Below are 57,671 nucleotides of genomic sequence, written 5' to 3' on the forward strand. Positions count from 1 at the left end.
CCCCTGGCACCACTACGACCCCTGGGCCACCCCCCTGACCGGCCCCCCGCCGACCGCCGTCCCGGCCCGCAAAGCCCGCCGCCGCGGCCCCCTCGTGGCCGGTGCCCTCGTCCTGGCGCTGATCGCCGGGGGAGTCGGCGGCGTGGCCGGGGCCTACGTCGAGCGGTACGGCGGGATCGACGACATCAAGCTGCCGCAGGCCGCGGGCGACGCGGGCGGCCGCAGCCCGGAGAGCGTCGCCGGGATCGCCCGCGCCGCCCTGCCCGGCGTGGTCACCCTGCACGTCCGCGGCAACGCCGAGCAGGGCACCGGCACCGGCTTCGTCCTCGACCGCCAGGGCCACATCCTCACCAACAACCACGTCGTCGAACCGGCCGGGACCGGCGGCGAGATATCGGTGACGTTCAGCGGCGGCCAGACCGCCCGGGCCCGGGTCGTCGGCCGGGACAGCGGCTACGACCTCGCCGTGGTGCAGGTCCAGGGCGTCACCGGCCTGCACCCGCTCACCCTCGGCGACTCCGACGCGGTGCAGGTCGGCGACCCGGTGGTGGCGATCGGCGCCCCGTTCGACCTCGCCAACACCGTCACGTCCGGGATCATCAGTGCCAAGCAGCGGCCGATCACCGCCGGCGGCAAGAAGGGCGACGGCAGCGATGTGTCGTACGTCGACGCGCTGCAGACCGACGCGCCCATCAACCCCGGCAATTCCGGCGGGCCGCTGGTGGACGCCCGGGCCCGGGTGATCGGCATCAACAGCGCGATCCGGGCGGCCGACAGCGGCACCGGCGGCCCGGACGGCGGCGGCCAGGGCGGCAGCATCGGCCTCGGCTTCGCGATACCGGTCAATCAGGCCAAGCGGGTCGCCGAGGAGCTGATCAACACCGGCCGGGCCACCCACCCGGTGATCGGCGTCACGCTGGAGATGGAGTACGACGGCGACGGCGCCCGGATCGGCGACGGCAAGGGCGGCGGGCAGCCGCCGGTCACCCCGGGCGGGCCGGGCGCGCGGGCGGGCCTCCGGCCGGGCGACGTCATCACCCAGGTGGACGGCGCGCCCGTGCACAGCGGCGAGGAGCTGATCATCAAGATCCGCAGCCACCGGCCCGGTGACGTCCTCACACTGACGGTCCAGCGGGACGGCGGCGAGCGGTCCGTCCGGCTGACACTCGGTTCCTCCGGCCGGGACTGATCGTTTGCACGGTGTTGGGACGGGCGACTCCCGTCCGGTGCCGGGGGCCAGGTACGGTGAGAGACGGCCTGGCCCCGAAACCCCCCGAAGGCCGCGGATACCCCAAGGAGCTGCAAGGTGTTCTTCGACATAGGACCCCTAGAGCTGGTGACGATCGTGGTCCTCGCGGTGCTCATCTTCGGGCCGGAGAAGCTGCCCAAGGTCATCCAGGACGTATCGGCCGTCATCCGCAAGATCCGGGCGTTCTCCGACAGCGCCAAGGAGGACATCCGCAACGAGCTCGGTCCGGATTTCCAGGACTTCGAGTTCGAGGACCTCAAACCGCGGAACTTCGTCCGCAAGCACGTCCTGGAGAAGGACGAGTACGGCCTGCGCGAGCTCGCCGAGATCCGCGACGGCTTCGATCTGAAGAAGGAGATGGCCGAGGTCACCGAGGCGGTCCGGGAGAGCACCGCGCCCCGGTCCGCCGCTGCCGCCCCCGCCGCGGCCGCGAACGGCACGCCGCTGAGCCTGACCAAGGAGTCCCCGGCCCCGTCCGCGGAGCCCCCGGCCGCCGGCCGTCCGGACATGTTCACCAAGGACACCGGCACCGCGCGCCGCGAGCCCCCGCCCTTCGACGCCGACGCGACGTGAGTATCTCGTATGCCCGGCTGTGTTGACGCCACTGGCTATGCTCCCGGTGTCCGGGGTGAGGTCGCCTGAGGGGGGCGGGCCGCCCACGACGCAGGGCAACGAGGAGGCTCCGCGCAGATGGAGACGACGAGTCGGACAGCCACCCACGAGGTGTCCGCCGATCCGGGCCGGAAGGCCGACGGCTATCTGCTGGCCGCGTTCCCGTGGTACGGCCTCGACGAGGCGTTCACCGGTCCGCGCTGGCTGATGCGGGTCGGCACGGCCGCCGACGGCACCGTCGAGCACGGCGCGACCGGCCACGGCACGGAGCCGACCATAAAGGCGGAGTCCCCGGAGGACGAGCGGTTCGCGGTGGTGGTGACGGTCGCCAGCCGCCCCGTACGGCGCAGCGGTGACGGCACCGGTGTCCTGGAGGCCACCTCGGTCTCGACGGCGGCCTGGCTGGCCGGCTCCGGCCTCCTGGCCCACACCTGGCCCAACCGCATGGACCGCTCGCTGCGCCAGGACTGGCTCGACCAGCAGACCATGATCGCCTGGGAGCTGGCCGACGACCTCACCGCCGAGAGCTGGAGCGAGCTGATGCTGCCGGTGGACGGTGTGCCGACGCCGTTCTGCTACCGCGAGTCCGAGTACGGCTGGGTGCTCGCCGGGGCCTCCGGCGGCGACGGGCCGGACGGGGTGCTGCTCGGCGCCTACGGGCGCGGGATGAGCGCCTACGGGCTGGGCTTCTCGGCGATCGAGGACCTGGGGGCGTACGAGGGCTGAGCGGCCCGTACGCGGGCCGGGCGGGCGTACGCGGGGGCAGGGGGAGCGGGCGCGCGGACACGATCACCCGGGCGCGCGGCGGCGGCGGGAACGGCAAAGGGCGGACCCCATGGGGCCCGCCCTTCAGCAGCGGAACGTATCGCCCGCGCCGTCAGAACTTGTTGCGCGGTGTGATCCCCAGCGACATGCCCGACAGGCCGCGCTGACGGCCGCCCAGCTTCCCGGCGATGGCGCGGATCGCGGCACCGGCGGGGGAGTCCGGGTCGGTCAGCACGACCGGCTTGCCCTCGTCGCCGCCCTCGCGCAGCCGGACGTCGATCGGGATCGCGCCGAGCACCGGGACCTGTGTGCCGGTGGTCTTCGTCAGCCCCTCGGCGACCCGCTCGCCGCCGCCGGTGCCGAAGACGTCCACCATCTCGTCGCAGTGCGGGCAGGGCAGCCCGGACATGTTCTCCACCACGCCGACGATCTTCTGGTGGGTCTGCACGGCGATCGAACCGGCCCGCTCGGCGACCTCGGCGGCGGCCTGCTGCGGGGTGGTGACGACCAGGATCTCGGCGTTCGGGACGAGCTGCGCCACGGAGATGGCGATATCGCCGGTGCCGGGCGGCAGGTCCAGCAGCAGGACGTCGAGGTCGCCCCAGTAGACGTCGGCGAGGAACTGCTGGAGGGCGCGGTGCAGCATCGGGCCGCGCCAGACGACCGGGGCGTTGCCGGGCGTGAACATGCCGATCGAGATGACCTTCACACCGTGCGCGGACGGCGGCATGATCATGTTCTCGACCTGGGTGGGCCGGCCGTCCGCGCCGAGCATCCGGGGCACCGAGTGGCCGTAGATGTCCGCGTCCACCACGCCGACCTTCAGGCCGTCGGCGGCCATCGCGGCGGCGAGGTTGACCGTCACCGAGGACTTGCCGACACCGCCCTTGCCGGAGGCGACCGCGTAGACCCGGGTCAGCGAGCCGGGCTTGGCGAACGGGATCTCCCGCTCGGCGGTCCCGCCGCGCAGCGACGCCGCCAGCTCCCGCCGCTGCTCGTCGCTCATCACCTCCAGCTCCACACCGGCGCGGGTGACGCCGGGCACCCGCTCGACGGCCTCGCGGACGCTGCTGATGATCGTCTCGCGCATCGGGCAGCCGGAGACGGTGAGGTAGACCACGACCGCCACCGAGCCGTCCGCGGCGATCTCCACCGATTTGACCATCCCCAGTTCGGTGATGGGGCGGTGGATCTCGGGGTCGTTCACCGTCGCGAGCGCTTCGCGGATCGCGTCCTCGCTCGGGGCGGAGCCGGCGGGCTGGGGCGTGTCAGTTGCCATGACCCGATGGTACGGCGGGCGAGGGCGCCTCCGGTAAGGGCATCAGCGGTCGTGTTCGTCACGCCCCGCGGGCTCGGGGCCGGCGGTCCGCTGCTGCTCCAGCTCGCGCAGCAGGTCCTCCAGTTCGGAGCGGATCCAGTCGCGGGTGGCGACCTCGCCCAGGCCCATCCGCAGCGCCGCGATCTCCCGCGTCAGGTACTCGGTGTCGGCGATGGACCGGTCGTTGCGCCGCCGGTCCTGCTCCAGATTGACCCGGTCCCGGTCGTCCTGGCGGTTCTGCGCGAGCAGGATCAGCGGGGCGGCGTACGACGCCTGGAGCGAGAGGGCCAGGGTCAGGAAGATGAACGGGTAGTTGTCGAACCGCAGGCTGCCCGGCGCGAGGACGTTCCAGCCGATCCACAGGATGATCGTGACCGTCATCCAGACGAGGAAGCGGCCGGTCCCCAGGAAGCGGGCGATCTTCTCCGACAGCCGCCCGAACGCCTCCGGGTCGTACTCCGGGAAGAACGTCCGGCGCGGCACCCGCGGCAGGTCCAGCCGGGCCCGCGGCCGCGGCTCCAGGGGCCGGTCGCCGGCGCCGCCCCGGCGGACCGCCGAGGCGCCGTGCGGCCGCCGCTCCTTCGGGCTCTCCCGGTCCTCAGCGCCCATCGGGGGCCTCCCCCGGGTGCCCGGCGGCGGTGGGCGCCGCGCCGTGCAGTCCGGCCTCCCGCCAGTCGTCCGGCAGCAGGTGGTCCAGTACGTCGTCCACGGTGACCGCGCCCAGCAGCGCCCCGCCCTCGTCCACCACCGGCGCCGCGACCATGTTGTACGCGGCGAGGTAGCCGGTCACCTCGGGCAGCGGGGTGTCCGGCCGCAGGGTCGGCAGATCGGTGTCCACCAGGAAGCTGACGAGGGTGAACGGCGGGTCCCGCAGCAGCCGTTGGAAGTGCACCAGGCCCAGGTACTTGCCGGTGGGCGTCTCGTCCGGGGGCCGGCAGACGTACACCTGGGCGGCGAGCGCGGGGGAGAGGTCGGGGTCGCGCACCCGGGCCAGCGCGTCCGCGACGGTGGCGTCCGGGCGCAGCACGATCGGCTCGGTGGTCATCAGCCCGCCCGCGGTGCGCTCCTCGTACGACATCAGCCGGCGGACGTCCGCCGCGTCCGAGGGGCGCATCAGGGCCAGCAGGCGCTCCTTCTCCTCCTCGGGGAGTTCGGAGAGCAGGTCGGCGGCGTCGTCGGGGTCCATCGCCTCCAGGACGTCGGCGGCCCGCTCCTCCTTCAGCTTGCCGATGATCTCCACCTGGTCGTCCTCCGGCAGCTCCTCCATCACATCGGCCAGCCGGTCGTCGTCCAGCGCCGCGGCGACCTCGGCGCGCCGCTTGGGCGAGAGGTGGTGCAGGACGCCCGCGAGGTCGGCGGGGCGCAGCTGCTCGAAGGTGGCCAGCAGATTCTCCGCGCCCTGGCCGTGCTCCTCCAGCGAGAAGCCGGTCACCGCCGACCACTCCACGGTGAGCGTGCCGCCCTTGCGGCGCAGCGGTCCGCCCTTGCCGCGCCGGACGAAGACCTTGTCGATCTCCCAGTCGCGGCGGGCCGGGAGCTGGGTGATGCCGATGTCGAGCACGGTGACCTCCTCGCCGGTCTCGACCAGCCGGACCCGCCGGTCCAGCAGCTCGCCGAAGACCAGCGTCTCGGACGCCCGCTGCTCGAAGCGGCGCATGTTGACCACGCCGGTGGTGACGATCTGGCCGGACTCCACGCCGGTCACCCGGGTCATCGGTACGAAGATCCGGCGCCGGCTGATCACCTCGACCACCAGCCCCAGCAGCCGCGGCGGGCGGTCGCCGACGCGCAGCAGGGCGACCAGGTCCCGCAACCGCCCGACCTGATCGCCGTTGGGGTCGAAGACGGCGACGCCGGAGAAGTGGGAGACGAAGATCCGGGGGGTGACCACCGCCATGGAAAGCGCCGCCCTTCTCCCTTTCCGTCCGGATTGCTCCATCGTTGATCGGAAAACAACGCGTTGGTTCGGGTTCAGGCTAACCCGCCGGGAAGGGCCGCGCCCCGGCGGGACCGGCCGTATGGTGGCCGCCCCGGACCGGGCTGCCGCGCCGGTACGCCACGGGTACGCTGCCGTGAGCTGTCGAGATCAGCGCCGGTCGGGTTCGGCGCGTGCCGGGTTCCCCGCTGGTCGAGTTCAGTGCTGCGCCGAGATCAACGCTTCAGGAGGCAGAGCCGACGTGAGTGCCATCCCCCCGGTCGCCACCCGCCGGCCGCCGGCCGGAATCCGACGCGCCGGGCGGGCGCTGCCGGCGGTGGCGGTGTGCGCGGTCCTGACCGCGGCGGTGGCGGGCTGCGCCGGGGACGACCCGGACGCCGGCACCAACGGGGTGGGCAAGCTGCCCGCCCGGCAGATCGAGGCCCGGGCCCGGGCCGCCGCCGTCGCGGCCGGCACCGTCCGGCTCTCCGGAAAGGTCGTCAGCGAGGGCGCCACCTACACCCTGGACATGCGGCTGGCCAAGGAGGGCGCCCGCGGCGAACTGAGCACCGGGACGACCTCCTTCCAGCTGCTGCGGGTCGGCGGCGCGCTCTATCTGAAGGCGGACGCGTCCTTCTGGGCCGGCGAGAAGAACAGCGGCTCCGACGGGGCCGCCGCGAAACTGGGCGGGAAATACGTCAAGGTGCCCGCCGCCGACCCGGTCTACCGGCGCTTCAGCGGCTTCACCGACAAGGACACCCTGCTCCCGGCGCTGCTCGCGCTGCACGGCGAGCTGACGACGGGGAAACGGGCCACGGTGGACGGCGTCCGCACCGTCCAGGTGACCGCCGGCGCCGGGTCCGGCGGCACCCTCGACGTCTCCCTGGAGGGGCAGCCGTATCCGCTGCGGCTCCAGCGCGCGGGCGGCGCGGGCCAGGTCAAGCTCGCCGACTGGGGCAAGGACCTGGACCTCAAGGCCCCGGCCCAGGACCAGGTCGTGGACTACGGGAAGCAGATCGCGCGGACGGGCTGAGCCGCGTACGCGTACGGGACGAGCCGCGCGCCGGGACGCGGGCCCCGGCCGGTACGTATACGGGCTGAGCCGCGCCCCGACCGGGCCGGCCGCCGCCCCCTCAGCCCTTCCGCCCCCGCCGCAGCAGCTTCGGCAGCGCCGCCGGCACCGGCCGCCGGGTGGTCGCGGGCGAGCCGACCGGCGGCGCGGCGTGCGAACCGTCCGGCATCAGCCCGGGCCGCTGCGCCGCCGCGCCGGCCGGTGTCAGCCGCAGCACCCGGCACTCCCGCGCCCAGCGTTCGCCGATGGTGTCCGCGTCCGGGGCGTTGAGCCGCTTGCCCTTCAGCTCCTCGACGGCGGCCTGCCACTCCTCGCCGCCGGGCGCCAGCTCGCGCACCGCGGCCGGCCAGGCGACCAGCCGGCCGCCCTTGTCCTTGCTGCGGACGGTGACCGTGACGGTGGCGCCGTCGGTGAGCCCCAGCCCGTCCAGCGGCTGCTCGCCGCCCCCGGGGCCCGGGCTGCCGACGAGGCAGGCCGCCCCGTCGTGCCAGACATGCCACAGCGCCCGCGCCGGGCCGGCGGCCCCCCGCACCCAGATCAGGCCGGACTTCTTCGCGGCCTCCTCGATGAGCGCCTGATCCAGCAGCGCCTGCGACACGGTCTCCTCCGTCATGGGCCTCAGCCTAATCGGCCCGGCGGCCGGGCCCCGGGGCCGCCCGGGCGGTGAGACGCCGCCCGGCCCCGGCCCCCGGTGTCACAGCCAGCCGTTGCGCTTGAAGCCGCGGTGGATGCCGAAGCAGATCGCGACGGTGACCAGCAGCACGGTCGGGTAGCCGTACTTCCACTTCAGCTCCGGCATGTACGAGAAGTTCATGCCGTAGATGCCGGCGATCATCGTCGGTACGGCGAAGATCGCGGCCCAGGCGGTGATCTTGCGCATGTCCTCGTTCTGCGCCACCGCGGCCTGCGCGAGGTTGGCCTGGAGGATGGAGTTCAGCAGGTCGTCGAAGGACAGCACCTGCTCGTTGACGCGCGCCAGGTGGTCGGCGACGTCCCGGAAGTACTTCTGGATGTCGGCGTCGACCAGCCGCATCGGACGCTCGCTCAGCAGCTGCATCGGGCGCAGCAGCGGCGACACCGCGCGCTTGAACTCCAGTACCTCGCGCTTGAGTTGGTAGATCCGCCCGGCGTCGCCGCCCTTGGCGGCCCCCGCCGCGCCGGCCGCCGCCTTACCGCCCGCACCCTTGCCGGCGCCGGAGCTGAAAACGTCGATCTCCACCTCGTCGATGTCCTCCTGGACCGCGCCGGCCACCGCCATGTAGCCGTCGACGACCTGGTCGGCGATGGCGTGCAGCACCGCGGACGGGCCCTTGGCCAGCCGCTCGGGGTCCTCCTGGAGGCGGTGCCGCAGGGCGCGCAGCGAACCCTGGCCGCCGTGCCGGACGGTGACGATGAAGTTCGGGCCGGTGAAGCACATCACCTCGCCGGTCTCCACCACCTCGCTGGTCGCGGTCAGCTCGTCGTGCTCGACATAGTGGACGGTCTTGAAGACCGTGAAGAGGGTGTCGTCGTAGCGCTCCAGCTTGGGCCGCTGGTGCGCGTGGACGGCGTCCTCCACGGCGAGCGGGTGCAGCCCGAACTCCTGGGCGATACCGGCGAATTCGGACTCGGTCGGCTCGTGCAGACCGATCCACACGAAACCCCCCTCGTCCCGGACGCCGGCGATCGCCTCGCCGGGGGAGGCGGTGCCGGTCACCCGGTGGCCGTCGCGGTAGATCCCGCAGTCGACGACGGCGCTGTTGGCGCAGGCGGGGGCGGTGGAGGCGGTGCGGTAAGGGCTGTCGTCGCGGCGCCGGGCGGGGCGGACAGCGGCGCGCAGGTCGCGGATCATCGACATGGCTGGCTCCTTCGTGCCGGCCGTCAGCGGCAGGCGCGGCGCAACGCGGCCCGGAACGAGGACGTACCAGACGGCAACAGGCCGTACGTCCGCAAAGCGGGCGGCGCTCGGTGCGGTGCTACTGACGGCAGTTCGCTGACATCACGGAAGTAAGAGTCGAAGGCGCTCTTCCGTCATCCGCGTCCGGAGCAGGAGAACTTCGCGGGTTTCGCCGCCGCGCGGCGGGGTACGGAAGCTCTCGGATCAGATGTGTCGCCGCGCGGGCGGGATGACGGGAGAACTATCGGTACTGCACGGTCGACTCGGATCCACCGCAGCCCCACCTCCTCCGGCCGGTCCCCGCTGGGGGACGATCGTCATTCCCTGACCAGACGGCAAGGCTACCAGCCGCCTGGAGGGCCCGGGCTGCCCTTTGCCCGTTCCATAACAAGCCCGTTGCCCGGGCGTTGTGCGAGCGGGCCGATCGGCGGTGCCGGACCGGGCCGAACGGCGGCTCCGGCGGCGGCCCTATGCTCGCCGTATGTCTGACGTTCTTGAGCTGGTCGAGGCCCGGTTGCGCACGGCGCTGGGCGAAGCGGACGCCCGGGCCGCCGTCACCTTCCTCGGCACCGACCGCATCGAGGTGCTGCGCTTCCTCGACGGCGATGTGGTGCGCTACGCCACGCTCGGGATGTCCGCCCGGCCGATGACCGACCCGACCGCCGTCCTCGCCGATCCGCTGCGCGGTCCGCGCGCCGAACTCCTGCTCTCCGTACGGGCCGGCCGCGCCGACACCGACAAGGTGCTCCGCACGCTCGCCGTGCTCGCCGCGTCCCCGCAGGTCGAGGGCGTCGTCGTGGCGTCCGGCGCGTCGCTGGACGTGGGCGGGCCGCTGTGGCCCGGGGCGCCGTTCACCTCGGTGCTGGTCGGCGCGCCCGGCGGCCTGGTCGAGGACCTGGAGCTGGACGAGCCGATGGACCCGGTGGCGTTCCTCCCTCTGCTGCCGATGACGCCCAACGAGGCCGCGTGGAAGCGGGTGCACGGCGCCGAGGCGCTCCAGGCCCGCTGGCTGGAGCGCGGCACGGATCTGCGCGACCCGCTGCGGGCCGGGGTGGCGCTGGACTGACGCCAGCGCGCGTACGGCCCGGCGCCGGACGGGCCACCAGCTCACGAGGGGGCGGCTCACTCCGCGAAGGCCGCCACCCCGTCCTCCGCCGCGTGCCGGGGCTCCAGCTCCTCCGCGCGCAGGGTCAGCGCCCGGCGGCGGAGACCCACGACGCCCGCGCCGGCCGCCGCGGCCAGCGCCGCGACCACGAACGGCAGGTGGATATCGGTCCACTCCGCGATCTTCGGGGCGAGGAACGGCGCGGCCGCCGCCGCGAACCACCGCACGAAGTTGTAGCCGGCGCTGGCCACCGGCCGCGGGGCGTCCGAGACGCCGAGGGCCAGCTCGGTGAAGACGGTGTTGTTCAGGCCGATGAAGGCGCCCGAGAGGATCGTGCACACCACCGCCGTGGTGTGGTCGCCGTAGCCGAGCACGACCAGGTCCGCGGCGAGCAGCAGCAGCGAGCCGCCCAGCACCCGCAGCGACCCGAACCGCTCCTGGAGCCGGGGCGCCAGGATCACCGAGAAGACCGCCAGCAGCACACCCCAGGCGAAGAACACCCCGCCCGACTTGTACGGGGACATGTTCAGCACGAACGGGGTGAACGCCAGCACCGTGAAGAACGCGTAGTTGTAGAAGAACGCGGCGATCGCGGCCGAGGCCAGCCCGCCGTGGCCGAGCGCCTTCACCGGGTCCAGCAGCGAGGTCTTCCGCGCCGGCCGGGGCTGCTCCTTCAGCAGCACGGTGATGGCGATGAAGCCGATGGCCATCAGGACGGCGGTCCCGAAGAACGGGTAGCGCCACTTCATATCGCCCAGGACGGCGCCCAGCAGCGGCCCGCAGGCCATGCCGAGACCGAGCGCGGACTCGTAGAGCAGGATCGCCGCCGCGCTGCCGCCGGCCGCCGCGCCCACGATCACCGCGAGCGACGTGGAGACGAAGAGCGCGTTGCCCAGGCCCCAGCCGGCCCGGAAGCCGACCAGCTCGCCGACCGAGGACGAGGTGCCGGACAGCGCCGCGAAGACCACCACCAGCGCGAGCCCGGCCAGCAGCGTCTTGCGGCCGCCTATCCGGCTGGAGACGAAGCCGGTGACCAGCATCGCCACGGCGGTGATCAGGAAGTACGAGGTGAACAGGAGGGAGACCTGGCTGCTGGAGGCGTGCAGGCCCTTGGCGATCGAGGGGAGGATCGGGTCGACCAGGCCGATGCCCATGAAGGCGACGACCGAGGCGCCGGCGGTGGCCCAGACCGCCATCGGCTGCCGGAGGAGCGAGGTGCCGCCCTCGTCGAACGGATCGTCGTGGGTGCCACCACCGTGGCCGCTGCTGCGCATGCCGGTGTTTCCCCTTCCTGTGCGTGAGGCGCGTACGGGCGGGACCGCCCGCCGAATCGTTGCCGTTTACACATAATAAGTTAGCGACCCTAATGGGTGCAAGTAGCAACTACCTGCCCGGAGGGGGTCGTCCGACCCGCCAAGTGGGCGCGCCCGTACGGGAAAAGGGGCACACCGGTTGGGTGATCGTCCTTGACGGGACGGCGGGGCTGGAGGACCGTTGGTCCTTATGAGGGGCGAACCCAGTTGCCCGAAGTGCGGAGGCCGGGTGCGGGCGCCCGGTCTCTTTTCCGACTCCTGGCAGTGCGCCGTGCACGGCACCGTGCACCCGCTCCAGCCGGTCGTCCCGCCGAGCGTCGAGGCGCTCGGCGTCGTCGTGCACCGCGCCCAGGTGCCGGTCTGGATGCCCTGGCCGCTGCCGGTCGGCTGGCTCTTCACCGGCGTCGCCTGCGCCGGCGACGACCGCAGCGGCGGGCGCGCCACCGCCGTCGCCTGCTCCGGCCCCGGCCCGCTCGGCGGCCCCGGCGAGCTGCTGCTGATCGCCGAGGAGCTGGGCGTCGGCCTCGGCGCCCGCTACGCCGGGATCGACGGCCCGGACCCCGGCCCGCACCTGCGCCTGGGCGCCGCCCCGCACGGCAAGGTCCTCGCGGCCGGCCGCCCGACCCCGCTCTGGCAGGTCAACGGCGCCCCCTCGGACCGCGCGGTGTTCGCCGGCGAGGCCCGCGGACTGTGGCTCTGGGCGATCGCCTGGCCCGAGCAGTCCGGGCTGCTGATGTACGACGAGCTGGTGCTCACGGATCTGCGTGAGGCCGGCGCCGAAGTGGATCTGCTGCCCTGCGGGGCGCTCTCGCCGAGGATTCTGAGCTGACGCCGGCGCGTCGCCATCGAATCCCGGGCCGGTGCCCGGTCGGTGGGCGGTGCGGGCACCGCCGGGCGCCCGGTATCCTTCAGTAGTCCGTGGTAGTGCCGAGCAGTCCTTACGGCCGCCGCGGGGCCACGGCCCGTCCCGGGCCCGCCGCCGCAACCGTCCCGCAGCAGTCTGGAGTCTGTGCCGTGCGTATCGACCTGCACACCCACTCCACCGCTTCCGACGGTACGGACACCCCCGCCGAGCTGGTGCGCAACGCCGCGGCCGCCGGTCTGGACGTCGTCGCGCTGACCGACCACGACACCGTCGCCGGCTACGCCGAGGCGCGCGCCGCGCTGCCCGCCGGGCTGACCCTGGTCACCGGCGCCGAGCTGTCCTGCCGCCTCGACGGCACCAGCCTGCACATGCTCGCCTACCTCTTCGACCCCGACGAGCCGGAGCTGGCCCGCGAGCGCGAGCTGGTCCGCGACGACCGGATCCCGCGCGCCCGCGCCATGGTCGGCAAGCTGCGCGACCTCGGCATCCCGGTCACCTGGGAGCAGGTCGCCCGGATCGCCGGCGACGGCTCCGTGGGCCGCCCGCACATCGCCACCGCCCTGGTCGAACTGGGCGTGGTCGGCTCGGTCTCCGAGGCGTTCACCCGGTGGCTGGCCAACGACGGCCCGGCCTACGTGGAGAAGCACGAGCTGGACCCGTTCGACGCGATCCGGCTGATCAAGGGCGCCGGCGGGGTCGCGGTCTTCGCGCACCCGCTCGCCCTCAAGCGCGGTCTGTGCGTCCCGGAGAGCGCGATCGCCGAGCTGGCCGCGGCCGGTCTGGACGGCGTCGAGGTCGACCACATGGACCACGACCCCGCGACCCGCGCCCGGCTGCGCGGGCTCGCCGCCGAGCTGGGCCTGCTGACCACCGGCTCCAGCGACTACCACGGCAGCCGCAAGTCCTGCGGCCTCGGCGACTGCACCACCGACCCCGAGATCTACGGCGAGATCACCCGCCGGGCCACCGGCGCGTTCCCCGTGCCGGGCGCGGGCGGCTGACCGTCCGGGTCCCGGCCCGGCCGCCGGGCCGGCTGCCGTAGCGCGTTGCCCTGATCAGGGACGCGCCCTGCCCCTGCCTGCCTTCCCCGGCTTCTCCCTGCCCGGGAAGGCGTCGTCAGGGTGACCCCTCACCCCTCCCTTCCGTTCGTCCGTACCACCGCAAGGCCAGCACCGTGTTCGACGTCGCCGTTTTCAGCACCCTCTTTGTCACGCTTTTTGTGATCATGGACCCCCCGGGTATCACCCCGATCTTCCTCGCCCTGACCGCCGGCCGCCCGGCCAAGGTCCAGCGCCGGATGGCCTGGCAGGCGGCCGCCGTCGCGTTCGGCGTGATCGCCGTCTTCGGCCTGTTCGGGAAGCAGATCCTGGGCCGGCTGCACATCTCCACGCCCGCCCTGATGATCGCTGGCGGGCTGCTGCTCCTGCTCGTCGCGCTGGACCTGCTGACCGGCAAGTCCGAGGAGCCGACCCAGACCAAGGACGTCAATGTGGCGCTGGTCCCGCTGGGTATGCCGCTGCTGGCCGGTCCGGGCGCGATCGTCTCGGTGATCCTCGCGGTGCAGCACGCGCACGGCACCGCCGCCCGGATCTCGGTCTGGGCCGCCATCGCGGCGATCCATGTGGTGCTCTATCTGGCGATGCGGTTCTCGCTGGTGATCATCCGCGTGATCAAGGACGGCGGGGTGGTGCTGGTGACGCGGCTGGCCGGCATGATGCTCTCCGCGCTCGCGGTGCAGCAGATCATCAACGGCGTCACCCAGGTGATCCAGGGCTCCTGACCCGGATCGCCCCGGCCGTCGGGACAACGGCGCCCCCGTACGGCATTCCGTACGGGGGCGTTCGCGTATGAGGGGTGGGGCGGGCGGTCAGCCTGCGACGGCGGTGTCGGCCGGGCGGATGTAGATCCGCTGTCCGATGGCGGCGGCCTGCTGCACGATCTGGTTGACGGAGGCGGCGTCCACGACGGTGCTGTCCACGGCGGCGCCGTCGGCATCGTCCAGGCGCATGATCTCGAAGCGCATACGGGCTTCTCCCTTCGTCTGATCCTCCTGCGGAGAACTGAATGACAGGACTTGCCTGGCTTCGTTGCCAGGCGTTCCGTATGGGTACAACGAGCATACAGCTGAAATGATTCCCTACGCTAAGGAAAATTTTTCATGGGCTAAGGAATGGGTGTGCGGGGGCCGCCATGGCCGTGCGGGGACCGTCACCGGCTGCGCGGGAAGACCCCCGCGAGAGCCCGGCGACCACCGTGGTTGTGTCCGCGAAGCGCCCGCCGGGACAATGGGTCCGGTATGAACGACCCCCGGCCCACCGGCCCCACCGACCTCGCGGCGCTCGCCGCCGGTATCGAGCGCACCAACGAGCTGCTCACCCGGGTCCTCGCCGAGGTCGCCACCACCCCCTCCACGCACGCCGTCTTCGCCGACGCCGGCTATGTCTACGCGGCGGCCGGGCGGCTGGTCGCCGGTACGGAGGACCGCAAGGCGTTCGAGCTGGACGCCGAGGGGATCATCGACGCGTTCATCGAGAAGGCCCGCACGATCTTCCCGGACAGCCGGCTGCTGCGGGTGTACTGGTACGACGGCGCCCGCCGCCGCATCCACACCCAGGAGCAGCAGCGGATCGCCGAGCTGCCCGACGTCAAGGTCCGGCTCGGCAACCTCAACGCCCACAACCAGCAGAAGGGCGTCGACTCGCTGATCCGCACCGATCTGGAGTCGCTGGCCCGGCACCGGGCGATCACCGACGCGGTGCTGATCGGCGGCGACGAGGACCTGGTCTCCGCGGTCGAGGCGGCCCAGGGCTACGGCGCGCGGGTCCACCTCTGGGGCATCGAGGCGCCCGGCGGCCGCAACCAGGCCGAGCCGCTGATGTGGGAGGTCGACAGCGCGCGCGCCTTCGACCTGGAGTTCTGCAAGCCGTACGTCACCCGGCGGACGGGCGGGGAGATCCCCGAGCCGGGCGCGGGCGAGGGGCCGGCGCCCAGCCGCGAGGAGGTCCGGTTCGTCGGCGCGCGGGTCGCCGCCCAGTGGCTGTCGGAGCGCGGCCCGGCCTGGGTGGCCGACCTGCTGCCCGGCCACCCGTATCTGCCCGGCACCGTCGACCAGGAACTCCTCACCGCCGCGGAAGCCCTCCTCCACCACTCGCTGCGCGGACGGGCCGATCTGCGGCGGGTGCTCCGGGACGGGTTCTGGGACCACGTGGAGGGGCGGTTCTAGGGGCACCGCGGGCCGCGCTGCGTCAGCCGAACTCGCTCCAGAAGCCGGACAGCGCCTGCGCGGTCTTGTCCGGCCGTTCCGCGTTCGGTGAGTGTTCGGCGTCCTCGATGACCGTGCGGCGGGCGGCGAGCCGGCGGGCCATATCGTCCATCAGCGGCACCGGCCAGGCGTAGTCCACGGCGCCGGAGACGACGTGGACCGGCAGCCCCGTACGGGCCAGCTCCGCGACGCGGTCGGGCTCGGCCAGCATCTGCCGGCCGGTGGCGATCAGCTGCTCGGGAACGGTATTCAGCCAGCGTTGCCGCAGGAACGCGCCGACTTCCGGCGGCGTGTCCGCGTCCGCCGCCTCCGGCGGGTCGAGCGCCCGCATCGCCTCCCACACCCGCGCCATGTCCATCCGGCCCAGCGCGTCGATCAGCATCCGCACCCGCGCCTGCTGCGCCGGGTCGATGGCCGCCGGGCCCGAGCTGAGCACCGTGAGCGTACGGAACGGCGCCGGGTCGCACAGCACCGCGGCCCGGGTGATCAGCCCGCCGAGCGAATGCCCGAGCAGATGCAGCGGACCGCCGCCGGGCTCGCCCAGGGCCCGCGCCTGGGCCAGTACGTCGAGCGCCAACTCCCGTTGCTCATAAGCCGGTTGGTCGCGCGGGCCGGGGGTTTCGTGCTGCCCGCGGCCGTCCACCGCGACCGCCCGGAAACCGGCCGCGGCCAGCGGGGCCAGCAGTCCGATGAAGTCCTCCTTGCTGCCGGTGAACCCGGGGACGAGGAGGGCGGTGCCGAGCGGCGCGGCGGCGGGGCGGGCGTCGTGCACGGCGAACGCGCCGCGCTCGGTGCCGAGCCGGTACGCGCGGGCGCACGGCGGCAGTGTGAGGGTGGGCGGCCTGCTCATGGGGACGAGGCTATCGCCCGGAACGCCGCCGCCCGGAACGCCGGCGACCCGGCGCCCGCGCGGTGCGGGGCCGGGTCGTCGTGGGTGCCGTACGGGCGGGCCGATCAGCTCTCGGCGGGCGCCTCGGCGGGCTGCGCGCTCTTGGCGGCGGCCCGCTTGCGGGTCCGCTTCGGCTTCTCCTCGGCCGCCTCCGGGGCGTCCGCGGCGGCCTTGGCGGCGGCGGTCTTCTTGGCGGCGGTCTTCTTGGCCGGGGCCTTCTTGGCCGCCGCGGTCGTGGACGTGGCCGTCTTGGCCGCGGCCGTCTTGCGGGTGCGCTTCGGCTTGGCCGGGGCTTCCTCGGCGGTGCCGGTGGCGTCCTCGGTGATCGTCGCCGTGGCGGTGGCCGCGGTGGCGGTCTCGGCGGCGGCGGTCTTGGCCGTGGCCGTCTTGGCGGCGGCGGTCTTCGCCGTGGCGGTCTTGCGGGTCCGCTTGGGCTTGGCCGGGGCCTCCTCGGCGGTGGCGTCGGTGACCGGGGCGGTCACGGCGGCCACGGGCTCGGTGGCGGCGGCCTTCCGGGTCCGCGTCCGCTTCGGCTTGACCGGAGCTTCCGCTTCCGCCGGCGCCGCACCCTCGGCGGCCTCCACCGCGGCCTCCGCCTTCTTGGCGGCGGAAGCGGTGGTGGTGCGCTTACGGGTCCGCTTGGGCTTCTCCGGAGCGGCCTCGGCCACGGTCTCCGCGACGGTGTCCGCGACGACCGGGGCGGCCTCAGCAACGACCGGCGCGGGCTCCACCGCGGGAGCCGGAGCCACAGCAGCCGCAGCCGGAGCCGCGTCCACCGCCGCGTCCGCCGTCACGGCCGCGGCCTCGCCCGCGGCCGCCGTGGCCGCGACCGCACCCCGCGTCCGGCGCCGCCGCCGGGGCGTACGCGCCGCGGCGGCCTCGTCACCCTCGGCCGCGCTCACCGCGGCGTGCGCGGCCTCCGACGCCTCCGGCGCGCTCGCACCGGCCGGCTGCTCGACCGGCGCCCCGCTCCGGGTCCGCCGCCGCCGGCGCGGCGTACGGGCCGGACGGGACTCCTCGGCGGTGTCCCTGGCGGTGTCCTTGGCGGTCTCCTTGGCGGCGTCGCGGCCGCCACCGGAGCGCCGGCCGCCGCGCCCGCGGCCCCCGGTCTCGCCCAGGTCCTCGACCTCCTCGGCGGCCAGCCCGGCCCGGGTGCGCTCGGCGCGCGGCAGCACGCCCTTGGTGCCCTCGGGGATGTCCAGCTGCTCGTAGAGGTGCGGCGAGGTGGAGTACGTCTCCTCCGGCTCGTCGAACGCGAGGTCCAGCGCCTTGTTGATCAGCTTCCAGCGCGGGATGTCGTCCCAGTCGACGAGGGTGACCGCGGTGCCCTTGGCGCCGGCCCGGCCGGTGCGGCCGATCCGGTGCAGGTAGGTCTTCTCGTCCTCGGGCGACTGGTAGTTGATGACGTGCGTCACACCCTCGACGTCGATGCCGCGGGCGGCGACGTCGGTGCACACCAGCACATCGACCTTGCCGTTGCGGAACGCGCGCAGCGCCTGCTCGCGGGCGCCCTGCCCGAGGTCGCCGTGGACCGCGCCGGACGCGAAACCGCGCCGGCCGAGCTGGTCGGCGATGTCCGCGGCGGTCCGCTTGGTCCGGCAGAACACCATCGCCAGGCCGCGGCCCCGCGCCTGGAGGATACGGGCGACCATCTCCGGCTTGTCGAGGGAGTGCGCGCGGTAGACGCGCTGGGTGATGTTGGCGACCGTCGCGCCCTGGTCGTCCGGGGCGGTGGCCCGGATGTGCGTGGGCTGCGACATGTAGCGGCGGGCCAGCGAGATGACCTGGCCGGGCATGGTCGCGGAGAACAGCATGGTCTGCCGCTTGGCCGGCAGCAGCTGGATGATCTTCTCGACGTCGGGCAGGAAGCCCAGGTCGAGCATCTCGTCGGCCTCGTCCAGGACGAGGGTGCGGACGTGCGAGAGGTCCAGCTTCTTCTGGCCCGCGAGGTCCAGCAGCCGGCCGGGCGTGCCGACGACCACGTCGACGCCCTTCTTCAGCGCCTCGACCTGGGGCTCGTACGCGCGGCCGCCGTAGATCGCCAGCACCCGGACGTTGCGGACCTTGCCGGCGGTGAGCAGGTCGTTGGTGACCTGCTGGCACAGCTCGCGGGTGGGGACGACGACGAGGGCCTGCGGCGCCTCGGTCAGCTGCTCGGGCGTGGACCGGCCGGCCTCGACGTCCGCCGGGACGGTGGTGCGCTCCAGCAGCGGCAGGCCGAAGCCCAGCGTCTTGCCCGTACCGGTCTTGGCCTGGCCGATGACGTCGTTGCCGGACAGCGCGACGGGGAGCGTCAGCTCCTGGATGGGAAAGGGGGAAACGATGCCGACGGCTTCCAGCGCCTCGGCGGTCTCGGGGAAGATACCGAGATCACGGAACGTAGTGGACAGAGTCTTGCCTCTTCTGTGAGACGCGGCGAGAGGCGGCAACGGGGGTCGTACCGCACCGTCGTACGGGTTCGTACGGCGCCGGCCCGAGGGGCCGGACGGCGCGGGACCACTGCCGTCGCTCAGGCACTCCTGCCGCGAGCGGGTCCCTCCTGCCGGTGCGTACGTGGGCACGCGCCGCGCGGAGGGCGGTCGGTTGGAGCCGATCGGGCCACCGACCGGGCATCCGCTTTCGTGGAACGACCCACCGATACTCGGCGGGTCCTTTAGCACTGTACCCCGGATATCGCCGCTGAATCCGAAGGCGTGTATGACTGAGGAATTCGTCACGGGCGCCGGACCCGCCCCGGCGATCACTCCGACGGGTGAGCGGGCGGTGGCTGACCAGGGCCTTCCGGGCCCCGCGCGGCGGGCTATTGTGCCGGTCATGGAGACGCCTGACAACGCCGCGGCTGACGCGCGAGAACACACCGGAATCGCCGCCCAGGACTGGGCCACGGCATCCGCCGACCCGCACTACCGGGCCGCTGTGATCGATCTGCTCGGCGCCCTCGCGTACGGCGAGCTGTCCGCCTTCGAGCGCCTGGCGGAGGACGCCAAGCTCGCCCCCACGATGGACGACAAGGCCGAGCTGGCGAAGATGGCCTCGGCGGAATTCCACCATTTCGAGCGGCTGCGGGACCGGCTCTCGGAGATCCAGGCCGAGCCGAACGAGGCGATGGAGCCGTTCGCCGCCGCGCTGGACGAGTTCCACCGCCAGACCGCGCCGTCCGACTGGCTGGAGGGCCTGGTCAAGGCGTACGTCGGCGACTCGATCGCCAGCGACTTCTACCGCGAGGTCGCGGTCCGGCTGGACTCCGACACCCGCGATCTGGTGCTCGCCGTGCTGGACGACACCGGCCACGCCACCTTCGCGGTGGAGAAGGTCCGGGCCGCCATCGAGGCCGAGCCGCGGGTCGGCGGGCGGCTGGCGCTGTGGGCCCGCCGGCTGATGGGCGAGGCGCTCTCCCAGGCCCAGCGGGTGGTCGCGGACCGCGACGCGCTCTCCACGATGCTGGTCGGCGGGGTGGCCGACGGCTTCGACCTGGCCGAGGTCGGCCGGATGTTCTCCCGGATCACCGAGGCGCACACCAAGCGGATGGCGGCGCTGGGCCTGGCGGCCTGACCTGACCTGACCGGCGCCTTCGCGGGCGGGCCGCGCACCGGCGCGCCGCGTACCGCCGCGCCGCGCGGAACCGGGCGGTCAGCGGGCCGCCCGGCGGCGCCCCGTCAGCAGGCCGTCCGGTGGCGCTTGAGCGGCGCGGCCGGCCGGCGGACCGGGCGGCGCGGCGGCCGGACCAGCACCGACAGCAGCGCGGACCCCACCGCCAGCGCGGCGAGGAGCACCTGGACCGGGTGGCCCGGCCCCAGGACCGCGCGCGTCAGCAGCGCGCCGAGCAGCGCCGCGACCGGGCCCGTCGCCAGCGTCAGGGCGGGGGAGGGGAATCGCTCCGGAAGCCAGCGCCGGGCGGACAGGGCGATGGCGAATCCGACGATCACGGCGCCGAGCGCTTCCCAGATCATGCTGTTCCCTCCCGCGTGACGAGGCCGATCGGACGAACAAATCGGTCGTAGGCGGTCGTACCCAGGGGTCACCGGCAGCAACCCTCCGGCCAGACCCCGCTTGTCCGCTCAGCGTGCGCCCTCGTCCGCCCACCGGGCAAGGCATTTCCACCGGAGTGTCCGGCCCGTGGACGGCGGACGAACGGAGCGCGAACGATCGGCGGACGGAGCGCGACGCGACCCGGCCCGGACGGCGAACGGCGACTGCGAATGGCGGCGCCGGAGACGGCAAAAGGCGGCGGCCCGGAGATTCCGTTCTCCGGGCCGCCGCCCTTCCGCTTCGGTGCGCGGCGCCGCTCGCGCCGCCGCGGTGCCGCTCAGAGCGGGCCGAAACCGACCTTGCGGGCGGTCGGCTCGCCGATCTCCACGTACGCCACCCGGTCCGAAGCGACCAGGACCTTGCGACCGTGGTCGTCCACCAGGCTCAGCAGCTCCGTCTTGCCGGTGAGCGCCTCGCTCACCACGCGCTCGACCTCTTCGGCAGACTGCTCGCTCTCCAGAACGATCTCGCGGGGCGCGTGCTGCACGCCGATCTTGACCTCCACGGCTTATGTCCCTCCGACGGTCGGTGATGTGCGCGGCCGGCCGCGCGGTACGCAGCACACATTAGCCCGGTACGGGGACGGAGAAGACGTCCGCGGCCACGCCCGCAGCGAACACGGTCAGTGGTTGTCGGTGCCGTGCAGGGGGAAGCCGGCGATGCCCTTCCAGGCCAGCGACGTCAGCAGCTGCACCGCGGTGTCCCGCGGCACCTTGCTCCCGGAGGACAGCCAGTAGCGCGCCACCACCTGGGAGACCCCGCCCAGGCCCACGGCCAGCAGCATCGACTCGTCCCGCGAGAGCCCGGTGTCCTCGGCGATCACGGCGCTTATCGCCTCGGCGCACTCCAGCGACACCTTGTCGACCCGCTCGCGGACGGCCGGCTCGTTGGTCAGGTCCGACTCGAAGACCAGCCGGAAGGCGCCGCCCGGGTCCTCCACGTACGCGAAGTAGGCGTCCATCGTGGCGGCGACCCGCTGCTTGTTGTCGCTGGTCGACTCCAGCGCCGCGCGCACCGACTGGAGCAGCGACTCGCAGTGCTGGTCGAGCAGGGCCAGATACAGCTCCAGCTTCCCGGGGAAGTGCTGGTAGAGGACCGGCTTGCTGACGCCCGCCCGCTCGGCGATGTCGTCCATCGCGGCCGCGTGGTAGCCCTGTGCGACGAAGACTTCCTGGGCCGCGCCCAGGAGCTGGTTGCGCCGGGCTCGGCGTGGCAGGCGTGTGCCCCGCGGGCGCGCCGCCTCGGTCTGCTCGATGGCGCTCACGCTGCCTCCCAGAAATCGTTCCGTTCGCGGTCCGTACAAGGTGGTGCACCGCGCCCGTCATCGTACTTTTGGGTAACGGGCCTGTGTGCGGTCGGCGGCGAGAAATTCTGCGCGGCCCCCTTCCGGGAAGCCGACATAACGCCCCAGGTCATCGGTATTCGTCTTCGTTGAGCTCGACGACGCGGGCCTGCTCGGCCCGGTCCGCCTCGTTGGCGGAGTAGTCGCCGCCGGTCACGGCCTCGTCGCGGCGCGGTGCGAGGTCGGCGTACTGCTCGGCGGCGTCGGCCTCCGGCGCCTCGACGTCGAGCTGGGCGACGGCCGGGCCCCCGGCCGCGTCCTCGAAGGTGTCCGGGTCTGTCGGGTCGACGCGCATGGTGGCTCCCTTTCCGGTCGGTACGGGGCCATGGCCCGCCGGGGGCGGCGCCCCTCTACGAGCCTAGGAGAGCGGTTGCGGCGGCGCGATGCGGTGTGTGACCGCGAACACACAAGCGGCGGTGTGATCGTCTCGTAACATCGACAGCATGTCTTCGAGCGAGTCGCCGGACGCCGCGACAGCCGCCGCCCTCCCGGTGCCGCCGGCCGGCCCCGGGGCCCCGGACGCCGCCGCCGAGGCGGTCCGGCGGGTGACGCTGCCGGGGATCACGCTGACCGTCCGCGCCCCCAAGCGGCGCCCGGACGGCACACCCGTGGGCGCCGCCGGACGGGACCGCGAGCCGGCCCTGTGCCTGCACGGACTGGGCGGCTCCTCGCGCAACTGGACCGCCCTGATGCCGCTGCTCGCCGACCGGCTGGACCCGGAGGCGATCGACCTCCCCGGCTTCGGCGAGTCGCCGCCGCCCGCTGACGGCAACTACTCCGTCTCCGCGCAGGCCCGTACGGTCATCCGGTACCTCGACGCGGCCGCCCGCGGCCCCGTCCACCTCCTCGGCAACTCCATGGGCGGCGCCATCGCCACCCGCGTCGCCGCGGCCCGCCCCGATCTCGTCCGCACCCTCACCCTCGTCTCGCCCGCGCTGCCCGAACTCCCGCCGCAGCGCACGGCCGTGCCCACCGCGCTGCTCGCGGTCCCCGGCGTGGCCCGGCTGTTCAGCCGCCTCACCCGCGACTGGACGCCCGAGCAGCGCACCCGCGAGGTGCTGACCCTCTGCTACGGCGACGCGGCCCGGATCACCCCCGAGGGCTTCGCCTCCGCCGCCGAGGAGTACGCCCGCCGGCTCGAACTCCCGTATTTCTGGGAGGTGATGGAGCGTTCGGCGCGCGCCGTCGTCGGCTCGTACACGCTCGGCGGCCAGCACGGCATGTGGCGGCAGGCCGAACGGGTCCTGGCCCCCACGCTTCTCGTCTACGGTGGACGCGACCGCCTGGTGTCCTTCCGAATGGCACGGCGGGCGGCCGCGGCGTTCCGCGGCTCACGGCTGCTGACACTTCCGGAGGCGGGGCACGTGGCGATGATGGAGTACCCGGAGACGGTGGCGCGCGCCGTCCGCGAGCTGGCCGACGCCGCCGCGGCGGCCGAGCGCGGGACGGCCCGCGCCGGGCACCGCACGACGGGCAGGAGCTGACGGGCACGTGGGACGACACAGCCGCCGGCCCGCCGGGGAGCAGGCCCCGTCCTACGGGGAGCAGGCCCCGTCCTACGGGGAGCAGACCCCTTCCTACGGGGAGCAGACCCCTTCCTACGGGCAGAGCGCCGGGATCGCCGGTGGTACGCCGTACGCGCCGGGGACCGGGCGGCGGCGCCGGGTGGCCCCGGAGAGCGATGCCGCCGCGCCCGCCGGCGTGGTGATCCCCCGGCCGCGGGGCCCGGAGCCCGGGTACGGGCCGAGATCGATGGCCCCCGAGCCCGGGTACGGGCCGAGCCCCCATCCGGCGGCCCCGGAACCGGTCACGCTGACCCCGCAACCGGACGCCCCCGCCGCCCGCTCCCCCCGTAAGAGCGGCAAGGCCCGCACGCTCACCGGGGCGGCGGCCGCCGCCGTGACCACCGCGCTCGCCGTCGTGATCGCCGGCCAGGTGGCCGACCAGCACCACGACGGCACCACCCCGCAGGCCCGCGGCGGCGACGACCGTGCGGACGGCGGCGCGGACGCCGCGTCCCGTTCGGAGATCCGCGCACGCCAGGACGCCCAACCGGCCGACTACGCCACGCAGATGGCCCAGGTCTTCCCGCTCGACCCGCAGCTGACCGCCGCCGGCCGCTTCCACCCGGTCGGCGGCGACGCCCCCGCGCCCGGCCACGGCAAGGTCAAGCGCTATCGGGTCGACATCGAGGAGGGACTGCCCCTGGACGGCGAGCTGTTCGCCGAGGCGGTGCACAAGACCCTCAACGACGACCGCAGTTGGGCGCACGGCGGCCGGCGCACCTTCCAGCGGGTCGCCTCCGGTGACGCGGACTTCGTGATCACCCTGGCCAGCCCCGGCACCACCGCCAAGTGGTGCGCCAAGTCCGGCCTGGACACCACCGAGGACAACGTCTCCTGCGACTCGGCGGCCACCGAACGCGTCATGATCAACGCCTACCGGTGGGCCCAGGGCGCCCAGACCTACGGCCCCGACAAGATGTTCGCCTACCGCCAGATGCTGATCAACCACGAGGTCGGCCACCGCCTCGGCCACAACCACGAGATCTGCTCCCGCCAGGGCGCACTGGCCCCGGTGATGATGCAGCAGACCAAGTTCCTCACCACGGACGGCGTCACCTGCCGGCCCAACTCGTGGCCGTATCCGGCGTAGAGAACTCCATGGGCACGTAGATCCGTGCCCGTTCCGCCACCCGGTCAGCGTTCGGATGCGTAGTGCCGGCCGGTCTGGCGCACCGGCTGCTCCACCGCGCCGGCTTCCTTCCCCTGCCCCGGGCGCCCGCCCGCGACGGACGAGGGCGGCTTGGGCAGTGCCTGGACCAGCAGGGTGACGAGGACCGGGAACGCCACGATGACCGCGATGCCGAGAGAGAACGCCGTGGGGTAGTTGTCCGGTGCGGGCGGGTCGCCGAGGGCGCCGAAGAAGACGACGCCGACGAGCGATACGCCGAGCGCCGCGCCGCCCTCCATCGCCGTGGACAGCACACCGGAGGCCGAGGAGGCGTGCTTCGGGTCGATGCCGGCCAGGGCCGCGGCGGGCAGCGGCGCGGCCACCAGGCCCATGCCGAAGCCCGCGACCAGAAGTCCGGGCGCGACCCAGCCGGCCGTACCGTCCGTGCCGATGTGCGCGACGATCAGTCCGACGATCCCGTAGCCGACGGCGACCAGACCGGCGCCCAGGGCGATGACCTGGTTGCCGACGCGTGCGGCGAACTTCCCCGCGAGGAACGACGAGCCGAAGAACCCGGCGCTCATCGTGGTGAAGAGCAGCCCCGAGGGGAGCGGATCCCAGCCCCTGCCTTCCTGCATGTAGAGCGCGAACAGCAGGAAGAAGGACCCCATCGACATGAAGTACACGAAGTACGCGGTGACGCCGACGGTGAATCCCCGCTCGCGGAACAGCCCCGGGTCGATCAGCGGCGCCGCGTTGCGCGCGGCCCGTCGCCGCTGGTGCGTAAGGAACAGGACGAACAACGGCACGGCCGCGATCAGCGACAGCCACGTCCACACCGGCCAGCCCTGTTCCCGGCCCTCCAGCAGCGGCAGCACCACCGCGGCGAGGCTCAGGGTCGCCATGGCGGCCCCCGGCAGGTCCAGCTCGGCGCCGGTCCCGGTGCGGATGGGTGGGACGATCCGCGGCGTCAGGGCCAGGATCACCAGGCCGATCGGGATGTTGATCAGGAAGACGGTTCGCCAGCCGAGCCCGGCGACATCAAGGGCGATCAGCAGGCCGCCGATGAGCTGCCCGCACAGCCCGGACAGCCCCAGCATCAAGCCGTACGCGCCGAAGGCACGGCCCCGCGCCTCACCGGTGTAGACGTGGCTCACGACGGCGAGCACCTGCGGGGTCAGCATCGCCGAGGAGAGGCCCTGGACGATACGGGTGACGATCAGGAACCAGATGCTGGGCGCGAAGCCACAGGCCGCCGATGCGGCGGTGAAGAGCGCCAGGCCGATCACGAACATCCGGCGGGGGCCGAAGAGGTCCCCCATCCGACCGCCGGTGATGAGCCCTACGCACAGGGCCGCGCCGTAACCCACCATGACGAGCTGTGTCTCGGGCGCGCCGGCGCCCAGGTCGCTCTGGATCGAAGGGATGGCGACGTTGGCGATGAAGAAGTCCAGAAAGGCGATGAAGCCGCCGATCAGGACGACGGCCAACGGCGCCCAGGACGTGGGCTCGACCGCGCGGCCGGCGGTCTGCGGACTGGTCATGTCAGGGTCTTCCGTCCTCGGGTCGAATGAACGGGCCGAGGCTAGGTCCGGGTCACTGACACCTCCTGTCAGTGACCCGGATACTTTTCCTCCATGCGGGCTAGTCGGTTGGTGAGCATCCTGTTACTCCTCCAGACACGCGGCCGGATGACCGCGCGGGAAGTGGCGCAGACCCTCGAGGTGTCGGTCCGCACCGTCTACCGGGACATGGAGTCGCTCGTCGCCTCCGGCATCCCGGTGTACGGCGAGGCCGGCCCGGACGGCGGATACCGCCTGCTCGACGGTTACCGGACCCGGCTGACCGGGCTCACCGCCGACGAGGCCAGGGCCCTGTTCCTGACCGGCCTGCCCCGGGCCGCGGCCGACCTCGGGCTCGGGGCCGTGGCGGCCGAGACGCAACTGAAGCTGACCGCCGCCCTGCCACCCGAGATGCGCGAACGCGCCGAACGGTCCCGGCAGCGGATCCACATCGATGTCCCCGCCTGGTACCAGGACTCCGAGGAGACGCCCTGGCTGTCCGCGGTGGCGAGCGCGGTGTGGAACCAGCAGCAGGTGCGGATCCGGTACGAACGCTGGGCCGCCCCGCACGAAGTGATCAGGACCGTGGACCCCTACGGAGTGGTCCTCAAGGCCGGCCGCTGGTATCTGGTGGCCGGGTCCGCGCACGGCGTGCGGACCTACCGGGTGTCCCGCATCACTGAACTGGAGCCCCTGGCAGGGACGTTCACATGGCCGGCCGGATTCGATCTGGCGGCGCACTGGCGCGAGTACCTGGCGTCCTTCGACGCGCGCCGATACCGCGACCGGGCGGTGCTCCGCCTGTCACCCGAGGCTCTCGCGGGCATCGGGCAGGTACTCGACGCCCCGGCTGCCCGGGCCGCCGAAGAGTCCGCGGCGCCCGACGCGGACGGCTGGACGCGGGTGGTCGTCCCCATCGAGTCCTGTGAACAGGCCCTCCCGAAGCTGCTGCTGCTCGGCGTGGGCGCCGAGGTGGTGGGGCCGCCTGAGCTGCGGGAGAGGATGCGGGCCGCACTCGCCGAGATGCTCGCCCGGTACGAGGGTGACGGCCCGACGCGGGAGTGAGAAGGGGCGGCCCCCTGCTGGGGTGCGGAGTCAGCGTCCCGGGCTGCTGGGAAGAACCGCCCGCATGACTCTCAGCCGCCCTCCTCGCCCCCGCCTTCGCCAATGTCGTCCTCGTCCTCGACGTGGCCCGCTTCGCGCAGCCGTTCACCACGGCTCTCCGCGACCCGGCGGACGGTGATGAGCGAGGCGGTCAAGTCCTCGGCGAGCAGGTGGATTTCGCCGGGCGTCCAGGCCCGGCTGCGCAGCATCTTCCGCGCCTCCGCGATCAACGCGTCGGCGGTGCCGAGCTGTTCGGCCTCCATCCGGTCCGCGAGCCGGGAGACGTAACCGGTCCCGTCGCTCGGAAGCACGTAGCACGGCTTTCCGTCCGGACTCGACCAGGGCAGGAGCCGGGGAACGGTCCCGTCCGGTGGGCTCGTCATCATGCCGCCACCCCCCTCGAAGGAGTGATTGACGTACGGTGCTGGATGTGCGCCAGGCGCAGCGTCATCGTCGGCGTGTCCTCGTAACTGCTCAGTGCCGTACGGGAGTTGGGGCCGCAGCGATGGCGTCCGGTGGCCGGAAGCAGCAGTCGCAGCAGCGGCGTGAGCAGTAATGCGAGACGGCAGGCCATCACGACTCTCCTGGTGGGGGTGGGGAGTTGGCGTTCGGAAGCGGGGGCGATAGATCACTCGTTCGAGGACTCGTCGTGGCCCGCATCGCCGATTACGTTCGGTAGGCACAGCGTTGCCCAGCGAACCGGCCGGGCACAACGCCCAGCGCGTGACACTTGCGATCTGTCACAAAGGGGACGACATGAAGCGTCGTAACGGTACGGAGGGTTCGGCGGCCACCACGGCCGCCGTCTTCGGCGCGGTGCTGCGGCACTACCGCGAGCTGGCGGGCTTCACACAGGCGTACCTGGCGATAAAGATCCCGTGCGACCGCTCCCAGATCGCCCGCATCGAGGCAGGTACGCGGGTCCCACGGAGATCCTTCGTCCAGAAGTGCGACGCGTTGCTGGGCACCGGCGGAATGCTGGAGAAGCTGTGGGAGGAGATCGATTGGCACGCGGAGGTCGAGCATCCGGATTGGTTCGAGCGCAGAGCCGGGATGGATGCGACCGCGCTAGCTATTCGTGAGTACCAAGAGCAAGTGATTCCGGGCCTGTTGCAGACGCAGGAATACGCTCGGGCGCAGTTCAGTCGCAGCCACGCGGACCCCGAAGAGGTCGAGTCGCGCGTTCGGGCTCGACTGAGTCGCCAGCCTCGCTTCCTGGCTGAGGGCGGTCCGCTGTACATCGCCGTCCTGGACGAGAGTTGTTTGCGGAACGCGGTCGGGAGTCCGGAGGTCATGCGGTACCAGTGCGCGCATCTGCTGGACGTTGGGCAGCGCCCCAACATCCGTATCCAGGTGGCCCCAGCAGGTCTCTTCGGGATCTACCGCCCCCGTAATTCCCTGTCGTTGATCGAACTGGCCGACGAGCGGTGGGTGTACTCGGAGTCGCTGGACAGGGGGCATTTCAGCGACGATCCAGCCGTCTACGCGCGCCACCTGCGAGCCTATGATGTGCTCAGGGCGGACATCCCGTCAGCCCACGAGTCTGCCGCTCTCATCAGCGACGCGATGGAAGGGTACGAGCAGCATGGACAGGCACGAACTCGGCGCGGCGAGTTGGATCAAAAGCAGCTACAGCCACGACAACGGCGGCAACTGCGTGGAAATCGCCCCCGGTATCCCCGGCTCCGTCCCCGTTCGTGATTCGAAGGATCCGTTCGGGCCGGTGCTTCGGTTCGACGCAGGCGGCTGGGACTCCTTCATCGAGGCTGTGAAAAGCGGGGAGTTGGGGCGGCATGGGTAGTCCTGAACTCGACGCGGTGGCTTGGATCAAGAGCAGCTACAGCGGCGACAACGGCGGAAACTGCGTCCAAATCGCCCCCGGTATCCCCGGGTCCGTCCCCGTTCGTGATTCGAAGGTTCCGTACGGGCCGATTCTCCGGTTCGACGTTGCGGGCTGGGACTCCTTCATTGAGGCCGTGAAGCGGGGGGAGCTGGCCGGCTGACGTTGGCCGGTCGGCGGCCAGCGGACTCATAGCGCGTCGAAACGCCCTGAGGGGTGGAAAGTTACGTGTGTTCACCCCTTCCGGTGGCGCGATGGACAACCGTCCATCGCGCCACCGGCGCTTTTGCGTAGCTTCTTTCTGCAGGTGGCGGGGGTCTCCCGCGCCGGGACGCCGATTTGGGAGGACGGGGGTGCCGTCGTGCGCATTGGACTGCTCACCGAGGGTGGTTATCCCTATGCGTCCGGTGAGGCGCAGGGGTGGTGCGACCGGCTGGTGCGCGACCTCGCGGCCCATGAGTTCGCGCTCTACGCGCTCAGTGCGGAGCCGGGGGAGGAGAGCCGCGAGGTCGCGGAACTTCCGGACAACGCCTGGCTTGCGGGGCGGGCGCGGCTGTGGGGTCCGGCCCCGGGGGCGCCGGGGAAGTCCGCCGGGCGGCGGCAGCGGCGGCGGTTCGCGGAGCACTTCGGCGAGCTGGCGGCGGCCTGCGCGGCGGCCCCGGCGGGGGAGTGCGCGGCGGGCGGCCCGACCGTAACCGACCTGGCGGACCGTTTCGCCAGTGGTCTGTACGGGCTCGCCGACCTCGCCCGGGACGGCGCCCCGCTGACCGCCCTGCTCCGCTCCGAGGACGCCCTCCGGCCGCTGGAGGCCGCCTGCCACGGGGCCGGTGCGGCGACCGCCGTCCAACGGGCCCGCGTCCCCGATCTGGTGACGGCCGCCGATGTCCTGGAGGCGCAGCTCCGGCCGCTCGTCCTGGACTGGTACGGCCCGGGCGGCCTCGCCGCGGTGGACCTCTGCCACGCCGCCTCGGCCGGGACCGCCGCTCTCCCGGGGCTGCTGGCCAAACGCTTCTTCGGGACACCGCTGCTGGTCACCGAGTACGGCGTGCGGCTGCGGGAGCACTATCTCGCGGGGGTCGCCGGGTCGTCCCAGTCCGCTGCGTCGTCCCAGGCCGCCGGGGGACCGCCCACCGCGTTCCCGCCCGCCGCGTCCCCGTCCGGGGCGGTGCGGGCGCTGCTGACCGCGTTCCGGCGGGCGCTCGCCGGTGAGACGTACGCGCGGGCGGACCTGATCACCCCAGGAGACACCCGGGCGCGGCGCTGGCAGGAGCGCTGCGGCGCCGATCCGGCCCGGCTGCGTACCGTCCACCCGGGGCTGGACGCGCGCCCGTTCACGGCGGTGCCGGACGCCGCGCCGGACGACTCCGCGACGCTGGTGTGGGTCGGTTCTATCGCACCGGACAAGGACCTGATCGGGCTGCTGCACGCGTTCGCCGAGGTGCGGCGCGAGCATCCGGCGGCCACCCTGCGGATCATCGCCGGGCCGGGAGGCGGTGCGGGGGAGGCCCCGGAGGCCGCCGCGTACCGGGCGCAGTGTGAGGTGCTGGCCGCCCAGCTCTTTCCGGACGAGGCCGCCGACGATCGTACGGCCGGTGAGAACCCGGTCAGCTTCGAGGAGATCGGCGGGCCCACCGCCCCGACCCGGCTCGACGCGTACGCCTCGGCCACGGTGCTGGTGCTCTCCAACGGGACCGAGGGGTTCCCGCGCTCCCTGGTGGAGGCGATGTTCTGCGGCCGGGCCACGGTGTCGACCGACACCGGCGCGGTCCGCGAGGTGATCGGCGGCACCGGGCTGGTCGTCCCGCCGCGCAACCCCCGGGCGCTGGCCGATGCCTGCCGGGCGCTGCTCGCCGACCCTGAGCGGCGGGCCCGGCTGGGGGCGGCGGCCCGCGCCCGGGCGCTGGAGCTGTTCACCGATGAGCGGAACACGGCGGCTTTTCGCGGGATCTATCTGGAGCTGATCGCGCGGGCTCCGGGCGGGGCGGCGGGTGCGGTGGGTGCGGCGGGACGGGCAGGTGTGACCGGTGCGGCGGGGTCGGTGGGCGGTGCCGTTGCCGGGGGCGGCGGACGCGGGGCCGCAGGTGGCGTTCCGAGGCCGTTCGCGTGGCCTGCCGAGGCGCGGATGGCCGAGGCGGCCGGGACGCCCGCCGGAGGCCCGCCAGGGGCCGTTCGCGCGCCGAGCTGGGCGCGTGCGGACCGGGGCTGCGGGCAGCCCCGGCGGACGCGGTACGGGGCGGCCGGCGAACCGGCCGCCGGGCAGGCGGGGCGAGGGTGAGGGAGACGGCGCATGACTGCCATTGAGAGCCGGGGTGCGGGCCCGGCTACCGGGGCCGGGTCCACATCCCGGGCCGGGACCGGGACCGTTTCGGAAGGGCCTGACGGGCGTGGTGGGCCTGGCGGGCGTGGTGGTGCGGGCACGGCGGTCCGGACCGCTGTCCCGGCCGCGCACCGGGCGGCCACCCGGCACGGCCCGGCCGACCCCGTCAAGCTGCTGATGCACCGCCACCGCACGCTCTGCGAACGGGCCGTTGACCCCCTGGAGATCGCCGCCGTCCTGGAGGCGGACGGGGTCACCGACCGGGCCGCCGCCCGCTTCCGGCACCGGGACGTCTTCTCGCTCGCCGAGGAGCTGTACGCCCGGGTGCCGCGCGCCGACGCCGCCACCGGGACGCCGGGGGAGTCCGCGCCCCGTACACCGGAACCCGCCCCGGTGGACACCGGGGGTGCCAGGCGCGCCAGGGCCACCGGGGCCATCGCCCCCGCCGCCCCGCCCGCCAACGGGCCCGCCGCCGGGCCGCGTTCCCTCCGGGCGGCCGTGCAGCTGCTGCCCGGCGCGGTCGCGCTGGCCGCGCTCGCCGCCCACGCCGCCGTACGGAAGGCGGGCGCCGATGTCGTCGTATGGGCGCCCTGGGGCGCCGGCTGGATGCCGGGTGGCCTGCGGGTGCCGGGCGGCGGCGTACGCGTACCAACGCACGTACAGCTATGGGTCGTTGAGGCGGTCGGGCTGCTGCTGACCGTGCTCGCGGTGCGGCTGGCGCTGCGGCAGGGGCCGCTGCGGCGGCGGCGCGGGCGGCGGTCCCGGGTGGCCGCGCTGTGGGCCGTCTGGGCGGCGGGCTACGCGCTCTGCGGCGACTGGCTGCTGGTCCAGGTGCTCTCCGGCGGGCCGGACGTGCCGGGCGAGTTCCCCCGCGTCGCGGTCGCGGACGCGCTCGGGCTGCTGTGCGCGTTCGCCCCGGCGGCGTGGTGCGCGCACTGGTTCGCGGCCGGGGCGCGGCGGCGGCTCGCCACCAGCCGCGGGCTGGCCGAACTCGCCCGCCGGGTGCGCCCGTTGCTGGCCGCGACCACCCTGCTGGCCCTGGGGGCGGCGGTGGCGCTGCCGTTCGCCGCCCGGCTGCTGCTCGGTGGCGGCGACGGCCCCGGGGGCCGGTGGTCCCTGGCCGCGGTGGCCGCGCTCGGGGTGCTGTTCTTCCTCGCCCGGCTGCTCACCGTCCACGGTTACGCCGGGGCCGCCGCGGCCGGTGTGGGAGCGGCGGCCGGGCTGGAGGCGGCGGCGCTGGCCCTCGTCCTGGCCGCCCGGCTGCCCGGTCTGGCGCCGCTCGGCGAGCCGGTGGCGGCGCTGGAGACCGCCGCCGGGCCGGCCGCCGTCCCGGCCCTGGCCTGCGCCGCCGCCGCGCTCGGCCTCTTCGGCCACGCGCTGCGGGTGCTCACCGGGGCCTGCGCGCACCCGCCCGTCCCCGTAGGCGAGGCGGGGGACGCGGAGGCGTACCGGCCATGACCCGCCCCGCCCGCCCGTACGGGCCCCCGTCCTCCGCTTCCCCCCTTGCGGGGCGGCTCCCCCCTTGGGGGGCGGCGCCCCGCCGCCGTCCCGCAGGCCCCGGCTCCCGCGCCGCGGACCACCCCCCACCCGGCCCGCCCCCAGGGGCGACCGCCGAAGCCGCGGCCGGAGCCGGCGGAATCCACCCGCTTTTCCCGATCCGCATGAGGAGTCGACACATGAACGTCCGCCCGACCACACCGCACGCGCGCAGGGGGGCCGCACGATGAGGGTGCTGCTCATCGGTGCCAACGGGTACCTCGGCCGCTATGTCGCCGACCGCCTGCTCGCCGACCCCGCCGTCCAGCTCACCGCCCTCGGGCGGGGCGACGACGCCGACGTCCGCTTCGACCTGGCCACCGGCAGCCCCGGGGCGCTGACCCGTTTCCTCGACGCGGTGCACCCCGGAGTGGTCGTCAACTGCGCCGGCACCACCCGGGGCGGCGCCCGCGAGCTGACCCGGCACAACACCGTCGCGGTCGCCACCATCTGCGAATCGCTGCGCCGCAGCGGCTGCGGCGCCCGCCTCGTCCACCTGGGGTGCGCGTCGGAATACGGGCCGTCGCAGCCCGGTTCGTCCACCGCCGAGGACGCGGTGCCGCGGCCCGGCGGCCCCTACGGGGTCAGCAAGCTGGCCGCCACCGAGCTGGTGCTCGGCTCCGGGCTGGACGCGGTGGTGCTGCGGGTCTTCTCGCCGGTCGGGCCCGGTACGCCGGCCGGGTCGCCGCTGGGGCGGCTGGCCGAGGCGATGCGGCGGGCCATGCAGTCCGGGGACAACGAGCTGAAGCTGGGCGGGCTCGGCGTGCAGCGGGACTTCGTCGACGTCCGGGACGTGGCGCGGGCGGTGCACGCCGCGTCGCTGTCCGCCGCGCAGGGCGTGGTCAACATCGGGACCGGGCGGGCGGTGCGGCTGCGGGAGGCCGCGGCGGTGCTCGCCCGGGTCGCCGGCTTCGGCGGCTCGCTGCACGAACTCGACTCGCCGCCCGCCCGGTTGGTCATCCCGGCGCCCGCCTCCGACGGCCACCCGGGGGGCGCGCCGCCCACCGCGTACCCGTACCCGGACGGCTGCGGCACCTGGCAGCAGGCCGACGTCCGGACCGCCCGCGACCGGCTCGGCTGGCGCCCGCGGATCGCCCTGGAGGAGTCGCTGGCCGACATCTGGATGGAGGCCGCCTGCCGCATCTGAGGCGGCGCGCGGCTCTCCTCCTGAGACGGGCGTCCGCATACTGGGACGCCGCGGCTATCGGGCCAGGCCACCGGGCCGCCCCCGCGCCCCCGAGGGCGGCCCGCGCTCCTCTCCGGCCCCTGCCCGGCCACTGGGACGAATCCGTCTCGCGCATCGGACCGGGTGTCTCGGAATGAAGAAGGGCGTGGCAGTGTTACGGGAAGAACCATCTCCGCCGTACCCGGCTCCGGCCGGGGCGGGGGAACCCCATCGAGACCGACCAACGGAGTCCCCGTGTCGCTGCCACCCCTGGTCGAGCCCGCTCCGGAGCTCACCGTCGACGAGGTCCGCAGGTACTCCCGCCACCTGATCATCCCCGATGTGGGGATGGACGGGCAGAAGCGGCTGAAGAACGCCAAGGTGCTGTGTGTCGGCGCCGGCGGCCTGGGCTCGCCCGCGCTGATGTACCTCGCGGCGGCCGGCGTCGGCACGCTCGGCATCGTGGAGTTCGACGAGGTCGACGAGTCGAACCTCCAGCGCCAGATCATCCACAGCCAGGCGGACATCGGCCGCTCCAAGGCGGCCTCCGCCAAGGACACCGTGCTCGGCATCAACCCCTACGTCACGGTCAACCTCCACGAGGAGCGCCTGGACTCCACCAATGTGATGGAGCTCTTCGCGCAGTACGACCTGATCGTCGACGGCACGGACAACTTCGCCACCCGCTATCTGGTCAACGACGCCTGCGTACTGCTGAACAAGCCGTACGTCTGGGGTTCCATCTACCGCTTCGACGGCCAGGCGTCGGTCTTCTGGAGCGAGCACGGCCCGTGCTACCGCTGCCTGTACCCCGAGCCCCCGCCGCCGGGCATGGTGCCCTCCTGCGCCGAGGGCGGCGTCCTCGGCGTGCTGTGCGCCTCCATCGGCTCCATCCAGGTCAACGAGGCCATCAAGCTGCTCGCCGGCATCGGCGACCCGCTGGTCGGCCGCCTGATGATCTACGACGCGCTGGAGATGACGTACCGCCAGGTCAAGGTCCGCAAGGACCCCAACTGCGCGGTCTGCGGTGAGAACCCCACCGTCACCGAGCTGATCGACTACGAGGCGTTCTGCGGTGTGGTCTCCGAGGAGGCCCAGCAGGCGGCGGCCGGCTCCACGATCACTCCCAAGCAGCTCAAGGAGTGGATCGACAACGACGAGAAGATCGACATCATCGACGTCCGGGAGCCGAACGAGTTCGAGATCGTCTCGATCCCCGGCGCCCGCCTGATCCCCAAGAACGAGTTCCTGATGGGCACCGCCCTCCAGGACCTCCCGCAGGACAAGAAGATCGTCCTGCACTGCAAGACCGGCGTCCGCTCCGCCGAGGTCCTCGCGGTCCTGAAGTCCGCGGGCTTCGCCGACGCGGTCCACGTCGGCGGCGGCGTCATCGGCTGGGTCAACACGATCGAGCCGGAGAAGCCGGTTTACTGATCGTTTTCCGGGAGATGTCCCGGGCGGTTATGTGAAAGGCGCCGGTCCGTATGTCGCGGACCGGCGCCTTTCGTGTGCCCGGGGCCGGCGCCGGGTGGCCCGTTGGCCGGGGGCCTCGCTCAGATCTCGCCTTTGCGGGTCATGAAGGTGAAGGCGAGCCAGCCGGGGAGGACCGGCAGCCAGAAGACCATCAGGCGGAAGAGGAGGACGGCGGGCAGGGCCGTGTCGGCGGGCAGGCCGCCGAAGGTCAGGGCGCCGATCAGGGCGGCCTCGACGGCGCCCACGCCGCCCGGGGTCGGGGCGGCCGAGCCCAGTGCGTTGCCGGCCAGGAAGGCCACCGCGATACCGGCGTAGCTGATCTGGTCGCCGCCGCCGAACGCCCGGATCGAGGCGTCCAGGCACATCACGTTCGCCGCCGTCAGCAGCAGCATGCCGCCGATGCCGGTGACCAGCTTGCGCGGCCGCTGGAGGATGTCCAGCATCCGCGGCACCACCCCGGCGAACAGCGACCGCAGCCGGGTCACCACGAACTTGCGCAGCGCCGGCACCGCCGTGACCACCAGGACCAGCACCGCGACCGTCAGCAGACCGGCGATGACCGTCCGGGACGGCGAGATCTGCGGCGCGTGCTCGGTGCCGGTCAGATAGCCGAACGCCAGCAGCAGGATGATGTGGCTGCCCAGCCCGAACAGCTGGGACGCGCCGACGCTCGCCACCGCCAGGCCCGGCCGCACACCGGCCCGCTGGAGGAAGCGGGTGTTCAGCGCCACCCCGCCGATCGCGGTCGGCGCGACGAGCTTCACGAAGTCGCCCGCCACCTGCGCGTTCAGCGTCCGGAGGAAGGAGACCTTCTCGGTGACGAAGCCGAGCAGGCTCATCGCCGCCGCGACGTACGTCAGCGCCGAGAAGAACGCGGCCACCAGGACCCACACCCACCGGGCCTGGTTGATCACATCGTTGAGGTTGAAGTTGGTGAGCTGCGACAGCAGCACGTACGCGGCGAACGCGCCCGCGATCCAGCTGATGAGGATGCGCGGGCTCAGCCGCTCCAGCTTGGCCGGCTCGATCACCGCGGTCGGCCGGACCAGCAGCACCTGCCGGCGGATCTGGGCGAGCAGATCCTCCTCCAGGGCCTCCTCCGACGCCTCCTCCAGGGCCCGCTTCTCGGCGGACTTCTCGGCGTTGCGCAGGGCCCGCAGCGCCTTGCGGTCCTGGGGGCCCTGGGCCTCCCGGGCGCGCGCCTCCTTGGCGGCCTGCGACGCGGCGAGCACCGCCTCGCGCTCCCGTTTGGCGCGCTCCCGGGCCCGCTGGCGCAGCGTGGCGCGGGTGGTGCGGCTGAGCGCGATCGGCTGGAGCAGCGGCAGGCTGTCGGCCACCGCGTCCGGGCCGAGGACCTCGACCGCCGCGGCGACCGCCCGTTCGGCGCCCACCCGCAGACCGCAGGTGGCCAGCAGCTGGGCGATGTCCATCCGCAGCACCAGATCGCCGGCGGCGATCTCCCCGCCCCGCAGATCGGTCAGCACGATATTGCCGGAACGATCCACCAGCAGCGCGTCCCCGACCAGCCGCCGGTGCGCGATCCGGCGCGACTGGAGCGCGGCCACCTGCCGCCAGGCGCTGTGCATCAGCTCGTCGGTGATCTCCTCGTCCGCGAGCTGGTCGAGGGTGCGGCCGCCGATGTGCTCGTAGACCAGCATCACCGCGTCCGGGCCCAGCTCGGAGGTGGCGATCAGCTTGGGCGCGGCGGCGCCGGCCGCGATCGCGGCGTACGCCAGCAGCGCCTCCTGCTCCAGGGCCTGGCGCAGGGACTGCAGGCTGCGGCGCTGGTTGATGCCGCGCAGCGACAGCCGCCGCCACACCCGGTAGAAGAAGCCCTGGGCCTGCTGCTCGCGGTCGACCACGGTGACGTCGATGGGCGGGCCGTCCTCCAGGGTGACGAGGTAGCGGCGGCCCCGGTCGGCGTGCTCGGGGGCGGCGTCCTCCGCGCGCCGGGCGCTCACCGGCCGGAAGCCGACCCGGCGCAGACCGGCGAGGAGGGTCTGGCCCGTGGGGCGGACGTTGGGGGAGCCGACCGCGTAGAGGGTGCCGAACGCGACGGTCCAGCCGATCAGCACCGTCACCACGATGGCGAACGGCGTGGTGTACCGGCCGATCAGCACGGCGAACGCGTCCAGCAGCAGGACGCACCACATCGCCACCCGCCACCGGGGGCGCCGGGACATCCCGACCGCCGTCATGTAGGCGATGACCGGCGCGAGGTAGCTGTGGACGGGCGCGGAGAGCGCCCCGTTGGCCAGCGGCTGGGTGAGCGCGCTGCGGATCGAGGCGGGGGCGGATTCGGCCACCCACAGGTCGGTGGCGAGCGAGACCCCGTGCGCGAGCACGGCGGCCAGTACGCCGTCCGCGATGCGCAGTCCATCCCGTTTGATCAGGCGCTCGACGGCGTACGCCACCGGGACGATCAGGACCAGGACGCTGGAGGTCAGGCCGGCGAGGTTGATCAGCAGCGGCGGGGCCGCGCCGGCGCCCTGGCCGATGTCGTTCTTCAGGCCCTGGGTGGTGCCGTGCGCGAACGTCGCCAGGCCCAGCACCAGCGCGATACCGGCGATGCCGAGCAGCAGGCGGAGCAGGTCGGCGGGGCGGTGCACCCGGGCGGGGAGCAGCGGCTCGTCGACGGCCAGGCGGTCGGGGTTGAACGCGCCGGTGTCGGGGCGGCCCGGGGGGCTCGGGGGGCCGGAGGGGTCCTGGGGGGCCGCCGGGTCGGGCGCGGGCTCGTGGGCGGGCTCGTGGGCGGTGTCCTGCCCCGACTCGTGCCCCGGCTCGCGCTCCGGATCGTGCTCCGGCTCGTGCGCGGTGTCGCGCGCGGGCTCGTGCTCCGGCTCGTGCGGTGGCTCGTCCGCCGCGTCCCGCGCCGCTGCTTGCGCCGTGCCCTGCGCCGTGTCCTGCGCCGGCTCCTTGGTCCGCCGCACGGGCTGCTGCCGCTCGGGTGGCTCGGGCGCCGTGGGCCGGCCCGGCCTCGCGGACGCCTCGGGTCGTTCGGCCTTCTCGATCGTGCTCGCCTTTTCGGTAGCGGGAGCCGTGGCCGGCCCCCGTTGCTGCTTCCCCTGGTCCGCCGCCCGCGGCCCCTGCGGCCGCGCCGTTCCGGCGGTCGGTTCCGGGGCGGTGCCGGTGGCGTCCGCGGCCAGCGCGTCAGGGGCGCCCGCCTCCCGTGGAGGCGCCGCACCCTGCTGCTCGGCCGTCTCTTCTTGATCTCGTATCACCAGTCACCGTCCGGAAGATGGTGGCACGGCCGTCCGGCCCGGGGAGGCATCAGGGTGCATTTGGGGGCCACGGAAAGTGGAACCACCGCCACCGCCAACGGTCCGCCGACCGCCCGCACGCTCGCCCCGGCCGGTGCGGAAGCCGGGCGTCCACCCCCATTGTCGGTGGTGTGCGGCAGGATGGACCGAATGAAGGGGAGCGGAGACACGGCCGGGGAATCGGACCGCGCCGGCGGCGCCGCCGACCGCGCGGTGCGGGCCGGCGACACGCCGGGAGGCCGGGTCGGGGCGCCGGGCCGGGACGGCCGCGAGGACGACGGCCGCGCGGACGAGGTGCACGCCGTCAGCGCCGAGCTGCCGGATTACGCGGAGCGGGTGCTCGGGGTCGCCGAGCTGATCCCGCCCGGCAGGGTCATGACGTACGGGGACGTCGCGGAGTGGCTGAAGGGCGAGGAGGCACCCGCCGGGCCCCCGGTGGGCGGCGGGCCCCGGCAGGTGGGGCGGGTGATGGCCCTCTACGGGGGCGCGGTGCCCTGGTGGCGGGTGGTGCGCGCGGACGGCGTCCTGCTCCCCGGCAGCGAGCTGCGCGCCCTGGCCCACTACCGCGCCGAGGGCACGCCCCTGCGCGGCGCGTCGGCCGCGTCCGAGGGCCACATACCGCGGATCGACATGCGTCGGGCCCGGTGGGACGGCGGGGAGGGGAGCGGCGGGGGGGGTTCGGCGGGGGGCTGACCGGGTTCCGTTCCCGGAGCGGGTACGGTCGAGGGCCTGCCGCCGCGCCGGACGCCCCGCCGCGCCGGACGCCCCCGCGCCCCGGACGGCCGCGCCGCCCGGCGGGCACCGCACCCGACCAGCAGCTTCAGCACCTCTCCCCAGGACCGGCGATCCACGTGAGTTCCTCCTTCCCGGCCGGCCCGGCCGCGCAGCCCCGCGAGGGGGCGCGGCGGGCCGCCCCCGGCGCGTACCGGCTGGTGCGCACGCCGCCGGAGCGGACCCGGCCGCCGGTCCTGGACGCCGCCCAGCGCGCCGTCGTGGCGCACCGCGAGGGCCCGCTGCTGGTGCTCGCCGGACCCGGTACGGGCAAGACCACGACGCTGGTCGAATCCGTGGCGCGCCGCGTCCGGGAGGGCGCCGACCCGGAGCGGATCCTCGTCCTCACCTTCAGCCGGAAGGCCGCCGTCGCCCTCCGGGACCGGCTCGCGGCCCGGTTGGCCGACCCGGACGACGCGCCGTCCACCGGGCGCCGGCCCGGAGTTCCCCAGGCCACCACTTTTCACTCTTTCTGCTACGCCCTGGTCCGCGCCCACCAGGACGCCGACCTCTTCGCCGACCCGCTGCGGCTGCTGTCCGGCCCCGAGCAGGACCTCGTCGTCCGCGAGCTGCTGGCGGGCCAGGCCGAACTGGCCGGCGCCGGCCGCGCCCGGGTGACCTGGCCGGACGAGCTGCGCGCCTGCCTGACCACCCGCGGTTTCGCCGACGAGGTCCGCGCGGTGCTGGCCCGCAGCCGCGAACTGGGCCTGGGCCCGGACGCGCTGGGCGCCTTCGCCCGCCGCACCGGCCGCCCCGACTGGCAGGCCGCCGCCGCCTTCCTGGCCGAATACCTCGACGTGCTGGACGCCCAGGGCGTACTGGACTACGCCGAGCTGGTGCACCGCGCGGTACTGCTGGCCGAGCGGCCGGAGACCGCCGCCCGGCTGGCCGGCGCCTACGACGCGGTCTACGTGGACGAATACCAGGACACCGACGCCGCCCAGGTACGGCTGCTGCGCGCGCTCGCCGGGAACGAGGGCGCACCCGCCGCCCCCGGTTCCCCGGGCCGTACGCTGCTGGCCTTCGGGGACCCGGACCAGTCGATCTACGCCTTCCGGGGCGCCGACGTGAACGGCATCCTCGACTTCCCGGAGACCTTCCGGCGCGCCGACGGCAGCCCCGCCCCGGTGGCCGTCCTGGGCACCTCCCGGCGCTCCGGCGCCGCCCTGCTGGCCGCCACCCGCCTGATCACCCGCCGGATGCCGCTGACCCGGCTGCCCGCCGACGCGGTCCGCGCCCACCGCGACCCCGCGCCCGTACGGGACGGCGGCCGGGTCGAGGTCTACACGTACCCGACCCCCGGCGCCGAACTGGACAACGTCGCGGACCTGCTGCGCCGCGCCCACCTGGAGGAGGGGGTGCCCTGGCGCGAGATGGCGGTGCTGGTGCGCGCCGGGGGGCGCTCGATCCCGGCCGTGCGCCGGGCGCTCACCGCCGCCGGCATCCCCCTGGACATCGACGGCGACGACCTCCCGCTCCGCCACGAACCGGCCGTCGCCCCGCTGCTGACGGCGCTGCGCGTGGTGGCGGGCGCCCCGGGCGGCCGGCGCGTACCGGCGCCCGCCCGGCCCGGGGACGACGAGACGGACGGCGGCCAGGACGGCCGGACGGACGGCGACCGGGCGGACGGCGGCCGGGCCGATGCCCCGTACGGCCCGGAAGCCGGTGCCGCGCCCACCGGTGCCGCGCCCGGCGCGGAAACCGGGACGGACCCCGCCGCCCAGGAGACCCCGCCCCCGTCGTCCCCCGCCCCCCTCTCCCTCGACCCCGAGACCGCCATCGACCTGCTGACCTCCCCGCTCGGCGGGATGGACGCCGCCGATCTGCGGCGGCTGGGCCGGGCGCTGCGCGAGGAGGAGCGGGCCGCCGGGCAGGCGGTCCCGGCGCCGTCCGACGAGCTGATCGCCCGCGCGCTGGCCGAGCCCGAGCGCCTGGTCGCCCACGACCCCGGCTACGCCCGCGGCGCCCAGCGGCTCGGCCTGCTGCTGCGCAAGGCCCGCGAACTCCTCGCCGGCGGCGGCACCGCCGAGGAGGCCCTGTGGACGCTCTGGGACGGCACCCCGTGGCCCGCGCGGCTGGAGCGCGCCGCCCGCCGCGGCGGCGCCGCCGGCCGCAACGCCGACCGCGACCTGGACGCGGTGGTCGCCCTCTTCGAGACCGCGGCCCGCGCCGAGGAGCGCACCGGGGGCCGCGGCGCCCTGAACTTCCTGGAGGAGCTGGCCGCCCAGGACATCGCCGCCGACACCCTCACCCGCCGTACGGTCCGCCCGGACGCGGTGCGCCTGATGACCGCGCACCGCGCCAAGGGCCTGGAATGGCGGCTGGTCGTCGTCACCGGCGTCCAGGAGGGCCTCTGGCCCGACCTGCGCCGCCGCGGCTCCCTCCTGGAGGCCGACCGGATCGGCCGGGACGGCCTGGCCGAACCGCTCACCCCCGGAGCCCTGCTCGCCGAGGAGCGCCGGCTGTTCTACGTGGCCGCGACCCGCGCCAAGGAGCGCCTGGTGGTCACCGCCGTCAAGGCCGCGGCCGAGGACGGCGACCAGCCCTCCCGGTTCCTGACCGAACTGGGCGTCACCCCCCAGGACGTCACCGGCCGCCCCCGCCGCCCCCTGACCGTCGCCGCCCTCGTCGCGGAACTACGGGCCACCACCGTCGACCCGGAGGCGAGCCCCGCGCTGCGCGAGGCCGCCGCCCGGCGGCTGGCCAGACTGGCCGCGCTGCGCGACGACGACGGCTACCCCCTGGTGCCCGCCGCCCACCCGGACAGCTGGTGGGGCCTGCACGACCCCACCCACAACGCGGTCCCGCTGCGCGACCGCGACCGGCCCGTCACGCTCTCCGGCAGCGCCCTCGACCAGTTGGCGAACACCTGCGCCCTCCAGTGGTTCCTGGGGCGCGAGGTGAAGGCCGACGCCCCGGCCACCGCCGCCCAGGGCTTCGGCAACGTCGTCCACGTCCTCGCCGACGAGGTCGCCTCCGGCCGCAGCCCCGCCGACCTCGCCGTCCTGATGGAGCGCCTGGACTCCGTCTGGGACGCGCTCGCCTTCGACGCCCCCTGGAAGTCCCGGCAGGAGAAGGACCAGGCCCGCGCCGCCCTGGAGCGCTTCCTGCGCTGGCACGTCATGGAGCGCGAGACCCTCGGCCGGGAGACCGTCGCCACCGAGCACGGCTTCGACGTCACCCTCGGCGCCGGCGCCTACGAGGTCCGCATCCGCGGCAGCATGGACCACGTCTCCCGGGACGCCCTGGGCCGCGCCTACGTGGTCGACTTCAAGACCGGCAAGCAGAAGCCGACCGGCCCCGAGGTCGAACGCCATCCCCAGCTGGCCGTCTACCAGCTCGCGGTCCGCGAGGGGGCCCTGGACGACGCCTTCGGCGGGCAGCGGCCGGAGCCGGGCGGCGCCGAGCTGGTCCACCTCCGGCTGGGCGCGCCCCGCAAGGAGGGCGGCGACGCGCTGCCCGCCGTCCAGCGCCAGCCGCCCCCGGACGGCGACTGGGCCGGCGAACTGCTCGCCACCGCCGCCGGCCGGGTCCTGGAGGAGCGCTTCACCCCGACGACCGGCGCGCACTGCGGGCACTGCGCCTTCCGCGCCTCGTGCAGCGCCCGGCCGGAGGGCCGCCAGATCGTCGAGTGAGACCCGGGCCGCCCGCCTCCCGTACCGCCCGTGACCTGCGCGGATACCGTTCGCCGGCGGGCATTGTCAGTGGCGGCCGTTACGGTGTCCGATGTGTCAGCCCGCATCAGCGACCCCGAGCAGCTCAAGGAGCTGCTGGGCATCCCGTTCACCCCGGAGCAGACGGCGTGCATCACGGCCCCGCCCGCCCCGCAGGTCATCGTGGCCGGAGCCGGTTCCGGCAAGACCACGGTGATGGCCGCGCGGGTGGTGTGGCTGGTCGGCACCGGCCAGGTCGCCCCCGAGCAGGTCCTCGGGCTGACGTTCACCAACAAGGCCGCCGGCGAGCTGGCCGAGCGGGTCCGGGCCGCCCTGCTGGCCGCCGGTGTCACGGACCCCGACGCCCTCCCCGAGGGCCCGGCCGGCGACGGGCCGCCCCCGGGGGAGCCGCGGATCTCCACGTACCACGCCTTCGCCGGGCAGCTGCTCAAGGACCACGGCCTGCGCATCGGCCTGGAGCCCAGCGCCCGGCTGCTCGCCGACGCCACGCGTTTCCAGCTCGCCGCCCGCACCCTGCGCGCCGCCCCCGGCCCGTATCCCTCGCTCACCACCTCGCTGCCCACCCTGGTGGAGGACGTGCTCGCCCTCGACGCCGAGCTGGCCGAGCACCTGGTCGAGCCGGCCGCCCTCCGGGAGCACGACACCGCGCTGCTCGCCGCGCTGGACGGCGCCAAGCTCAGCAACGCCGACCTCCGCAAGGTCCCCGAGGCCGCCCGCGGCCGGCTGGAGCTGCTCGATCTCGTCGCCGCGTACCGCGCCGCCAAGCGCCACCGCGATCTGCTGGACTTCGGCGACCAGATCGCCCTCGCCGCCACCCTGGCCACCACCCGCCCCGAGGTCGGCGCCCTGCTGCGCGAGGAGTTCCGGGTCGTCCTCCTCGACGAGTATCAGGACACCTCCGTCGCCCAGCGGCTGCTGCTCTCCGGCCTCTTCGGGGCCGGCGCCGGGGCGGGCACCCCCACCGGGCACGCCGTCACCGCCGTCGGCGACCCCTGCCAGGCCATCTACGGCTGGCGCGGCGCCTCGGTGGCCAATCTGGACGACTTCCCCGAGCACTTCCCGTTCGCCGACGGCACCCCGGCCCGCCGCTTCGCGCTCAGCGAGAACCGCCGCAGCGGCGGCCGCCTCCTGGAGCTCGCCAATGGCCTCGCCGCCCCGCTGCGCGCCATGCACGCCGGCGTCGAGGCGCTCCGCCCGGCCCCCGGCGCCGAGCGGGACGGCGTGGTCCGCTGCGCCCTGCTGCCCACCCACGCCGAGGAGCTGGCCTGGCTCGCCGACTCCCTCGCCCACCTGGTCCGCACCGGCACCCCGCCCGGCTCCATCGCGGTGCTGTGCCGCACCGCCGCCGACTTCGCCGCCATCCAGGGCGAGCTGGTCGCCCGGGACATCCCCGTGGAGGTCGTCGGCCTCTCCGGCCTGCTGCACCTCCCCGAGATCGCCGACCTGGTGGCCGTCTGCGAGGTCCTCCAGGACCCGACGGCCAACGCCTCCCTGGTCCGCCTGCTGATCGGCCCCCGCTGGCGGATCGGCCCGCGCGACCTGGCGCTGCTCGGCCGCCGGGCCCGCGCCCTGGCCCGTACGTCCGCCGCCGGCGGCTCCGGTGGCGAGGACCCCGAGCGGCGGCTGGCCGAGGCCGTCGAGGGCACCGACCCGGCCGAGACGGTCTCGCTCGCCGACGCGCTGGACACCTTCCTGGAGTCCGGCGGCGCCCCGGACGACGGCCTGCCGTTCTCCCCGGAGGCCCGGGTCCGCTTCGCCCGCCTGGCCGCCGAGCTGCGCGATCTGCGCCGTTCGCTCGCCGACCCGCTGATGGACGTACTGCACCGGATCCTCGCCGTCACCGGCCTCGAGGTCGAGCTGTCCGCGTCCCCGCACGCCCTGGCCGCCCGCCGCCGGGAGACGCTGGGCACCTTCCTGGACATCGCCGCCGGGTTCGCCGCCAAGGAGGGCGGCGCCGCCCTCGACGGGGAGGCCACCCTCCTCGCCTTCCTGGGCTTCCTGCGCACCGCCGTCCAGTACGAGAAGGGCCTCGACTCCTCCCTCCCCGGGGGCGAGAACACCGTCAAGGTCCTCACCGCCCACAAGTCCAAGGGCCTGGAGTGGGACGTGGTCGCGGTGCCCGGCCTGGTGGCCCGGCAGTTCCCCAGCGAGCAGGCCCGCGAGTCCTGGATCAGCCGCGCCAAGGTCCTGCCGCACGCCCTCCGGGGCGACGCCGCCACCCTGCCCGAGGTGGCGGAGTGGACCGCCCGCGGCGTCAAGGACTTCAAGGAGGCGATGAAGGCCCACCAGGAGACCGAGGAACTGCGCCTCGGCTACGTCACCTTCACCCGCCCCCGCTCCCTCCTGCTGGGCTCCGGCCACTGGTGGGGCCCCAGCCAGAAGCGCCCGCGCGGCCCGTCCGCGTTCCTGACGGCGCTGCGCGAGCACTGCGAGGCCGGGCACGGCGAGATCGAGGTCTGGGCCGACGCCCCGGAGGACGGCGCGGAGAATCCCGCCCTCGCCGAGTCCGCCGCCGAGCAGCCCTGGCCGCTGCCGCTGGACGAGACGGCGCTGGCCCGCCGCCGCGCGGCCGCCGCCACGGTCCGCGCCCACCTCGACCGGCTCACCGGCGACGACCCGGCCGCCGCCCCGGCTACCCCGGCCGCCCCCGGGGACGACGACCCGTTCGCGTTCCCCGAGGACGACGACCCCTTCGCATTCCCCGAGGACGACCCGTACGCGCCCCCGGGGGACGACCCGTACGCCGAGCCGCCCCACGCCGAGCCCCCGTACGCGCCCGGCGAGACCACCCCCCGCCCGCACGTCATCGCCCAGCGCACCCCCGAGCCGGGCCCGCCCGGTGAGGCCGACCCCCCGCTTCCCCCCGAAGACCGCCGCACCCTCGCCTCCTGGGACCGCGACCTCGAAGCGCTCGCCGCCGAGCTGCGCAGCTCCCGCGCCCGGGTGCGGGACGTCCCGCTGCCCGCCTCGCTCACCGCCACCCAGCTGCTCCAGGTCGCCGCCGACCCGGACGGCTTCGCCCGCGAGCTGGCCCGCCCGATGCCGCGCCCCCCGCAGCCCGCCGCCCGCCGCGGCACCCGCTTCCACGCCTGGGTCCAGTCCCGCTTCGAGGAGCTGCCGCTGCCGCTGCTCGGCCCGGACGAGCTGCCCGGCGCCGAGCCCGGCGAGCACGACGGGATCGCCGACGACCAGGACCTCGCCGCCCTCAAAGAGGCGTTCGCCCGCACCCCGTACGCCACCCGCACGCCGTTCCGGGTGGAGGTCCCGTTCCGGATGACGCTCGCCGGGCGGGTGATCCGCGGCCGGATCGACGCGGTCTACAAGGAGCCCGGCCCGGACGGCGACCGCTTCGAGATCATCGACTGGAAGACCGGCCGCAACGTCCCCGGCACCGGCGGCCCCACCGGCGCGGACCCCCTCCAGCTCGCCGTCTACCGCCTCGCCTGGGCCGAGCGGTACGGCCTGGCGCCCTCCGAGGTCGGCGCCGCGTTCCTCTTCGTCCGCACCGGCGAGGTGGTCAGACCCGCCCGGCTCCCGGACCGCGCCGCACTCGAACGGATCCTGCTCGGCGAGACCCCCGGCCGGTATCCCCCGGAAGGCCGATAGGCTCGGTCGTATGAGCACCACCCCGGACAACGCCGTCCGCGCGTACCTCGCCGGCCACCGCGACGCCTTCCTCGACGATCTCGCGGAGTGGCTGCGCATCCCGTCCGTCTCCGCCGACCCCGGCCGCGCCGCCGACGTCCGCCGCAGCGCGGAGTGGCTGGCCGGCAAGCTCGCGGAGACCGGCTTCCCGGTCACCGAGGTCTGGGAGACCGCCGGCCTGCCCGCGGTCTTCGCCGAATGGCCCTCCGGGGACCCGTCCGCCCCCACGGTCCTGGTCTACGGCCACCACGACGTCCAGCCCGCCGCCCGCGAGGACGGCTGGCACACCGACCCGTTCGAGCCGGTCACCGCCGACGGCAGGCTCTACGCCCGCGGCGCCGCCGACGACAAGGGCCAGGTCTTCTTCCACACCCTCGGCGTCCGGGCGCATCTGGCCGCCACCGGCCGCACCGCCCCCGCCGTCAACCTCAAGCTGATCATCGAGGGCGAGGAGGAGTCCGGCTCCCCGAATTTCCCGGAGCTGGTGCGGCGCCACGCCGACCGGCTGGCCTGCGACGCGGTGATCGTCTCCGACACCGGCATGTGGGGCCCGGACACCCCCACCGTCTGCACCGGCATGCGCGGCCTGACCGACTGCCAGATCGACCTGTACGGCCCGGACCAGGACATCCACTCCGGCTCGTTCGGCGGCGCGGTGCCCAATCCGGCCACCGAGGCCGCCCGGCTCGCCGCCGCCCTCCACGACACCGACCGCCGCGTCGCGATCCCCGGCTTCTACGACGGCGTGATCGAGCTCACCGACCGCGAGCGGGAACTCTTCGCCGAGCTGCCCTTCGACGAGCAGGGCTGGCTGCGCACCGCGCACTCGCACGCCACCCTCGGCGAGACCGGCGCCACCACCCTGGAGCGCGTCTGGGCCCGCCCCACCGCCGAGGTCAACGGCATCTCCGGCGGCTATCAGGGCCCCGGCGGCAAGACCATCGTCCCGTCCACCGCGCAGCTGAAGCTCTCCTTCCGGCTGGTCGCCGGGCAGGACACGGGCGCCGTCCAGCAGGCCGTCCGGGACTGGGTCGCCGCGCGCCTCCCGGCCGGCATCCGCCACGAGATCACCTTCTGGGGCGCCACCCGCCCCTGCCTGACGCCGCTGGACCACCCCGCGCTGCAGTCCGTGGTCCGCGCCATGGGCCGGGCGTTCGGTACGAAGATCCGCTTCACCCGCGAGGGCGGCTCCGGCCCGGCGGCCGACCTCCAGGACGTCCTCGGCGTCCCCGTCCTCTTCCTGGGCATCTCGGTGCCCTCGGACGGCTGGCACGCGCCGAACGAGAAGGTCGAGCTCGACCTGCTGATGAAGGGCGTCGAGACCGCCGCCTACCTCTGGGGCGACCTCGCCGAGCACTGGCGCCCGTCCTGATCCGCGCGCCCCGCCGCACCACCTGCCGCCCGTCCGCACACCCACCCACGCCATAGGGGGAGTTGGAAACAGCAGTGACCACCTGGACCGACCGCACGGCCGACCGGCCGATCACCTTCAGCGCGCCGAGCGGCATCGACCGCAGTGCCCACCACCGTCTGGACGAGGCATGGCTGGCGGCGGCCTGGAGCCACCCGACGACGCGCGTCTTCGTCGTGTCCGGGGGCCAGGCGCTGATCGACGACACCCCCGACGGCCGCACCGAACTCATCATGACGCCGTCCTTCGAGGCGCCGCTGACCGAGGCCCACCGCTACTACCTCGGCACCGACGAGGACGGGGTCAGCTACTTCGCGCTCCAGAAGGACGCGCTGCCCGGCCGTATGGACCAGTCCGCGCGCGCCGCCGGGCTCCGCGAGGCCGGTCCGCTGCTCTCCCCTCGGGACGCCGGGCTGCTCGTGCACGCCGTGGCGCTGGAGAACTGGCAGCGGATGCACCGCTTCTGCTCCCGCTGCGGCGAGCGGACGGTCATCGCGGCGGCCGGCCACATCCGCCGCTGCCCGGCCTGCGGCGCCGAGCACTACCCGCGCACCGACCCGGCCGTGATCATGCTCGTCACCGACGAGCAGGACCGCGCCCTGCTCGGCCGCCAGGTCCACTGGCCCGAGGGCCGCTTCTCGACGCTGGCCGGCTTCGTCGAGCCGGGGGAGTCCATCGAGCAGTCGGTGGCCCGCGAGGTCTACGAGGAGGCCGGGGTGGTCGTCGGCGACGTCGAGTACGTCGCCAGCCAGCCCTGGCCCTTCCCCTCCAGCCTGATGCTGGGCTTCATGGCCCGCGCCACCTCCTCGGAAATCCGGGTGGACGGCGAGGAGATCGAGGAGGCCCGGTGGTTCTCCCGCGACGACCTGGCCGCGGCCTTCGCCTCCGGCGAGGTGCTGCCGCCGTACGGGGTCTCCATCGCGGCCCGGCTCATCGAGCTGTGGTACGGCAAGCCGCTGCCCAAGCCCTGACCCCCGCCGCGGCCGAAGGCCGCGGACGCGACAGGGCCGCCGGCCGGCTCCCTCACGGACCGGCCGGCGACCCGGCTGCGGGCGGTGCGCCCGGCCGTCAGGCCGCGGCGACCTTCTCCTTGACCTGCGCCAGGGACGGGTTGGTCAGCGTCGTCCCGTCGGCGAAGAGCACGGTCGGCACGGTCTGGTTGCCGCCGTTGGCCTTCTCGACGAACGCCGCGGACTCCGGGTCCTGCTCGATGTTGATCTCGGTGTAGGCGATGCCCTCGCGGTCCATCTGGCTCTTCAGCCGACGGCAGTAACCGCACCAGGTCGTGCTGTACATCGTCACAGTGCCCGCCATGCGTCCCGCGCTCCTTAGCTCGGTATCGATCGTGATCATGTGCCACCCGCGTCGCCGCACCGTGGCACCGAGGAGCACAACGCGCACCGCCCCCGGACCATTCCCGCCCGCCGCCGGCCGCCCCGCCGCCGTCCACAGCCGGCCCAAGCCGGTACGACCGGAGCCCGGCCGCCGTGGACGGCGTTCCCGGGTCCCGCCGCGGACCTGGCAGCATGGCGGGGTGAGCGCAGCAACGGACACCACTCCCACCCCGCGGGTCCCGGGCGACGCCCCGTACGCGCCCCCGCCGAGCGGGCCGGACGGGGTGCTCGACGGGCTCGACCCCGAGCAGCGCGAGGTCGCCACCGCGCTGCACGGCCCGGTCTGCGTGCTGGCCGGCGCCGGCACGGGCAAGACCCGCGCCATCACCCACCGCATCGCCTACGGCGTCCGGGCCGGCATCCTCCAGCCCGCCAGTGTGCTCGCCGTCACCTTCACCGCCCGCGCGGCCGGCGAGATGCGCGGCCGGCTCCGGCAGCTCGGCGCCACCGGAGTCCAGGCCCGCACGTTCCACTCCGCGGCCCTGCGCCAGCTCCAGTTCTTCTGGCCGCGCGCGGTCGGCGGCGAGCTGCCCCGGCTGCTGGACCGCAAGGGCCCGCTCGTCGCCGAGGCCGCCGCCCGCTGCCGCCTCCGCCTGGACCGCAACGAGCTGCGCGACGCCACCGCCGAGATCGAGTGGTCCAAGGTCACCCAGACGGTGCCCGCCGACTATCCCGCCGCGGTCGCCAAGGCCGGCCGCGAGGCGCCCCGCGACCCGGCCGAGCTCGGGCAGATATACGCCACGTACGAGCAGCTCAAGCGGGAGCGCGGCAGCATCGACTTCGAGGACGTGCTGCTGCTCACCGTCGGCGTCCTCCAGGACCGCCACGACATCGCCGAGCAGGTCCGCGCCCAGTACCAGCACTTCGTCGTCGACGAGTACCAGGACGTCAGCCCCCTCCAGCAGCGGCTGCTGGAGCTGTGGCTGGGCGACCGCGACAGCCTGTGCGTGGTCGGCGACGCCAGCCAGACCATCTACAGCTTCACCGGGGCCACCCCCGACCACCTCCTGGACTTCCGCGCCCGCCATCCGCACGCCACGGTCGTCCGCCTCGTCCGCGACTACCGCTCCACCCCTCAGGTCGTCCACCTCGCCAACGGCCTGCTGGCGCGCGCCCGCGGCCGGGCCGCCGAGCACCGCCTGGAGCTGGTCTCCCAGCGCGAGCCCGGCCCCGAGCCGGCCTTCACCGAGTACGCCGACGAGCCCGCCGAGGCCGAGGGCACCGCCCGCCGGATCCGCGAGCTGATCGACGCCGGCGTCCCGGCCGGCCAGATCGCCGTCCTGTTCCGCATCAACGCCCAGTCCGAGGTCTACGAGCAGGCCCTCGCCGACGCCGGCGTCCCGTATCAGCTGCGTGGCGCCGAGCGGTTCTTCGAGCGCCCCGAGGTGCGCGAGGCCGGCGTCAAGCTCCGCGGCGCGGCCCGCTTCGGCGCCAACGACACCCTCCTCGACGGCGTCGCGGACCTCCCGTCCGAGGTGCGCGCGGTGCTCAGCGACATGGGCTGGACCGACCGCCCGCCGGCCGGCTCCGGCGCGGTCCGCGACCGCTGGGAGTCGCTCGCCGCCCTCGTCCGGCTCGCCGAGGACTTCGCCCGGGCCCGGCCCGGCGCCACCCTCGCCGACCTGGTCACCGAGCTGGACGAGCGGGCCGCCGCCCAGCACGCCCCCACCGTCGAGGGCGTCACCCTCGCCTCGCTGCACGCCGCCAAGGGCCTGGAGTGGGACGCGGTCTTCCTCGTCGGCCTCACCGAGGGCATGCTCCCGATCCACCACGCCCGCACCGACGAGCAGATCGAGGAGGAGCGCCGGCTGCTCTACGTCGGTATCACCCGCGCCCGCCGCCACCTCGCGCTGTCCTGGTCGCTGGCCCGCTCACCCGGCGGCCGGCCCTCCCGGGGCGCCAGCCGCTTCCTGGACGGCCTGCGGACCGGCTCCGGTACGGCGGCCGCGTACCGCCGCGCCGCGGGCGGGCCCACCGGCGGCGTGGAGCGCGGCCGGACCGCCGCGGCGCCCGGCCGGCCCCAGCGGGCCCAGCGCCGCCCGGCCCGCTGCCGGGTCTGCCGCCGCACGCTCACCGACCCCGGTGAGATGAAGCTGATGCGCTGCGAGGACTGCCCCTCCGAGCTGGACGAGGCGCTGTACGAGCGGCTGCGGGACTGGCGCGCCGAGCAGGCCGCCCGCACCCGGCAGCCCGCCTACTGCGTCTTCACCGACAAGACGCTGATGGCCATCGCCGAGGCGGTCCCGGCGACCGCCGAGGAGCTGGCCGTGATCCCCGGTGTGGTGCGCCGCAAGCTGGACCGCTTCGGCGCCGAGGTGCTGGCGCTCTGCGCCGGCGCGGAGAGCCCGGAAAAGCCGCCGGAAAACTCGTCGGAAAAATAGTTTGCGCGCGCGGAGCGCATCCCCATAGCCTTCGGAAGCGACGGAAACGACGGAACTTCCGGGATCCGATCACTCCGTGCTGTACTTGAACACCCAGGACCGGGTGCGTACCGGTCCCCGAGACGCCGAGAGGAGGCGAGCCCAGTGATCAGCTTCATCGAGACCAACAAAATGACCGATCTCTCGGTCGTCGCCCCCTGCGCTCTCGACGCCTCGCTCCTTGGCACCGGTCTGTCCGGCTCCGGCCGCCTGTCCGGTACCGAGGTCGTTCGTCCCGGCGCCCCTGCCGTCCTGACGGCCGGTGAGCGGGTCGAGCGACCGACCGAGGCACCCGCGGCAGCGGTAGCGACGGCGGCGGCGAACGCCTTTGCCTTCGCGGCGGCGGCCAATGGTGCCGAATCCCGGAAGCAGTACGAGCAGCAGCATGACATGTGGGCCTACCGCGGCCTCGAACCCTGGAGAGATCCATCCTGATCGGCGATCAGGTCGGCACCTTCCAGGGCCGCGGAACCCACACCGGGATCCGCGGTCCTTTTGTTTTGCCCAACCCGCCCGCCACCAGTGGGCCGGAACAGACGAGGAAACACACCACCGTGCAACTCACCACGCACACCCCGTCCGTAGCCACCGACCTGATCCCTCCGCCCGACCCCCAGGAGAACGCCTTGCTGCCCCTCACCGAGCTCGACGACGAGATCGACCGCCTCGGCACCGCCGTCCCCTGCCGCACGTACGACCCCGAGGTCTTCTTCGCGGAGTCCCCGGCCGACGTCGAGTACGCCAAGACCCTCTGCCAGACCTGCCCGGTGCGCGAGGCGTGCCTGGCCGGTGCCAAGGAGCGCCGCGAGCCGTGGGGCGTGTGGGGCGGTGAGCTCTTCGTCCAGGGCGTTGTCGTCCCGCGGAAGCGCCCCCGTGGCCGTCCGCGCAAGAACCCGGTCGTGGCATGAACACCGCGCGCACAGGAACGATCGACCATCCCCTCACCCGGGACCCCCAGAAGCAGGACCCAGCGATGAACCCGACTCTCACCGAAACCCCCGCCCCCGTGAACACCGGCGCCCTGAAGTCGCGCCAGAACAGGAACCTCGCCATGCAACTCATGCCAGAAGCCCTGGCCAGGGCCCATGTCCAACAACGCCTCCAAGAGGCCGAGTCGGAACGCAGGGGGCACCGGCTCGCCGCCGCGCGGCGGATGCAGCGGCGCGCCGAGCGCGCGTCGCTGCGCGCCCGCCGCGCGCTGGCCATGGCCGTGATGCAGTGACCGGCCGGACCGGCACCGCGCACTGAGGCACCGCCACCCACGGGGTCCGTCCGTCCACCGGACGGGCCCCGTGCTGCGTTGCGTCCCGTTTCCCGGCATCTGCGGGGATATCGTCGGACGGTGGACCAGATGACGCATCAACAGGCGGAGTTGACCTCCGACACCACGGTGTGTGCCCGCTGCGGCGCGGTGGCCGAGGGCACCCCGCCGACCTGGACCTGCTCGGTGGAGAACGGCGAGCGCCGCTACTTCTGCGACGACTGCGCCCGCGACAACATCCGCGCCATCGAGGGGCGGCTGGACTCCAGCTGGTGGTAGCCGGGGCGGGCCCGCGGCCGGTGACCGGCCGGAGCCGGGAGCGGTACGCGGCCCCGGGCTCGACTCAGCTCGGGGTCGGGCGCGGCTCCCGGCCCGGCGCGGGGCGCGGCTCCCGGCCCGGGGTCAGGCCGGACTGGCGGCTGCCGGGCTCCCGGCCGCGTCGTCCGCGTCCGGCTCCGGCCCGGCCGCCTCCGGCACATCCGCGTCGTGCCCGTCCGCGTCGGCCTCCTCCGGCTCCGGCAGGAAGCCCGGCATCCACGCCTCCAGCTCGTCGCGCAGCCGGACCGTGGCGCCCAGCTGGCACAGCACCCCGATCGTGCTCAGCGTCACCCGGTGTATCAGGAGGTAGGCGGGCGGCAGATTGAGCTGCTTGGCCAGCTGGTACGCGGGGGAGCGGGGATCGCCGATCCGGGCCGCCTGCCGGCGCATCCAGTCCCGGGCGAACGGGAACGCCGCCATCCGCGCGGGCTCGATGATCGGCAGCAGATAGTCCAGCACCGCGTCCGGATCCAGCTCCACCGACTCCTTGACGAAGCCCTCCGCGCACAGCATGCGGTAGACCGCGTCGGCCTCGCCGTCCAGCGCCAGCCGCAGTGAGGCGCCGATCGTCGGCGGCAGCCCGTCCGGCAGCCGGTCGACCGTGCCGAAGTCCAGTACGCCCAGCCGCCAGCCGGACACCGGCCCGTCCGGATCGGCGCCGGGCACCAGCCGGAAGTTGCCCGGATGCGGATCGGCGTGCAGCAGGCCCGTCCGCGCCGGTCCGGAGAAGAGGAAGCGGGCCAGCAGCTGCCCGGCGCGGTCCCGCTGCTCCTCCGTACCGCCGGCGATCACCTCGGACAGCGGCACCCCCGCCAGCCACTCCGTCACCAGCACCTGCTCGCCCTGGTGCACCACGGCCGGCACCACGACATCCGGATCGCCGGCGAACTCCTCGGCGTGCGCCTGCTGGGCCTCGGCCTCCAGGGCGTAGTCCAGCTCCTCCGCGACCCGGTCGCGCAGCTCGGCGATGAGCGGCTTGAGGTCCATGCCCGGGATCAGCGGCCCCAGCAGCCGCGCGAACCGGCTCAGCTGCGCCAGATCCGACAGCAGCGCCCGACCGGCCCCCGGATACTGCACCTTGACGGCCACCTCGCGGCCGTCGTGCCACACACCCCGGTGCACCTGCCCGATCGACGCCGCGGCGGCCGGCTTGTCCTCGAACTCCTCGAACAGCTCCCGCCAGTCCGCGCCCAGCCGCTCGGCCAGCACCGCGTGCACCGTGCTCGTCGGCATCGGCGGCGCCGCCTCCTGAAGCTTCGTCAGCGCCGCGCGGTACGGGCCGGCGATCTCCTCGGGCAGCGCCGACTCGAAGACCGACAGCGCCTGGCCGAACTTCATCGCACCGCCCTTCAGCTCACCGAGCACCTTGAAGAGCTGCTCGGCGGTGCGCTGTTGGAGCTCCCGGCCGACGATCTCGGCGGACCGGCCGCCGAGCCGCTTGCCCAGGCCCCAGGTGGCACGGCCGGCGAACCCCAGTGGCAGCGCGGCCAGCTTGGCGGTGCGGGTGACCGCCTTGCGGGGAAGATCAGACATGCGCCCCTCCAACTCACACCGGCCCCCTACCGGGGCTACCCCGTCATTGTGGCGTGCCGCGGCCGGGGAACCGAGGCGTCCGGCGCACCCCGTACGGCGGCGGCCCCGCAGCCGCACTCCGGATGCGGTGCGATCCGCACCGTCCGCACACTCGCACACGGCAGCGGAAGCTCCATCCGCGCCCCCGCGCACGGCGGCGGCTCCCCGTCGAGGAACGCCAGCGCCTGGACGGCGGCCAGCCCCGCGACCGCCGTCGCCAGCCCCGCGTCGCAGGCCGGCACCGCCGGCGTCCCGCGCCCCGAACGCCACTGCGCCAGCAGCTGCGGCCAGGCCGGCTCCGCGTCCGTGCGGCGCAGCTCGTCGCAGCCGGCGCAGGCCGTGACGCCGGGCACCACCAGCGGGCCCACCACCCCCGTGCCCTCCAGCACGCCCGCGTACAGATGCGGGATCCCGGCCGTGAGCAGCGGTTCGGCCAGCACCGGATCGGGGGCGTAGGCCCCCAGGCCGTCGCGCGGGGCGACCACCACCAGGGAGATCCCGGGCTCCCCGGACTCGGTGACCGGGCTGCCGGGCCGGGGCGGATGGCTCCACGGGGACGCCTCCTTGACCAGCCGGCGGGCCGCGTCGCCCCGCCGCTCACCGATCTGCTCCGGCGCCGGCCCGCCGGGGACCACGTCCCACGGCGCGACCGCGCCGCCGTCCACCACGTCCACCCGGCCGGCGCCCGAGGCCGCCAGCAGCGCCGCGATCTGCGCGCCGACCCGGCCCGCCCCCTTCACCTTCACCCGCACCGACCGGCGCGCCCCGATCCGCGCGAGCGGCCCGGCCGTCCGCCCCTGCTGCCGCACCGACAGCGACGCCAGATCCGCCCGCAGCCGCTCGACGGCCGGGCCGTCCGCCCGCACCGCCGCGTCCACCGCGCCGTCCGCCGCCGGGAGCTCCAGCAGCCCGGCCGCGCCGAGCCGCTCCACCAACCCGCGCGCCCGCTCCGGCGCCACGTCCAGCCCGGCGGCCGCCTCGATGAGCTGCGGCACCGAGCGCGTGCCGTCGATCAGCCCGAGGAAATACGCGGTCGCCATATCGAGCGGGCCGACCACCCGGGCGTGGGCCGGCGCCACCCCGAACCGCACCGTCTCCCGGTCCCGCCAGCCGCGCCGCAGCGCGGGCTTGAGCATCGGATGCATGTCATCCACCCCCCGTTCGTCTCGTCCGGCCCCCAGCATGCTCCGGCCGGCCGACCCGTGCCGGAGTTATCCACAGGCGGCGGGCTTTCGTCGTACAAAGCGGTGCGCGCCGGGGGCGTTCAGGTGGCGAACCGTCCGTGGTAGCGGGACTTCCCGCCGTGCCAGCGGGTAACGTCGGGCGCGTGCCCGCCGACCCTTCCCCGCGCGGCCCCGGGGAGACGCCCCTGCGCCGCGCCAGCGACCGCCCGCGAGGGGCCGAGCCGAGCCCGCCGTCGCGCCCGGTGGAGGTGCGCCGCAGCGCGCGGCGCCGCCGCACGGTCTCCGCGTACCGCGAGGGCGACCGCACCATCGTCCTGATCCCGGCCCGGATGTCGCAGGCCGAGGAGCGGCGCTGGGTGTCGGTCATGCTGGACAAGCTCGCCGCCCAGGAGAGCAAGCGGATACTGGGCGACGGCGAGCTCGCCGAACGCGCCGAGCGGCTCTCGGAGCAGTACCTCGACGGCCGGGCCCGGCCCGCGACGGTCCGCTGGGTCACCAACCAGAACACCCGCTGGGGCTCGTGCACCCCGGCCGAGGGCAGCATCCGCCTCTCGCACCGCCTCCAGGGCATGCCCGAGTACGTCATCGACTACGTCCTGCTGCACGAGCTGGCGCACCTTCTCGTCCCGGGCCACGGCCCGGAGTTCTGGCGGCTGCTGGAGTCCTATCCGCGCACCGAACGGGCCCGCGGCTATCTGGAGGGCGTGGTCGCCGCCGACCGGCTGCCGCACCTGCCCGCCGCCCGCCGCCGCTGACCCACCCGGGTCCGGGTCCCCGGTACGGGCTCCCGGTTCCGGCCGTTCCCCTGCGCGCCCCGGCCCCGCGCCCGGCCGGCGCCGGCCGTTAGCCTGGCGGGGACAGGGACTTGCGCGCGAGAGCGGGGGAGGGGCGTTGCACACGGCCAGGGAATTCCAGCGCGGCCACAAGGCCAGGCTTGCCGAGCTGACGGCGGAGCGGGAACTGTACGTCGGGGTGCGGATCGACGGCCCCGGGATGGTCATCGACGTCAGCTGCTTCGGGCTCGACGCCGACGAGCGGCTCTCCGACGACCGCTACTTCGTCTTCTACAACCAGCCCGCGTCCCCCGAGGACGCGGTCCAATTGCTCGGCCCCCGGGACGGCGACACGGAGTCCTTCCGGATCGCCCTCGACCGGATCCCGCCGCACATCCGGAAGCTGACGTTCACCGCGGCGCTCGACGGCGAGGGGCGGATGGACCGGATCGGCCCCGGCTGCCTGCGCGTGGTGGCCGGCGGCGAGGAGGTCGCCCGGTATCCGTTCAGCGGCGAGGAGTTCAGCACCGAGCGCGCCGTGATGCTCGGCGACCTGTACGTCAAGGACGGCTGGCGGTTCGCCGCGGTGGGCCAGGGCTTCGACGGCGGCCTGGAGGCACTGCTGACGCACTTCGGCGGCGAGGTGCTGGAGGAGAGCGGGGAAGACGCGGAGGGTGCGGAGGACGCCGCGCCGGCCGCGTCGGCC

General features: G+C 74.4%; 50 protein-coding genes and 1 pseudogene (1 of these 51 running past the window's edge). 32 read left to right on the forward strand and 19 right to left on the reverse strand.

The genetic code is table 11. The features are described 5' to 3' along the window. The 3 genes from ADL22_RS14245 to ADL22_RS14255 form a co-directional block, all read left to right on the forward strand. A partial coding sequence (locus ADL22_RS14245; RefSeq protein ID WP_159048662.1) for a S1C family serine protease occupies nt 1-1,189 on the forward strand: 1,189 nt, incomplete at its 5' end. 117 nt (nt 1,190-1,306) lie between these two features. Next, on the forward strand, nt 1,307-1,822 hold the full coding sequence (locus tag ADL22_RS14250; RefSeq protein ID WP_066978179.1) for a sec-independent translocase: 516 nt from the start codon (nt 1,307-1,309) through the stop codon (nt 1,820-1,822). Between the two features lie 117 nt (nt 1,823-1,939). Then, nucleotides 1,940-2,587, forward strand: coding sequence for a hypothetical protein (locus tag ADL22_RS14255; protein WP_066978182.1), 648 nt, complete (start codon nt 1,940-1,942; stop codon nt 2,585-2,587). Between the two features lie 151 nt (nt 2,588-2,738). Here ADL22_RS14255 and ADL22_RS14260 read toward each other — a convergent pair whose 3' ends face one another. The 3 genes from ADL22_RS14260 to ADL22_RS14270 are packed head-to-tail and all read right to left on the reverse strand — an operon-like array spanning nt 2,739 to nt 5,841. Continuing rightward, the gene (locus ADL22_RS14260; protein ID WP_066978185.1) at nt 2,739-3,905 is read right to left on the reverse strand and encodes an Mrp/NBP35 family ATP-binding protein; all 1,167 of its coding nucleotides are present in this window, start codon (nt 3,903-3,905) and stop codon (nt 2,739-2,741) included. Nucleotides 3,906-3,947: 42 nt separating this feature from the next. Beyond that, nucleotides 3,948-4,553, reverse strand: coding sequence for a DUF1003 domain-containing protein (locus ADL22_RS14265; protein ID WP_066978188.1), 606 nt, complete (start codon nt 4,551-4,553; stop codon nt 3,948-3,950). Next, nucleotides 4,543-5,841 carry a magnesium transporter MgtE N-terminal domain-containing protein gene (locus ADL22_RS14270; protein ID WP_066978191.1) on the reverse strand — a complete coding sequence of 433 codons (1,299 nt, stop codon included), beginning with the start codon at nt 5,839-5,841 and terminating at the stop codon, nt 4,543-4,545. Before ADL22_RS14270 ends, ADL22_RS14265 begins: the two co-directional genes overlap by 11 nt. A gap of 280 nt (nt 5,842-6,121) precedes the next feature. On the opposite strand from ADL22_RS14270, the gene ADL22_RS14275 reads away from it, so the two are divergent. Then, complete coding sequence (locus tag ADL22_RS14275) at nt 6,122-6,892, forward strand: hypothetical protein (RefSeq protein ID WP_079064113.1); 771 nt, start codon at nt 6,122-6,124, stop codon at nt 6,890-6,892. Between the two features lie 100 nt (nt 6,893-6,992). On the opposite strand, the gene ADL22_RS14280 is transcribed toward ADL22_RS14275, so the two are convergent. Together ADL22_RS14280 and ADL22_RS14285 are read right to left on the reverse strand one after the other, a co-directional pair. Next, nucleotides 6,993-7,544: a hypothetical protein gene (locus ADL22_RS14280; RefSeq protein WP_066978193.1), complete on the reverse strand. Its 552-nt coding sequence runs from the start codon at nt 7,542-7,544 to the stop codon at nt 6,993-6,995. An 81-nt stretch (nt 7,545-7,625) separates the two neighbouring features. Further along, nucleotides 7,626-8,768 (reverse strand): magnesium and cobalt transport protein CorA, encoded by a 1,143-nt coding sequence (locus ADL22_RS14285; protein ID WP_066978196.1) that lies wholly within the window; start codon nt 8,766-8,768, stop codon nt 7,626-7,628. 520 nt (nt 8,769-9,288) lie between these two features. On the opposite strand from ADL22_RS14285, the gene ADL22_RS14290 reads away from it, so the two are divergent. Further along, entirely contained in the window at nt 9,289-9,873 is a 585-nt protein-coding gene (locus ADL22_RS14290; protein WP_066978199.1) for a suppressor of fused domain protein, read from the forward strand. 56 nt (nt 9,874-9,929) lie between these two features. On the opposite strand, the gene ADL22_RS14295 is transcribed toward ADL22_RS14290, so the two are convergent. After that, nucleotides 9,930-11,186, reverse strand: coding sequence for an MFS transporter (locus ADL22_RS14295; protein ID WP_066978202.1), 1,257 nt, complete (start codon nt 11,184-11,186; stop codon nt 9,930-9,932). Nucleotides 11,187-11,415: 229 nt separating this feature from the next. Here ADL22_RS14295 and ADL22_RS14300 point away from each other — a divergent pair, with 229 nt between their 5' ends. The 3 genes from ADL22_RS14300 (at nt 11,416) to ADL22_RS14310 (ending at nt 13,870) form a co-directional block, all read left to right on the forward strand. Then, complete coding sequence (locus ADL22_RS14300; RefSeq protein ID WP_066978205.1) at nt 11,416-12,054, forward strand: DUF6758 family protein; 639 nt, start codon at nt 11,416-11,418, stop codon at nt 12,052-12,054. Between the two features lie 185 nt (nt 12,055-12,239). Next, a complete protein-coding gene (locus tag ADL22_RS14305) occupies nt 12,240-13,091 on the forward strand; it encodes a PHP domain-containing protein (RefSeq protein ID WP_066978207.1) in 852 nt (283 codons plus the stop codon). 173 nt (nt 13,092-13,264) lie between these two features. Then, nucleotides 13,265-13,870 carry a MarC family protein gene (locus ADL22_RS14310; RefSeq protein WP_066978210.1) on the forward strand — a complete coding sequence of 202 codons (606 nt, stop codon included), beginning with the start codon at nt 13,265-13,267 and terminating at the stop codon, nt 13,868-13,870. 87 nt (nt 13,871-13,957) lie between these two features. Here ADL22_RS14310 and ADL22_RS35750 read toward each other — a convergent pair whose 3' ends face one another. After that, entirely contained in the window at nt 13,958-14,113 is a 156-nt protein-coding gene (locus ADL22_RS35750) for a hypothetical protein (protein ID WP_199836296.1), read from the reverse strand. 273 nt (nt 14,114-14,386) lie between these two features. On the opposite strand from ADL22_RS35750, the gene ADL22_RS14315 reads away from it, so the two are divergent. Beyond that, entirely contained in the window at nt 14,387-15,313 is a 927-nt protein-coding gene (locus ADL22_RS14315) for an NYN domain-containing protein (RefSeq protein WP_066978214.1), read from the forward strand. A 22-nt stretch (nt 15,314-15,335) separates the two neighbouring features. On the opposite strand, the gene ADL22_RS14320 is transcribed toward ADL22_RS14315, so the two are convergent. Beyond that, nucleotides 15,336-16,202, reverse strand: coding sequence for an alpha/beta fold hydrolase (locus ADL22_RS14320; protein WP_066978218.1), 867 nt, complete (start codon nt 16,200-16,202; stop codon nt 15,336-15,338). A 104-nt stretch (nt 16,203-16,306) separates the two neighbouring features. Next, nucleotides 16,307-18,670, reverse strand: a complete 2,364-nt coding sequence (locus ADL22_RS14325; RefSeq protein WP_066978221.1) for a DEAD/DEAH box helicase — start codon at nt 18,668-18,670, stop codon at nt 16,307-16,309. A 385-nt stretch (nt 18,671-19,055) separates the two neighbouring features. Here ADL22_RS14325 and ADL22_RS14330 point away from each other — a divergent pair, with 385 nt between their 5' ends. Further along, complete coding sequence (locus ADL22_RS14330) at nt 19,056-19,793, forward strand: ferritin-like fold-containing protein (protein ID WP_066978224.1); 738 nt, start codon at nt 19,056-19,058, stop codon at nt 19,791-19,793. A 104-nt stretch (nt 19,794-19,897) separates the two neighbouring features. Here the strand turns inward: ADL22_RS14330 and ADL22_RS14335 are convergent, their stop codons facing one another. From ADL22_RS14335 to ADL22_RS14350, 4 genes are all read right to left on the reverse strand, one after another. Beyond that, on the reverse strand, nt 19,898-20,191 hold the full coding sequence (locus ADL22_RS14335; protein WP_066978227.1) for a hypothetical protein: 294 nt from the start codon (nt 20,189-20,191) through the stop codon (nt 19,898-19,900). Between the two features lie 356 nt (nt 20,192-20,547). Further along, a complete protein-coding gene (locus tag ADL22_RS14340; RefSeq protein ID WP_066978230.1) occupies nt 20,548-20,775 on the reverse strand; it encodes a DUF3107 domain-containing protein in 228 nt (75 codons plus the stop codon). Nucleotides 20,776-20,892: 117 nt separating this feature from the next. After that, nucleotides 20,893-21,534, reverse strand: a complete 642-nt coding sequence (locus tag ADL22_RS14345; protein ID WP_066978232.1) for a TetR/AcrR family transcriptional regulator — start codon at nt 21,532-21,534, stop codon at nt 20,893-20,895. Nucleotides 21,535-21,682: 148 nt separating this feature from the next. Beyond that, a complete protein-coding gene (locus tag ADL22_RS14350) occupies nt 21,683-21,907 on the reverse strand; it encodes a hypothetical protein (RefSeq protein WP_066978235.1) in 225 nt (74 codons plus the stop codon). 148 nt (nt 21,908-22,055) lie between these two features. Here ADL22_RS14350 and ADL22_RS14355 point away from each other — a divergent pair, with 148 nt between their 5' ends. Next, nucleotides 22,056-23,096: an alpha/beta fold hydrolase gene (locus tag ADL22_RS14355; protein ID WP_066978238.1), complete on the forward strand. Its 1,041-nt coding sequence runs from the start codon at nt 22,056-22,058 to the stop codon at nt 23,094-23,096. Between the two features lie 7 nt (nt 23,097-23,103). Then, the gene (locus tag ADL22_RS14360; protein ID WP_234430695.1) at nt 23,104-24,267 is read left to right on the forward strand and encodes a DUF3152 domain-containing protein; all 1,164 of its coding nucleotides are present in this window, start codon (nt 23,104-23,106) and stop codon (nt 24,265-24,267) included. 44 nt (nt 24,268-24,311) lie between these two features. Here ADL22_RS14360 and ADL22_RS14365 read toward each other — a convergent pair whose 3' ends face one another. Next, a complete protein-coding gene (locus ADL22_RS14365) occupies nt 24,312-25,829 on the reverse strand; it encodes an MFS transporter (RefSeq protein WP_066978240.1) in 1,518 nt (505 codons plus the stop codon). A gap of 111 nt (nt 25,830-25,940) precedes the next feature. On the opposite strand from ADL22_RS14365, the gene ADL22_RS14370 reads away from it, so the two are divergent. Next, the gene (locus ADL22_RS14370; protein ID WP_324615551.1) at nt 25,941-26,912 is read left to right on the forward strand and encodes a YafY family protein; all 972 of its coding nucleotides are present in this window, start codon (nt 25,941-25,943) and stop codon (nt 26,910-26,912) included. Nucleotides 26,913-26,983: 71 nt separating this feature from the next. Here ADL22_RS14370 and ADL22_RS14375 read toward each other — a convergent pair whose 3' ends face one another. Continuing rightward, nucleotides 26,984-27,262 (reverse strand): hypothetical protein, encoded by a 279-nt coding sequence (locus ADL22_RS14375; RefSeq protein ID WP_324615552.1) that lies wholly within the window; start codon nt 27,260-27,262, stop codon nt 26,984-26,986. A 445-nt stretch (nt 27,263-27,707) separates the two neighbouring features. On the opposite strand from ADL22_RS14375, the gene ADL22_RS14380 reads away from it, so the two are divergent. The 7 genes from ADL22_RS14380 to moeZ all read left to right on the forward strand — a co-directional run bounded on the left by ADL22_RS14380 (nt 27,708) and on the right by moeZ (nt 35,243). After that, nucleotides 27,708-28,652, forward strand: coding sequence for a helix-turn-helix domain-containing protein (locus ADL22_RS14380; RefSeq protein ID WP_066978245.1), 945 nt, complete (start codon nt 27,708-27,710; stop codon nt 28,650-28,652). Continuing rightward, entirely contained in the window at nt 28,609-28,752 is a 144-nt protein-coding gene (locus ADL22_RS36185) for a DUF397 domain-containing protein (protein ID WP_324615553.1), read from the forward strand. Before ADL22_RS14380 ends, ADL22_RS36185 begins: the two co-directional genes overlap by 44 nt. Beyond that, nucleotides 28,745-28,954 carry a DUF397 domain-containing protein gene (locus tag ADL22_RS14385; RefSeq protein WP_066978248.1) on the forward strand — a complete coding sequence of 70 codons (210 nt, stop codon included), beginning with the start codon at nt 28,745-28,747 and terminating at the stop codon, nt 28,952-28,954. Before ADL22_RS36185 ends, ADL22_RS14385 begins: the two co-directional genes overlap by 8 nt. Nucleotides 28,955-29,152: 198 nt before the next feature. Then, entirely contained in the window at nt 29,153-31,066 is a 1,914-nt protein-coding gene (locus tag ADL22_RS14390; protein WP_066978251.1) for a DUF3492 domain-containing protein, read from the forward strand. A gap of 219 nt (nt 31,067-31,285) precedes the next feature. Continuing rightward, on the forward strand, nt 31,286-32,566 hold the full coding sequence (locus ADL22_RS14395) for a hypothetical protein (protein WP_066978254.1): 1,281 nt from the start codon (nt 31,286-31,288) through the stop codon (nt 32,564-32,566). A 265-nt stretch (nt 32,567-32,831) separates the two neighbouring features. Continuing rightward, nucleotides 32,832-33,791, forward strand: coding sequence for an NAD-dependent epimerase/dehydratase family protein (locus ADL22_RS14400; RefSeq protein WP_066978255.1), 960 nt, complete (start codon nt 32,832-32,834; stop codon nt 33,789-33,791). A 273-nt stretch (nt 33,792-34,064) separates the two neighbouring features. Beyond that, complete coding sequence (moeZ, locus tag ADL22_RS14405; protein ID WP_066978259.1) at nt 34,065-35,243, forward strand: adenylyltransferase/sulfurtransferase MoeZ; 1,179 nt, start codon at nt 34,065-34,067, stop codon at nt 35,241-35,243. A gap of 119 nt (nt 35,244-35,362) precedes the next feature. On the opposite strand, the gene ADL22_RS14410 is transcribed toward moeZ, so the two are convergent. Then, complete coding sequence (locus ADL22_RS14410) at nt 35,363-38,212, reverse strand: lysylphosphatidylglycerol synthase transmembrane domain-containing protein (protein WP_234430696.1); 2,850 nt, start codon at nt 38,210-38,212, stop codon at nt 35,363-35,365. Nucleotides 38,213-38,692: 480 nt separating this feature from the next. Here ADL22_RS14410 and ADL22_RS14415 point away from each other — a divergent pair, with 480 nt between their 5' ends. From ADL22_RS14415 to nudC, 5 genes are all read left to right on the forward strand, one after another. Continuing rightward, nucleotides 38,693-39,235, forward strand: coding sequence for an MGMT family protein (locus ADL22_RS14415; protein ID WP_079064115.1), 543 nt, complete (start codon nt 38,693-38,695; stop codon nt 39,233-39,235). A 158-nt stretch (nt 39,236-39,393) separates the two neighbouring features. Next, nucleotides 39,394-42,948: an ATP-dependent helicase gene (locus tag ADL22_RS14420; RefSeq protein ID WP_066978266.1), complete on the forward strand. Its 3,555-nt coding sequence runs from the start codon at nt 39,394-39,396 to the stop codon at nt 42,946-42,948. Between the two features lie 93 nt (nt 42,949-43,041). Further along, nucleotides 43,042-46,593: an ATP-dependent DNA helicase gene (locus tag ADL22_RS14425; protein ID WP_066978269.1), complete on the forward strand. Its 3,552-nt coding sequence runs from the start codon at nt 43,042-43,044 to the stop codon at nt 46,591-46,593. Nucleotides 46,594-46,603: 10 nt separating this feature from the next. Next, entirely contained in the window at nt 46,604-48,004 is a 1,401-nt protein-coding gene (locus ADL22_RS14430) for a dipeptidase (RefSeq protein WP_066978272.1), read from the forward strand. Between the two features lie 74 nt (nt 48,005-48,078). After that, nucleotides 48,079-49,014: an NAD(+) diphosphatase gene (gene nudC / locus ADL22_RS14435; protein ID WP_066978275.1), complete on the forward strand. Its 936-nt coding sequence runs from the start codon at nt 48,079-48,081 to the stop codon at nt 49,012-49,014. A gap of 97 nt (nt 49,015-49,111) precedes the next feature. Here the strand turns inward: nudC and ADL22_RS14440 are convergent, their stop codons facing one another. Further along, a complete protein-coding gene (locus ADL22_RS14440; RefSeq protein ID WP_018536228.1) occupies nt 49,112-49,357 on the reverse strand; it encodes a mycoredoxin in 246 nt (81 codons plus the stop codon). Nucleotides 49,358-49,577: 220 nt separating this feature from the next. Here ADL22_RS14440 and ADL22_RS14445 point away from each other — a divergent pair, with 220 nt between their 5' ends. The 5 genes from ADL22_RS14445 (at nt 49,578) to ADL22_RS14465 (ending at nt 53,397) form a co-directional block, all read left to right on the forward strand. Continuing rightward, nucleotides 49,578-51,818 carry an ATP-dependent DNA helicase UvrD2 gene (locus ADL22_RS14445; protein ID WP_079064116.1) on the forward strand — a complete coding sequence of 747 codons (2,241 nt, stop codon included), beginning with the start codon at nt 49,578-49,580 and terminating at the stop codon, nt 51,816-51,818. A gap of 144 nt (nt 51,819-51,962) precedes the next feature. Further along, entirely contained in the window at nt 51,963-52,292 is a 330-nt protein-coding gene (locus ADL22_RS35360) for a hypothetical protein (protein ID WP_066978281.1), read from the forward strand. Nucleotides 52,293-52,411: 119 nt separating this feature from the next. Then, a complete protein-coding gene (locus ADL22_RS14455) occupies nt 52,412-52,765 on the forward strand; it encodes a WhiB family transcriptional regulator (RefSeq protein ID WP_066978284.1) in 354 nt (117 codons plus the stop codon). Beyond that, nucleotides 52,762-53,079 carry a hypothetical protein gene (locus ADL22_RS14460; RefSeq protein ID WP_066978288.1) on the forward strand — a complete coding sequence of 106 codons (318 nt, stop codon included), beginning with the start codon at nt 52,762-52,764 and terminating at the stop codon, nt 53,077-53,079. Before ADL22_RS14455 ends, ADL22_RS14460 begins: the two co-directional genes overlap by 4 nt. A 129-nt stretch (nt 53,080-53,208) precedes the next feature. Further along, nucleotides 53,209-53,397: a hypothetical protein gene (locus ADL22_RS14465; RefSeq protein ID WP_199836298.1), complete on the forward strand. Its 189-nt coding sequence runs from the start codon at nt 53,209-53,211 to the stop codon at nt 53,395-53,397. Nucleotides 53,398-53,520: 123 nt separating this feature from the next. Here ADL22_RS14465 and ADL22_RS14470 read toward each other — a convergent pair whose 3' ends face one another. Next, a complete protein-coding gene (locus ADL22_RS14470; RefSeq protein ID WP_066978291.1) occupies nt 53,521-54,969 on the reverse strand; it encodes an ABC1 kinase family protein in 1,449 nt (482 codons plus the stop codon). Between the two features lie 35 nt (nt 54,970-55,004). Beyond that, nucleotides 55,005-56,144, reverse strand: coding sequence for a ThiF family adenylyltransferase (locus ADL22_RS14475; protein WP_199836299.1), 1,140 nt, complete (start codon nt 56,142-56,144; stop codon nt 55,005-55,007). 191 nt (nt 56,145-56,335) lie between these two features. On the opposite strand from ADL22_RS14475, the gene ADL22_RS14480 reads away from it, so the two are divergent. Together ADL22_RS14480 and ADL22_RS14485 are read left to right on the forward strand one after the other, a co-directional pair. Continuing rightward, nucleotides 56,336-56,947 carry a M48 family metallopeptidase gene (locus ADL22_RS14480; protein ID WP_066978293.1) on the forward strand — a complete coding sequence of 204 codons (612 nt, stop codon included), beginning with the start codon at nt 56,336-56,338 and terminating at the stop codon, nt 56,945-56,947. A gap of 136 nt (nt 56,948-57,083) precedes the next feature. Continuing rightward, nucleotides 57,084-57,671: pseudogene (locus tag ADL22_RS14485) on the forward strand (TerD family protein) (its annotated part continues 603 nt past the right edge of the window); the annotation flags it as partial.

The organism is Streptomyces sp. NRRL F-4489 (assembly GCF_001509485.1).
Lineage (GTDB): Bacteria > Actinomycetota > Actinomycetes > Streptomycetales > Streptomycetaceae > Streptomyces.

Coding starts and splice junctions, on each gene's coding strand:
- ADL22_RS14255 (WP_066978182.1), top strand. CDS start 1,940: ATGGAGACGACGAGTCGGACAGCCACCCACGAGGTGTCCGCCGATCCG.
- ADL22_RS14260 (WP_066978185.1), bottom strand. CDS start 3,905: ATGGCAACTGACACGCCCCAGCCCGCCGGCTCCGCCCCGAGCGAGGAC.
- ADL22_RS14265 (WP_066978188.1), bottom strand. CDS start 4,553: ATGGGCGCTGAGGACCGGGAGAGCCCGAAGGAGCGGCGGCCGCACGGC.
- ADL22_RS14270 (WP_066978191.1), bottom strand. CDS start 5,841: ATGGCGGTGGTCACCCCCCGGATCTTCGTCTCCCACTTCTCCGGCGTC.
- ADL22_RS14280 (WP_066978193.1), bottom strand. CDS start 7,544: ATGACGGAGGAGACCGTGTCGCAGGCGCTGCTGGATCAGGCGCTCATC.
- ADL22_RS14285 (WP_066978196.1), bottom strand. CDS start 8,768: ATGTCGATGATCCGCGACCTGCGCGCCGCTGTCCGCCCCGCCCGGCGC.
- ADL22_RS14290 (WP_066978199.1), top strand. CDS start 9,289: ATGTCTGACGTTCTTGAGCTGGTCGAGGCCCGGTTGCGCACGGCGCTG.
- ADL22_RS14295 (WP_066978202.1), bottom strand. CDS start 11,186: ATGCGCAGCAGCGGCCACGGTGGTGGCACCCACGACGATCCGTTCGAC.
- ADL22_RS14300 (WP_066978205.1), top strand. CDS start 11,416: ATGAGGGGCGAACCCAGTTGCCCGAAGTGCGGAGGCCGGGTGCGGGCG.
- ADL22_RS35750 (WP_199836296.1), bottom strand. CDS start 14,113: ATGCGCTTCGAGATCATGCGCCTGGACGATGCCGACGGCGCCGCCGTG.
- ADL22_RS14315 (WP_066978214.1), top strand. CDS start 14,387: ATGAACGACCCCCGGCCCACCGGCCCCACCGACCTCGCGGCGCTCGCC.
- ADL22_RS14320 (WP_066978218.1), bottom strand. CDS start 16,202: ATGAGCAGGCCGCCCACCCTCACACTGCCGCCGTGCGCCCGCGCGTAC.
- ADL22_RS14330 (WP_066978224.1), top strand. CDS start 19,056: ATGGAGACGCCTGACAACGCCGCGGCTGACGCGCGAGAACACACCGGA.
- ADL22_RS14335 (WP_066978227.1), bottom strand. CDS start 20,191: ATGATCTGGGAAGCGCTCGGCGCCGTGATCGTCGGATTCGCCATCGCC.
- ADL22_RS14350 (WP_066978235.1), bottom strand. CDS start 21,907: ATGCGCGTCGACCCGACAGACCCGGACACCTTCGAGGACGCGGCCGGG.
- ADL22_RS14355 (WP_066978238.1), top strand. CDS start 22,056: ATGTCTTCGAGCGAGTCGCCGGACGCCGCGACAGCCGCCGCCCTCCCG.
- ADL22_RS14365 (WP_066978240.1), bottom strand. CDS start 25,829: ATGACCAGTCCGCAGACCGCCGGCCGCGCGGTCGAGCCCACGTCCTGG.
- ADL22_RS14380 (WP_066978245.1), top strand. CDS start 27,708: ATGAAGCGTCGTAACGGTACGGAGGGTTCGGCGGCCACCACGGCCGCC.
- ADL22_RS14385 (WP_066978248.1), top strand. CDS start 28,745: ATGGGTAGTCCTGAACTCGACGCGGTGGCTTGGATCAAGAGCAGCTAC.
- ADL22_RS14395 (WP_066978254.1), top strand. CDS start 31,286: ATGCACCGCCACCGCACGCTCTGCGAACGGGCCGTTGACCCCCTGGAG.
- ADL22_RS14400 (WP_066978255.1), top strand. CDS start 32,832: ATGAGGGTGCTGCTCATCGGTGCCAACGGGTACCTCGGCCGCTATGTC.
- ADL22_RS14415 (WP_079064115.1), top strand. CDS start 38,693: ATGAAGGGGAGCGGAGACACGGCCGGGGAATCGGACCGCGCCGGCGGC.
- ADL22_RS14430 (WP_066978272.1), top strand. CDS start 46,604: ATGAGCACCACCCCGGACAACGCCGTCCGCGCGTACCTCGCCGGCCAC.
- ADL22_RS14440 (WP_018536228.1), bottom strand. CDS start 49,357: ATGGCGGGCACTGTGACGATGTACAGCACGACCTGGTGCGGTTACTGC.
- ADL22_RS14460 (WP_066978288.1), top strand. CDS start 52,762: ATGAACACCGCGCGCACAGGAACGATCGACCATCCCCTCACCCGGGAC.
- ADL22_RS14465 (WP_199836298.1), top strand. CDS start 53,209: ATGACGCATCAACAGGCGGAGTTGACCTCCGACACCACGGTGTGTGCC.
- ADL22_RS14470 (WP_066978291.1), bottom strand. CDS start 54,969: ATGTCTGATCTTCCCCGCAAGGCGGTCACCCGCACCGCCAAGCTGGCC.
- ADL22_RS14475 (WP_199836299.1), bottom strand. CDS start 56,144: ATGCTCAAGCCCGCGCTGCGGCGCGGCTGGCGGGACCGGGAGACGGTG.